This is a genomic window from Butyricicoccus faecihominis (assembly GCF_014648015.1).
GTDB lineage: Bacteria > Bacillota > Clostridia > Oscillospirales > Butyricicoccaceae > Agathobaculum > Agathobaculum butyriciproducens.
The window spans coordinates 118,154-175,824 of record NZ_BMQH01000001.1; the positions used below are offsets into that span (position 1 = coordinate 118,154).

Below are 57,671 nucleotides of genomic sequence, written 5' to 3' on the forward strand. Positions count from 1 at the left end.
TCTCGACTGGCTGGGTATCGTTATGATCGTATTCCCGATCTTCCTGCCGATTATGGATATGTTCGGCTTTGACCGCCTGTGGATCGTCGCAGTTACGGCTGTTATGCTGCAGACCTGTTTCATGACGCCGCCGTTCGGCTTCGCACTGTTCTACATCAAGGGCATTGTGCCGCCGTCGGTCAAAATACAGGAAATCTACCGCGGCGTTATCCCGTTCATCCTGATTATCATCGCAGTGGTAATTCTGGTAACGGTATTCCCGCAGATTGTATATTTCCTCCCGAATCTGGTAGCATCTTAATCTTTCTCCTGAGCCTTCCGGCAGCCACCTGTGCCGGAAGGCTCATCTGCGTTAAGGAATAGCAGGCTTTGGGCAAAAAATAACTATTGACTGTGCAGGATATGGTGTTATACTGGATGGGTACGCAAAAAAACGTACCATTTGTTACCTGTGTTATTTTACAGTTCAATGCGGTTCCCTCTCACCGTGAAAAGGGACATGTGTAGATGCGTTTGAACTGTGGAATAAATCTCTGTCTGCCGGATTGTTGGAGTATTTGCCGGCGGCAGTCCCCTCCGGGCTCTCTGATCTGTTGGAAATCAGAGAGCACTTGCTTATTCTTGCGTGGAAAAATTCCGTAAATCGCTTGACTTATCGAAAAATTTCGGGTATAAGATTATATTGAACAGTCAAAAATTCGATGTTATACTATTATATAATGTATGCCTGTTTGAAGCCTGAACGGTATGGTCAGGCTCGGTTTGTCGAAAAGGTCAATATTCATGCAGCTTCAGCCAATTCGCGCGACAGCGCGTGTAAAATAGCATTTGCTTTGCAAATGCAAAAAAGTCGGGGCGAGTACCTGACTTTTTTGACTTCTGGAGGGAGAAAGTTTCTGTATTGGAACTTTCGGACGACTTTGGAACGGCTCACGGTCCGTTCCTGCTTGTCAGCGAAATTGTAGTTTCGCCGACAGCCTAAGCCTGAACGGTGCGTTCAGGCTTTCGGTATATCATACTGCAGCATCGTTAAAGGAGGGGATTCATCGTGCAGACGCAGATTTTTACGGTGCATAAGCGGCATCTGGGACTGCGGGCGCCGACGGTGCTTGCCGTCGGCTTTGCGCTGACGATTCTGGTGGGTGCGCTGGTGCTGATGCTGCCGGTTTCGGCGGCAGACGGACAGATAACGCCGTTTCTCGACGCGCTGTTTACAGCAGCCTCGGCGAGCTGTGTTACCGGACTCGTCACGGTCAGCACGGCAGTGCACTGGTCGGTATTCGGCAAGTGCGTCATCCTGCTGCTGATTCAGATCGGCGGACTCGGCTTTATGTCCGTCGCGGCTATTGCGTCGTTTGTCCTGCGGCGAACGATCACGCTGCACGAGCGCATGGTGATGAGCGCGGGGCTTAATCTGTCGGACGGCGGCGGCATTGTCCGTCTGACACGGCGCGTGCTGTTCGGCACGTTCATCATCGAAGGGACGGGAGCGGTTCTGCTGTCCTGCCGGTTCGTGCCGCATTACGGTTTCCCGAAGGGGATCACAATGGGCGTGTTCCACGCGGTTTCGGCATTCTGCAACGCAGGCTTTGACCTGATGGGCACACCGGACGATCCGTTTCAGTCGCTCATCGGCTGGGCGGAGGATCCGCTCGTGAACATTACGGTGATGGCGCTCATCGTGCTCGGCGGTCTCGGCTTTTTCGTGTGGAGTGACGTGTGGGACAAGCACAGTTTCCGCCGCCTGAGCCTGCACACGAAAATCGTGCTGACGGCCACGGCAGGACTGCTGCTGTTCGGCTTCGGCTGGACGCTGCTATTCGAGTGGAGCAATCCGGCAACGCTCGGTGCGTTTGATACTCCGCACAAGCTGCTTGCGGCGGCGTTTGAGTCCGTGACCCTGCGCACGGCAGGCTTCAACACCATCGACCTCGGCGCGCTTACCGGCCCGAGTCAGGCGGTGTCGTGCCTGCTCATGTTCATCGGCGGATCGCCCGGCTCAACAGCAGGCGGCATCAAGACCGTGACGGCGGCCGTGCTCGTGCTCACGGCCATCAGCGCCTTCTGCGGGCGCACAACGGTTTCGGCGTTCGGCCGGACGATTGCGCCGCGCAGCATCATGAACGCCGTAACCCTGCTCATGGCAGGCGGCGTGCTCTGTCTGGTCGGCGCCTGTGCGATCGCCGGAATCGAGGACGCACCGTTTCACCAGTGCCTGTTTGAAGCGGTCTCCGCGTTCGGCACGGTCGGTGTGTCCATGGGTCTGACACCGACGTTGGCGGCGGCTTCGCGCGTCATTCTGATCGTGATGATGTATATGGGCCGTGTCGGTGTGCTGACGCTCGGCGTTGCCGTTTTCATGCGCCGCAGAGAGCCGCCAAGGCTCAAATACCCGGACGCAGATGTGTTTATTGGTTGAGGCAGCATTCCGCAATTACATTTTCGGCATTTTACGTGATGATGCCTTTATGGTGAAGTAGATTAAGCAGTTATCCAAAGGAGAGACAGATATGAAATCCTTTCTGGTAATCGGCATGGGCCGATTCGGTACCGCCGTTGCGCAGGAGCTGACCGAGCTTGGTCAGGAGGTTCTTGCCGTCGACGAGAACGTCGAGAGCGTGCAGCGCATCGCGGATGATGTGACGCAGGTCATGCAGGGCGACGCGCAGGACGAAGCCGTGCTGGGGGCCATCGGCGTGCGCAACTTCGACTGCTGTATTGTTGCGGTAGGTACGGATATGGAGGCGAGCATCCTCATCACAGTCATGCTCAAGGATCTGGGCGCGCAATACATCATTGCCAAAGCGAGAAGCAATGTGCATGCCAAGGTGCTCGAGCGCGTCGGTGCGGACCGTGTTGTCCTGCCGGAGAGCGAAATGGGCTGCAAGCTGGCACAGCGCCTGGCACATACCAACGTGGTGGATTTTATCGGCGTGTCGGACGAATACAGTATTCTGGAGATACACGCGCCGAAAAGCTGGGTCGGCAGATCGCTGGTGCAGCTTGACGTGCGGCAGAAGCATAAAGTGAATGTGCTCGCCGTCCGTCATGGTGAACAGGGTGCACTGGATGCAAGTCCTAAGCCGGATAGAGCCATCGAGGCGGATGATCTTCTGTTTATCATGGGCGAAAATAAATTTGTGAGCAGGGTGGTGGAACTGGATTGATTGAGATACAGAGCCGTCAGAATGCCGCGCTCAAGCACCTTGCGCGGCTGGGACGGGAACGAAAATACCGCCGGAGCACGGAGGAAATGCTGTGCGAGGGCGAAAAAATGCTGGGAGAAGCACTGCGTTCGGGCGCGAAGCTGAAAACCGTGCTTGTGAGAGACGGCTGGGACAGTCCGTTCATCAAAGAGGCGGAAGGGCAGGGAGCTGTCCTGTATTCTGCACCGGATGCGCTGTTCAAACTCGCAAGTGAGGTGGAAACGCCGCAGAACGTCATCTTTTCCTGCGAGCAGCCGCAGTGGACGGCAGACGCGCTGGACGGAGCCGGGCAGGTGCTCCTGCTGGACGGCTTACAGGACCCGGGCAACCTTGGCACGATCTTACGCACCGCCGAAGCGTTCGCGCTCGGCGCCGTTGTGTTGTGCGAGGGCTGCGCCGATCCGTTTTCACCCAAGGTCGTGCGCTCGACGATGGGCGCGGTGTTCCGTCTGCCGTGCGTGACGCTGCCGCTTGCGGAGGCCGCCGAACGGCTGCACCGGAACGGTCTGCCGCTGTATGCCACCGCGCTGCACGAGGACAGCGTGCCGCTTTCCTCGGTGTCGCTTTCCAAAGCCGCCGTTATCATCGGCAGTGAGGGAAAGGGCGTGACCGAGCAGGCGCTCCGTCTGTCCGATAAGCGCGTGATCATTCCCATGAAGGGCCGTGCCGAATCGCTCAATGCGGGTGTTGCCGCGGCCATCGTGATCTACGAAATGACAAAATGAGGAGGCGGGCACTATGCCGTCAAGACTCAGCTATGTTTGGCTTTCGCTCAAGCGCGGACTCGGCTCGCGCACAGCCGCTGAGGTACTCGATGCCTTTGGCTCTCCGGAGGCGGTGTTCGCCGCCGACCGGCAGGCACTGACAGCTGCGCCGTGTGAGCTGCGCAAGACCCATGTCGATCTGCTGTGCGACAAGGATACGTCCGAAGCAGAGCAGGTCATCCGATCCTGCACGGAAAAGAATATCCAGATCATTACCATTGGCGACAGCGCTTACCCGGACCGCCTGCGGGCGATCCCGGATCCGCCGACCGTGCTGTATGTGCGCGGACGCTGGCCGGATTTCGACAGTGTTCCCGCCGTAGCCGTTGTCGGCACGCGCAAGGCGACGCCGTATGGCCTGAAAGTCGCCGATCAGATCGGCACAACGCTTGCCCGGACGGGAATGATAACCGTCAGCGGCATGGCGCTCGGCAATGACGGCGCGGCACACCGCGGTGCGCTCCGCGCGGGTGGCCTGACCGTCGCCGTGCTGGCGGGCGGACCCGATGTGTGTTATCCACCGCAGCACCGCAGCCTGATGGGCGATATCCTGCTCATGGGGGCTATCATCAGCGAATATCCGCCCGGCACCGAGCCGCACGGACGCAATTACCATCAGCGCAACCGCATCATCAGCGGTCTGTCGGTCGCGTCCGTCATCGTGGAGGCGAGCGACTGGCGTTCGGGTGCGCTCATTACCGCGCGTCACGCGCTCGATCAGGGACGCGATGTGTACGCCGTGCCCGGTCCGATCGACGCGCCGCAGTCGCAGTCGTGCAATGAGCTGATCGAAAAAGGCGAAGCCGCGCTGCTCAGCAGCCCGGTGACGCTCGTGCGCGCCTACGGCGGCATGATGCCCGAACAGGCGGTACAGCAGGCGTTCCGGCGCCAGACCGGCGAGTATCCGGAACCGGCGGCACGGAGCGCGTGGGAGGACATTCGCAGGCGCGAGCAGCAGGCCGAACAGCGCCGCGCTGCTGCGGCAGAAAAGGCGAAAGTCGAACACAGACAGCCGTCCGCGGCCGCAAAACCGCTGCCGGACGGCTTAAATGAGGATGAAAAGACCATCGTTACGCTTGTGCGGGACGGTGTGAGCACGCCCGAGGAGCTGATCGACCGCTGCGGTCTGGCAGCACCGCGGGTGATGAGCCTTGTCACTATGCTGGAAATGGATGGGATTCTGCGCCGCGAAAAGGGCAGACTCATCCTCGGCACCTGGTGATAAGCAGGAGAGAGAAGAAAAGAAATACACGCATTCCGCACCGTAAGGTGCGCATTCAATAGAATTTCCGCAGGAAATTCATAAAAAGGGGGAGCATGGTCCAGACCACCTTCTCTTGCCGCTACGCGGCAATTCACCTTGTGTATCACCCTTTTTATACAAGTGCGGAGAAAAGTTTCGACGAAGGAGGAACTTTTCTCCGCATGGGATGTATCCGAACCCGCGGTTCGGTACATCCTCTCGTACGCAAGCGTGGTTGCGTACGAAATAGTTTCTGGAGGTTTTTATGTCTAAGTTAGTCATCGTGGAGTCCCCGGCCAAGGCAAAGACGATCGGAAAATATCTCGGTTCGGACTATGTCGTCAAGGCTTCGATGGGACATCTGCGCGATCTGCCGAAAAAGAAAATGAGCATCGATATCGAGCACGATTTCCAGCCGGAATATGTGCCGATCGAGGGTAAAGATAAAATCATCAAGGAAATCCGCAGCGAAATCCGCAAGAGCGATTTCGTCTATCTCGCAACTGACCCTGACCGCGAGGGAGAAGCGATTTCGTGGCACATCAAGGAGCTGTTCAAGCTCAAGGACAAAAATTCCCGCCGCGTGACCTTTAACGAGATCACCAAGCAGGCGGTCCGCTCGGGCATCGAGAACCCGCGCGATATTGATATCGATCTGGTAAATGCACAGCAGGCACGCCGCATTCTCGATCGAATCGTTGGCTATCAGCTGTCGCCGTTCCTGTGGCGCAAGGTCAAGCGCGGTCTGTCCGCAGGCCGTGTGCAGAGCGTTGCAACCCGTCTGGTCGTGGACCGTGAGAACGAAATCCGCGCATTCGTGCCGGAGGAATACTGGTCGATCGAGGCCCTGCTGCAGACCGCGGACGGCGGCAAGTTTTCAGCGCGCTACTACGGCGACGCGAACGGCAAGGCCGAGCTGAAAAACGAAGAACAGGCGATGCATGTTGTCAACGCCGTTACCGGCAAGCCGTTCACCGTCGGCAATATCAAGCGCGGCAAGAAAAAGCGCACCGCCGCACCTCCGTTCATCACCTCGACGCTGCAGCAGGAAGCCAGCCGCAAGCTGAATATGACGCCGCGCCGCACGATGAGCATCGCGCAGGAGCTGTACGAAGGTATTGAACTCGGCGAATACGGTCTGACCGGCCTTATCACCTATATGCGTACCGACTCGCTCCGTCTGGCGGACGAGGCCACCGCTGCCGCTGCGGGCTTCATTCGCGGCCGCTACGGCGAGGAATATTATCCGGGCAAGCCGCGTGTGTTCAAGACCAAGGGCAACGCGCAGGACGCGCACGAAGCTATTCGTCCGTCCAACGTGCAGCTGCTGCCCGAGGAGATCCGCAAGTACCTGACGCCCGATCAGTTCAAGCTGTACCGCCTGATCTGGTCGCGTTTTGTGGCCTGCCAGATGGCAGACGCCATTCTCGACACGGTTTCCGCCGATATCGTCTGCGAGGGTCAGGTGTTCCGCGCATCCGGTCATACGGTCGCGTTCCCGGGTTTTACTGCGGTTTACGAGGAAGGCACGGACGACGAGAAAAAACAGGATTCCGCAGGAAAGCCGCTGCCGCGCTTCGATCAGGGCGATAAGCTGACTGCCGAGAAGATCGAGCCGTCCCAGCACTTTACGCAGCCGCCGGCTCGCTACACCGAGGCATCGCTCATCCGTGCGATGGAGGAACGCGGCATCGGCCGGCCGTCCACCTACGCGCCGACGATTTCCACCATCATTGACCGCGATTACGTCACCAAGGAGAACAAGGCGCTCCGTCCGACACCGCTTGGCGAGGGCGTTACCGGCCTGCTGGTTGACGAGTTCAAGTCGGTTGCCGATTACGAGTTCACCGCCAACATGGAGCACGAGCTGGACGAGGTCGAAGCGGGCAAGCTGAACTATATCCAGCTGCTGCATAACTTCTATGACGGCTTTGAAGCCGCGCTCAAGCAGGCGGAGATCGACCTCGAGGGCAAGCGCATCAAGATTCAGGACGAGGTGACCGACGTTATCTGCGAGAAATGCGGACGCAACATGGTCATCAAGTCCGGCCGGTTCGGCAAATTCCTTGCGTGCCCGGGTTTCCCGGAGTGCACCAACACCAAGCCCATCACCGAGGACACCGGCGCGGCGTGCCCGGTTTGCGGCGCAAAGGTCGTGAAGAAAAAGTCCGCACGCGGCTATGTGTACTACTCGTGCGACACCTATCCGACCTGCCAGTTCATGACGTGGGACAAGCCGCTCAAGACCAAGTGCCCGAACTGCGATTCCTCGCTGTTCCGCCACACCGACCGCGATTCCAAGGAGGTCACGGACGTTTGTCTGCGTGAGGGCTGCGGCTACAAGGAGCTGGTCAAGGAGGGTCTGTCGCCTGAGGAGACCGAAAAGCGCCGCAAGATGCGCGAAGCGCGTGCCGCCAAGGCTGCGGAACGTGCTGCCGCAAAGGAAGCCGCTGAGAAGAACGGCGAGACCGAGGAAAAGGTCAAGAAGGCAACAAAAAAGGCAACGACTAAGAAATCCACCGCAAAGAAAACCCTGCCGTGGATGACCAAGACCACCAATAAATTCAAAAAGCTGAAGGACGAGGCTGTACAGGAGCTGACTGCCAAGCAGCAGGAGCAGTACGCCAAGGCTCTGGCAAAGTATGAAGCAGAAAAGGCGGCTGAGAAGGCGAAAAAAGCCGCTGAGAAGAAAGCAGCAGCGAAAAAGCCTGCCGCAAAGAAAAAGACCACGGCAAAGGAGAGCGCCGAATGAGTGAAATGGTAACAGTAGTCGGCGCGGGACTGGCCGGCTGTGAGGCTGCATGGCAGCTGGCACAGCGCGGCATCTCCGTGCGCCTGTGTGAGATGAAGCCGGTGCAGCATACGCCTGCGCACCATTCGGACGATTTCGCCGAACTGGTGTGCTCCAACTCGCTGCGCTCGGACGAGCTGGCGAACGCCGCCGGTCTGCTGAAGGAGGAGCTGCGCCGTCTGGACAGCCTTATCCTTTCCTGTGCGGATGCACATCGCGTTGAGGCAGGCGGCGCACTGGCGGTTGACCGCGAAGCCTTCGCGGCAGCCGTCACCGAGAAGATCAAGAACCACCCGAATATCGAGGTGGTCTACGGTGAAGTGACCGAGATTCCGGAGGGCAGAGTGGTTATCGCTTCCGGCCCGCTGACCTCGGATGCGCTGTTCGAGGCCATCCACGCCAAGGTGGGCGGCGATTTCCTGCACTTTTACGATGCCGCCGCGCCGATTGTCACGGCTGAGAGCATCGATATGGATTCCGCCTACGAGGCGTCCCGCTACGGCAAGGGCACCGCAGATTACATCAACTGCCCGTTCTCCCGCGAGGAGTATGAGGCGTTCTGGAACGCGCTGACCACCGCCGAGGAAGCGCCGGTGCACGGCTTCGAGGATTCCAAGGTGTTCGAGGGCTGCATGCCCATCGAGGTCAACGCACGCCGCGGCTTTGATACGCTGCGGTTCGGTATCCTCAAGCCGATCGGCCTGCCGGACCCGAAAACCGGCAAGGATCCGTATGCAGTCCTGCAGCTGCGCCGCGACAACGCGAACGGTACGCTGTACAATCTGGTCGGCTGCCAGACCCACCTGAAATTCGGTGAGCAGAAGCGCGTGTTCTCCATGATCCCGGCGCTCCGTAACGCTGAGTTTGTGCGCTACGGTGTCATGCACCGCAACACGTTCCTCGACTCGCCGCGCCTGCTGGATGCAGCTTACGCGCTCAAATCCGACCCGCGCATCCGTTTTGCGGGCCAGATGACCGGCGTAGAAGGCTATGTGGAGTCCACCGCCTCCGGCTGGGTGGCAGGCGTGGCAGCGGCCATGGACGTGCTCGGCAAACCGATGCCGACACTTGACCGCCTGACCGCCACCGGCGCACTGGCGACCTACATCTCCGACCACACGGTCGCGAAGTTCCAGCCGATGAACGTCAATTTCGGCATTATCGAGCCGCTCGGCTATAAAATCAAGGGCAAGCGGGAGAAGAACACCAAAATCTCCGAGCGGGCGCTCGAGCAGATCGAAAAACTGAAGGGAGAGCTTTAATATGAGGATCATCGTTGATGCGATGGGCGGCGATAACGCGCCCGAATCCGCTGTATGGGGCGGTGCGCTGGCTGCGAAGGAATACGGCGAGGAAGTGCTGCTGGTCGGCAAGCCGGAGATCGTGGCAAATGTCCTCAAGGAGAAGGGACTTTCCGATGTCAAGGGCATTACCATCATGCCCGCAAACGATCTGGTCGATATGCACGACGATCCCGCAACGGTACTCCGCCGTAAGCCGGATTCGTCCATGGCGGTAGCGTTCAAGCTGCTCAAGGCCGGCGAGGGCGATGCGCTCGTTTCCGCGGGCAACACCGGCGCACTGCTCACCGGCGCGACGCTGTACGGCGGCCGCATCAAGGGCATCCGACGCGGTGCGCTAGCACCGGTTATGCCGTGCGCGAACGGTCAGGTCATGCTGTGCGATGCGGGTGCAAACACCGAATGCACCGCCGAAATGCTGCTCCAGTTCGCGTTCCTCGCTTCGCTGTATGCAGAGAAGATAAACGGTGTCGTCAAGCCGCGTGTCGGCCTTGTCAACAACGGCACGGAGGATACCAAGGGTGATCCGCTCCGCAAGGAGGCTTACGCGCTGCTGAAAAAGGCGGGCGACGAGGGCCGTCTGAATTTTGTCGGCAACGTAGAGGGCAGCATGGTGCCGCTCGGTGCGTGCGATGTTGCTGTCTGCGACGGCTTTACCGGCAATGTGCAGCTCAAGACCATCGAGGGCGTGGCGAAGTTCATGTCGAAGGAGATCAAGGGCGTGTTTATGGCGTCTGTCGGCACCAAGCTCGGCTACCTGCTGTGCAAGAAAGGCATGGACGACTTCCGCGAGGTGTTCAATCAGGACAAGATCGGCGGCGCGCCGTTCCTCGGTATCGCAAAGCCGGTCATCAAGGCGCACGGCTCGTCCAACGAAATTGCGGTGATGAACGCGGTCCGTCAGGCCATCGCGTACACCAAATCCGGCATGATCGATGCAGTAAAGGAAAACATTCAGTACATGACGGTTTCCGAGTGATCCACAGGAAGAAGGAACAAAAATGCTGAAAATTGACTATAAATTCAAGGACGAGAGCCTGCTCCGGCTGGCGATGACCCATTCATCCTATGCGAATGAGCACCACGGCACGCACCTGCAGTGCAACGAGCGCCTGGAGTTTCTGGGCGATTCTGTGCTGGGCTTTGTCACGGCGGGTTACCTGTTCACACACTATCCCGATCTGCCGGAGGGTGATTTGACCAAGCTGCGCGCGGCAGTCGTCTGCGAGGGCGCACTGGATGAGATCGCGCACGAGATCGGTATCCCCGAAGCCATCCGTCTGGGGCACGGTGAGGAGATGGGCGGTGGACGCAAGCGTGCGTCCATTCTCGCTGACGCAACAGAGGCTTTGCTCGGCGCTATCTTTATGGACGGCGGCATCGAGCCTGCCCGTGCGTTCGTGCTGCGCTTCATCCCGCACAAGGTCGAGGTTGCGCTGGCAGGCGGCGCGTTCAAGGACTACAAGACCATGCTGCAGGAGATCGTGCAGAAGAACAAGCAGGAAACGCTGGAATACCGTCTGGCAGGCCAGTCCGGCCCGGACCACGACAAGCGGTTCACCATGGAGCTGCTGCTCAACTCCAATGTGTTCGCGCAGGGCATCGGCAAGAGCAAAAAGGAAGCTGAGCAGATGGCGGCGAAGAAGGCTTTGGAAAATATGGGATGCTGACGCTTATCGCCAAACCGCAATAGAGATAAACGGCAAAGAGGTCGAGAAATCGACCTCTTTTTTCTGCGTGACGCAGTTAGTCGTTGAAAAGATACTGCCGCAGTGGTAAAATAAAACTATCTATAATAAAGAGGTGGCATATGGTTCTCAAAAGCCTGATTTTACAGGGCTTCAAGTCGTTCCCGGATCGCACTGAGATCAAATTTCTCGGCGGCATTACGGCGATCGTCGGTCCGAACGGCTCGGGAAAATCGAATATTTCGGATGCCATCCGGTGGGTTCTGGGGGAGCAGTCCTCGCGATCTCTGCGCGGCGCAAAGATGGAGGACGTGATCTTCGGCGGCACAGCCAAGCGCGGTCCGGTCGGCTTTGCCGAGGTTTCGCTCATTCTGGATAATTCGGCGCATGTGGTTCGCTCGGAATTTACCGAAATTATGGTCACGCGCCGGTACTACCGCTCGGGCGAGAGCGAGTATTTCCTCAACAAAAAGCACTGCCGCCTCAAGGACGTGCACGAGCTGTTTATGGATACCGGTCTGGGACGCGACGGCTATTCCAGCATCGGACAGGGCCGCATTGACGAGATTCTGTCCTTCAAGAGCGAGGACCGGCGCGAAATCTTTGAGGAAGCCGCAGGCATCACCAAGTTCCGCTACCGGAAGGAGGAAGCCGAGCGCAGACTGTCAGCCACCGAGGAAAATCTGGTGCGTATCCGCGACCTGTACGGCGAACTGGAAAACCGGCTCGGGCCGCTCGAGCAGCAGGCTGGCAAGGCGAAAAGGTTTCTGCATCTGCGGGATGAGCTGCGCGTGCTTGAGGTCTCACTGTGGCTGCTGTCGCTCGAGCAGCTGAAGAATGACACTGCCAAGCTGAATAAAGACCAGACAACCTGCGAAAAGCAGCTTGCGGATGCAAAACAGCAGCAGGGAACGCTGTATGCGCAGTCCGAGCAGCTGGCCGAGTCACTGCGTGAGATTGACAGAGAAACCGAACGTCTGCGGAACGAGCTGCGCGAAGCCGAGCAGTTTGCCGCCGAGCAGATCAGCCGTGAGGCGGTTATTCAGGCGAACATCCGCAACTGCGAGGAGAATATCGAGCGCACACGGCAGGAGAGCGCACACCGCGCCGAGCAGGTGCAGAGCATGGATGCGCAGCTTGCCGAACGGCGCGAGCGTATTTCTGTGCTGAATGAGCAGGAGAAGGCACAGTCGGCTGAACTGGATGCACTCCGAAAACAGTCTGCCGAGCAGGAGCAGCAGCGCACACAGGCCGAGCAGGCACTTGGGCAGGCTGAGCAGGCGCAGCGCAGGCAGGAGCGCACGCTGCACGCGCTCGAACTCGACCGAACAGCCGCCGAGAGCGGTCTGGCGGGTATGAGCGACCGCAAAATGACACTGGATTCCGAAATCGCGGCAGCGGCACAGCAGCTGGATACCGAAAAGCAGGCGCAGGACAATCTCGAGCGGGAACTGACCGCGTGCGAGCAAACGCTCGCCGAAACGGCAAAGCAGGCGCAGACGGCCGCCGCTCAGGCGGAGACCTGCCGCCGAAAGGCCGAGCAGGCGCAGAACGACCTGCGAGCAGCGCAGTCCTCGCTGAGCGAAATGCAGAGCCGCGTAAAAATGCTGACTGACATGCAGCACGAGTACGAGGGTTTCTCTCGGTCGGTGAAAGCCGTTATGCGGCAGGCCGAAAAGGGTGCGATGAACGGCGTGCACGGTCCGGTTTCCGCGCTCATCACGACTGAAAAGCGGTTCGTGACGGCAATCGACACTGCACTCGGTGCGTCAGCGTCCTCCATCGTGGTGGACAGCACGAGCGTGGGCAAGCAGTGCATTTCGTACCTTAAGCGCACGGACGGCGGCCGCGCGACCTTCCTGCCGCTGGATACCATTCGGGCAAACAGCCTGCGGGAGACCGGCCTGGAACGGCAGAACGGCTGCTTCGGCACCGCGGATGCTCTCGTCAGATTTAATGAAAAATATAAGAATATTGTGTGCAATCTGCTGGCGCGCACGGTCATTTCGGAGAACATGGACACCGCGCTGGCACTGGCCAAGGCGTACGGACACCGGTTTCGCATTGTCACCTTAGACGGACAAATCCTGCAGGCAGGCGGTGCCATGACAGGCGGCTCGGCCTCCCGCGGCACCGGCGCACTGGCGCGGGCGGAACGCCTGCACGCCGCCGAGGAGCGCGTGCGCGCACTCGAGCAGGAGCGAAAAATGCTGGCACAGACCGAGCAGGCTGCAGGACAGGAACTGGAATCGCTTGCCGCGCAGGCGCAGGCCATCGAAACCGACCGCCGCCGCGCGGAGCAGGAGAGAGCAGGACTTGCTGCTTCGGTAAAACAGCATAAATTCCTGTTGGAAAGCCTGCAGAAACGGTATGACAGCCTGATTTCTGAACAGACTAACTTCACAGCGACACAGCAGAAGTATGAACAGACACTTGCCGCCTGCACGGAGCGCCGGTCTGCCGCAGAGCAGGCGCTTGCAGCTGCCGAGCAGGTCTGCACCGAGCACCGTACGGCAGTGAACGCCGCCGCGGAACAGCTGGCGCAGACGGCTTCGCGCATCACAGCCGCGCAGACCGCGCTCGCGGAGATGCGCACGGCGCAGGACAGCGAAGCACGCGCACTCGCGGAACTTGAGCGGCTCAAGGCCGACCTCGACGCGGGCGTGTCCGGTGCGGAGCAGACGATTGCAGGCTTTGCGGCGGAAATCGCACGCCTGACCGATGAACTCACCCAAGTCCGCGCAGCCAAGCACGGACGCGACACAACCGCCCGGCTGCTCAGCGAACAGCTTGCGCGGCAGACCGGCAGGCGCGAACAGACCGAGGGCGAACGGGTCCGTCTGGAAAAGGCGGCACAGAGCCGCAACGAGGAAATCCTTGAACTCGAACGCGAGACCGCCCGACTGGAAAACCGCGCCGGACAGCTGAAAACCGAGGAAACACAGATTCTGGATAAAATGTGGGAAAGCTACGAGCTGACACCCACACCGGCGGCAGAGATCGCCAAACCGATTGGAAACCTCGGTGAAACGCGCGGCCGCGTGCAGGAGCTGCGCGTGAAAATGCGGGCGCTCGGCAACGTCAATTTGGATGCGGTGGACGAATTTCAGCGTGTGCAGGAGCGGTACAGTTTCCTGCGGGAGCAGAAGGACGACCTCGAGACCGCGCAGACCGATCTGCGCAAGGTCATCGACCAGCTGACCGTCAGCATGAAGGAGATTTTCGCATCCGAGTTCGCCAAGCTGAATGTGTACTTCCGCGATACCTTCCGCGAGATCTTCGGCGGCGGACACGCCGAACTGCAGCTTGCCGATACCTCGGATATTCTGAACTGCGGTATCGACATCCGCGTGTCTCCGCCGGGCAAGGCGGTGAAAACGATTACGCTGCTCTCGGGCGGTGAAAAGGCGTTTGTCGCCATTGCGCTGTACTTTGCGATTCTCAAGCTGCGGCCTACGCCGTTCTGCGTGCTCGATGAGATCGAAGCCGCGCTCGATGATGTAAACGTGCAGCGGTTTGCAAAATACATTCGCCGCCTGACAGATTCGACACAATTTATTGTAATTACCCACAGACGTGGTACAATGGAAGAAGCAGATATGCTCTACGGCGTGACCATGCAGGAGCAGGGCGTTTCCAAAATGCTGATGCTCAATCTGGCTGAGGCGGAAAAACGGCTCAAAAATACTATTAAGTAATGGGAAATTGAGAATGGGAAATGGAGAATTGCGGCAATGGATATGCGAAGCGCAAAATATCCGTATCGGCTGGATGTGGAAAGGCGATTGCCGAACGGCTCTCTTACGACAGACGGCTATGCGGCGCGGCATCCGGTCGAGTTTCGGCACTGGGGACACGCCCGCGGCTATGTTCTCTTGGGTGAGCGGATTGACCGCACGGACTGGGAAAACTGGCGTATCAACTACTACGGGAAATAATTACTAAATACGGATTCCTGATTTGCAAGATAAAACATAAGGAGATAAGCATGGGATTTTTTGATAAAATTAAGCAGGGCTTCAAGAAAACCTCGGATGCGGTGAGCCATTCGCTGGACAGCGTGTTTGCGGCATTTGTCAAGATCGACGATGATCTGCTCGAGGAGCTGGAAGAAGCACTCATCCTGTCGGACGTCGGTGCGTCCACGGCGGCGAAGATCGTCGCTGAGGTCGAAAAGCGCGCCAAGCTGCGCAAGACCACCACGGCGGACGAGCTGCGCGATCTGCTCCGCGAGGTGCTGACCGACAATATGCTCGACAACCAGCCGTTGAATACGGACGGCAAGCCGGCGGTCATTCTGGTGATCGGCGTCAACGGTGTCGGCAAGACGACCTCGATCGGCAAGCTGGCGGCCCGCTATGTCAATGAGGGCAAAAAGGTTATGCTGTCGGCGGCGGATACCTTCCGCGCGGCGGCGGCTGACCAGTTGGAAATTTGGGCTAAACGTGCCGGTGCGGACATCGTACGCCATGGCGAGGGCGCAGACCCGGCGGCTGTTGTGTTTGACTCCATCTCGGCGGCCAAGGCACGCGGCAGCGATATTATCATCGTGGATACGGCAGGCCGTCTGCACAACAAGGCCAACCTGATGAACGAGCTGGCGAAGATCGACCGCGTTATCTCCCGAGAGCTGCCGGACGCTTCGCGCGAAACGCTGCTCGTGCTGGACGCGACCACCGGTCAGAATGCGGTTCATCAGGCCGAGGAGTTCAACAAGGCTGCCGAGCTGACCGGCATCATCCTCACCAAGCTGGACGGCACCGCTAAGGGCGGCATCGTGATCGCTATTTCGGCAGGACTGGGTGTTCCGGTCAAGCTGGTCGGCGTTGGCGAGGGCATTGACGATTTGATCGACTTTGATCGTGCGGCATTCCTGGAGGCTATCCTGCCGCCGGTTCATGAAAACGCAGAAAACGACGAGGAACAGAGCGAGGAGGACGAAAATGCAGAGACCTGACGGAAGAACCAAGGGCGCAATGCGTCCGGTGAAGATTATCACTGATTATACGATGTACGCGGAAGGCTCGGTGCTGGTTGAGATGGGCAACACCAAGGTCATCTGCACCGCGTCGGTCGAGGAAAAGGTACCGCCGTTCCTCGAGGGCAAGGGTCTCGGATGGGTAACCGCCGAGTACGCGATGCTCCCGCGTGCGACCAACACCCGCAAAAAACGCGATATCAAGTCGCTCAAGCTGGACGGCCGCTCGAGTGAGATTCAGCGCCTGATCGGCCGTGCGCTGCGTGCGGTCGTTGACCGCGAAGCACTCGGTGAGCGCCAGATCACGATTGACTGCGATGTTATTCAGGCGGACGGCGGCACGCGCTGCGCGTCCATCACCGGCGGATTTGTTGCACTCTGGCTTGCATGCAAAAAGCTGCTGGCCGATGGCGTGATCGAGAAAATGCCGCTCACTGCACAGGTTGCAGCCGTTTCGGTCGGCATTTTTGAGGACGAAGCCGTACTCGACCTCAACTACGCCGAGGACAGCCACGCCATCGTGGACTGCAACGTGGTTATGACGAGCAAGGGTGAGTTCATCGAGGTGCAGGGCACCGGCGAGGGCCGTCCGTTCACGGATACCGAGCTGCGCAAGCTGCTCGGACTCGGCAAGCGCGGCTGCCTGACGCTGTGCCGCAAGCAGGCCAAGGTGATGGGGGAAAGTCTGTAATGCAGTTTGTACTTGCTTCCCATAACAAGAAAAAGCTGGCAGAACTGTCCGCTATCGTGAGCAGCCTCGGCATCGAAATCATTCCGCTGCCGGAGGGTGCGCCCGAACCCGAGGAAAACGGCAAAACCTTCGAGGAAAACGCCATGATCAAGGCAAAATCCGCCGCAGCATTCACTGGTCTGCCCGCTCTCGCGGACGACAGCGGCCTGTGTGTGGATGCGTTGGACGGCGCTCCCGGTATCTACTCCGCGCGCTACTGCGAGGGTACGGACGAGGACCGCAATGCCTTCCTGCTGCAAAATATGCAGGATAAGGAAAACCGCGCCTGCCGTTTCGTGTGCGCGATCGCGTGTGTGCTTGCGGACGGCGAAACGCTCACCGTGCGCGGTGAATGTGAAGGAGAACTGCTCCGCGAGAACCACGGTGCAGGCGGCTTCGGCTATGACCCGCTGTTCTATGTCGAGAAATACGGCTGTACCTTCGGCGAACTGCCCGCAGAGGTCAAGAATACAATCTCTCATCGGGCAAATGCTTTGAATAAGCTGAAAGAAGTCTTAAAGGATAAAATATAAGCGAATCCGTAGGGCAGCCCGCCCTACGAAAAAAATATAACGAAATTACAGGAGTTTACATTTATGCTTAACACAAAACAACGCGCACAGCTTCGTGCAATGGCAAACCCGCTGGCAGTCACGCTGATCATCGGCAAGGAAGGCGTAACCGACGCGGTAGAACGCGAACTGGACGCGCTGCTCGAATCCCATGAACTGGTCAAGGGCAAGGTGCTCGAGAGTGCGATGCTGACGCCGCGCACGGTATCCGAGGCGCTCTGCGAGGCCACCGGCGCGGACGCTGTACAGTGCATCGGCTCCAAGTTTGTGCTGTACCGCCAGTCCAGCGATGAGGACAAGCGCAAGATCGTTCTGGTAAAATGAGGACAGGGATTCTCGGCGGTACGTTCAATCCGCCGCATCTGGGACATCTGCACGCGGCGGAACTCGCGCACCGTGCGCTGAACTTAGATCGGGTGCTGTTCATTCCGACCAATATTCCGCCGCACAAGGCTCTGCCGGAGAACACCGCGTCCGCAGAGGACCGGTGCGAAATGGTGCGCCGCCTGACGGCAGATATGCCGTGGGCACAGTTGGACACCATCGAGATCGACCGCGGCGGCGCAAGCTACACGGTGGACACGCTCCGCGCGCTTCATGCACGCGGTGAGACCGACCTGCACCTGATCGTCGGCACGGATATGCTGCTCTCGTTTGACAGAATCTGGCGTGCGCCGGACGAGATCGCGCGGCTGGCTTCGCTTGCTGTCTGCGCCCGCGAAAACGAGGACTGGGACGCGCTGCGCGAAAAGGCGGCGGCACTCAAGGATTCGCTCGGTGCAACCGTAGAACTGGTGCAGGGCGACAGCCTGACCATTTCTTCAACCGAGCTGCGGCAGGGCGGTGCACTGCGATGCTATACACCGGAATCGGTCGCGGATTACATCGAAGAAAAGCATTTGTACGGCTATTAAGCCTGTAAAATACAGGTTTGACAGATAAATACAGCAGCTTGTTCAAAACCAGTATTTTTGTATGACTTAGGAACGGCCTGCGGCTCGTTCCTCCTTGTCGGCAAAGCTGCAGTTTTGCGGCAAGAAATACAGAGAAAGGCGGGAAAAGTTATGTTATGTAATGAAGAAATGCGTAAAAGTATCCTTTCCAGACTGCAGGGCTACCGCTATGAGCACTCGCTCGGCGTGGAGCGTGCGGCGATCATGCTGGCAGAAAAGTACGGCGAGGACCCGGAAAAAGCGGGTACCGCAGGCATTTTGCATGACATAACAAAATATCTTTCTCCGCAAGAACAGTTGAATTTATGCGAGAAATACGGTATAATACCCTGTACCGTCGAAAAAAGCGAGCCGAAAATGCTGCACGGAAAAACGGCGGCAGCCATCGCGCGGGCCGAATACCACATGCCCGAGGATATCTGCGATGCCATCGCCTGCCACACCACCGGCAAGAACCATATGACGCTGCTTGACAAGATCTTGTATCTGGCGGATTACATCGAAGAAACTCGTGATTTTCCCGGCGTGGACAAGGCGCGTGAGCTGGCGCAGATCGACATCGACAGTGCCCTGCTCTACTGCTATGACCAGACGCTGACCGAGCTGGTCGCACGCGGAAAACTCATCCACAGCGATACCATTGCCGCTTATAATGATATGATCCGGCAGGGTGTCAGCTGGCGGGACAAGTAAAATGGAGGCAGGAATCGTTTGAAACTATTCGGAGGAAGCGGCGGCAGGAAAAACCGCAACGGAGACAGCACTCCGGCACAGCAGGCAGCGCCCAAGCCGGAAGGGAACCACCAGCCGATCTCGGCACCCAAGCCGGGCGGCAAAAAGGGAAAGGCTCCGAAGGAGAAAAAAAAGCTGACACCCAGACAGAAGGGCAAGCGCATTGCCATCGTTATGGCGGTTGTGCTGGTGCTGTTCGCGTGTGCAGCTGCTGCAGCGGTGTGGTTCATCCGTTCGCCGCAGGCGACGATCAAGGACAAGGAAAACGGCGATAAGGTCGATGTGAGCAGCCTGCTCAACTCGGGCACCCGCATTGACGATGTGTTTACGTTCGTGGTCGGTGCAGTTGATGAGGACGAAACACGAACAGACGCTTTGATGGTCGCAACCATGGATACCAAGGATAAGACCATCAACGTCATGAACATCCCGCGCGACACCATGTGCAACAACACGGCAACCGGCGCGAGCAAGAAGATCAACGCGGCCTACGGCATGGATACCGGCGGCAAGGGCGGCAACATCGAGCAGACGAGCAAGGAAATCGAGCGTCTGATGGGCTTCCGGCCGGATAAATACGTTATCGTCAATTTTGACGGCATTGCAGCCATCGTGGATGCGATCGGCGGCGTGGATTATGACGTGCCGTTCGATATGAAGTACGATGATCCGTCGCAGAATCTGCACATCGACCTGAAAAAAGGCCAGCAGCATCTGGACGGCAAGCAGACTGTCGGCTTTCTGCGCTGGAGACACAACAACGATTACACCGTACAGTACACCAACGGCGATGAAGGCCGTGTAGAGAATCAGCAGAAGTTCCTCAAGTCGCTGGCAGGTCAGGTGCTGCAGATCAAGAACGTGACCAAGATCCGCTCGATCGCAGAGGCCGTGTTCAAGAACGTCAAGACCGACTTCAGCGCCGGCGAGCTGCTGTGGATGGGCATGCAGGCCATGCAGATCGACAACAGCAGCATTCAGTTCTTTACACTGCCCGGCTACGGCAAGATGAGCACGGCGGGCACCTCGGTGCAGTATTCGTTCTTCTTCCCGTATTACGACCAGACGTTGGAGCTGGTAAACAAGTATTTCAACCCCTACGAGGAGCCGATCTCCAAGCTGGACATTGTCGGCGGACCGGATACCACTACCTACTCGGGCGGCTATGTAAGCTCGGGCGAGGAAGATAATGTATGGGGTGATACCTCCGGCTCGTACGATTACAGCGAAGATTATTACGAAGAACCGGATTACAGCTACGATGAGCCATCCTACGATAACAGCGGCTCGGGCGGTGATTATTCGGATAACAATGACTACTCGGGCGGCGACAGCGGCGGAGACTCTTCCGGCGGCGACAACGGCAGCGGCTCCGGTGAGGAGAGCGGCGGCGACTACTCCGGCGGCGATTACACCGGCGGCGGAGAGGACAGCGGTGCTTCCTCCGGCGGAGACGATGGCGGAACATACGATCCCGAGGCATAATAAAGGCAATATACCATAATCGGCAGAAAGGCAAACCCTTTTCTGCCGCACAAAAGGAGTTTATACTTTGACTGCAAAAGAAACTGTAAAGGCGATCTGCGAAGCGCTGATCGAGAAAAAGGCTCAGGGCATTGAGGTGCTGCATGTTGAGCGCCTGACCGAGCTGACCGAGTATTTCGTCATCTGCTCTGCGTCCTCCACTACGCAGGTTAAGGCACTGGCGGACAATGTAGAGTGGCACCTGAAGTACGATCACGACGAGATGCCGCACCACACCGAGGGCTATGAATCCGCACAGTGGATGCTGCTGGACTACGGCTGCGCTGTACTGCATGTATTCATGCCGGAGGCACGCAAGTTCTACAATCTGGAGAACCTGTGGAAGGACGGCACGCCGGTAACGCTTGAAGAGCTGGGTATCGAGGACAAGTAAAATACCGACATGCGGCGGCCCCGGAAACGTGTCCGCCGCGTTGTCGCGCTCAAAATCAAAAACTCACTTTAGGGGGAGAATCCGTTGAAGTACGATCATAAACAAGTAGAAAAGAAATGGCAGGACATCTGGGACGAGAAGCAGTGCTTCTGCGCCGAGAATGACTCGGACAAGGAGAAGTTCTATGCACTCGTTGAGTTCCCGTATCCGTCCGGTCAGGGTCTGCATGTAGGCCATCCGCGCTCCTACACCGCACTGGATATCGTTGCGCGCAAAAAGCGCATGCAGGGCTACAACGTGCTGTATCCGATGGGCTGGGACGCATTCGGTCTGCCGACTGAGAACTTTGCTATCAAGAACCATGTTCATCCGGCAGAGGTCACCAAGAAGAACATCGCACGCTTCAAGAGCCAGCTCAAGAGCCTCGGTCTGTCGTTCGACTGGTCGCGTGAGATCAATACCACCGACCCGAGCTACTACAAGTGGACCCAGTGGATTTTCCTGCAGCTGTTCAAGAAGGGCCTGGCCTACAAGAAGGAAATGAGCGTAAACTGGTGCACCTCCTGCAAGTGCGTTCTGGCGAACGAGGAGGTTGTCAACGGCGTTTGTGAGCGCTGCGGCAGCGAGGTCGTTCACAAGACCAAGAGCCAGTGGATGCTCGCCATCACCAAGTACGCACAGCGTCTGATCGACGATCTGGAAGATGTGGATTATATTGAACGCGTTAAGATTCAGCAGCGCAACTGGATTGGCCGTTCCACTGGTGCCGAGGTGGATTTCAAGACCACTGAGGGCGATACGCTGACCGTTTACACCACCCGTCCGGACACCCTGTTCGGCGCGACCTATATGGTAATCTCCCCGGAGCACCCGATGATCGAGCAGTGGGCAGACAAGCTGAACAACATCGAGGACATTCGCGCGTACCGCGAGGAGGCTGCCCGCAAGTCCGACTTCGAGCGCACCGAGCTGAACAAGGACAAGACCGGCGTTAAGCTGGACGGCGTTGCAGCAATCAATCCGGTAAACGGCAAGCAGATCCCGATCTTCGTTTCTGACTATGTTCTGATGGGCTACGGCACCGGTGCCATCATGGCTGTCCCGGCGCACGATGACCGCGACTGGGAGTTTGCAAAGAAGTTCGGCTGTGAGATTATCGAGGTCGTTTCCGGCGGCGAGGATGTCCAGAAGGCAGCCTTTACCGCAAAGGATGAGACCGGCATTCTGGTAAATTCCGATTTTCTGAACGGCAAGACTGTCAAGGATGCGATCCCGGCTATGATCGAGTGGCTGGGCGAGAAGGGCATCGGCCATGCCAAGGTGCAGTACAAGCTGCGTGACTGGGTATTCTCCCGTCAGCGTTACTGGGGCGAGCCGATTCCGATCGTCAAGTGCGACAAGTGCGGCTATGTGGCTCTGCCGGAGGATCAGCTGCCGCTTGAGCTGCCGAACGTAACCAGCTACGAGCCGACCGACAACGGCGAGTCTCCGCTGGCGCACATGACCGACTGGGTAAACACCACCTGTCCGTGCTGCGGCGGTCCGGCAAAGCGCGAGACCGATACCATGCCGCAGTGGGCCGGTTCCTCCTGGTACTTCCTGCGCTATATGGACCCGCACAACGACAAGGCGCTTGCTTCGCCGGAAGCACTGAAATACTGGTCTCCGGTTGACTGGTACAACGGCGGCATGGAGCACACCACGCTGCATCTGCTGTACAGCCGTTTCTGGCATAAGTTCCTGTATGACATCGGCGTAGTGCCGACCAAGGAGCCGTATGCAAAGCGCACCAGCCACGGCATGATCCTCGGCGAGAACGGCGAGAAGATGTCCAAGAGCCGCGGCAACGTCGTCAACCCGGACGAAATCGTTGACACCTACGGCGCAGATACCATGCGTCTGTACGAGATGTTCATCGGCGACTTTGAGAAGGCTGCTCCGTGGAGCCCGAAGTCCATCAAGGGCTGTCGCCGCTTCCTCGAGCGTGTATGGGCGCTGGCTGACAAGGTACAGGACGGCGACACCTACTCCGAGCAGCACGAGGTTCTTATGAACCGTACCATCAAGAAGGTCGGTGAGGATGCAGACAATCTCAAGGCCAACACCGCTATCGCAGCGCTGATGACCATGCTCAACGAGTTCTACGACAAGGGCGTAAACAAGGCTGAGTACAAGACCTTCCTGGCACTGCTCAATCCGTTTGCACCGCATATCACCGAGGAACTGTGGCAGCAGATGGGCGAGACCGGTCTGCTCTCTGTAGCACCGTGGCCGACCTACGACGAGGCCAAGACCGTCGAGAGCATGGTAGAACTGGCGGTACAGGTAAACGGCAAGCTGAAGTGCACTATTAAGCTGGCAGTCGATGCGGACAAGCAGACTGCGATTGACACCGCACTGGCAGAGGAAAAGGTACAGCACGCCATCGAGGGCAAGCAGATCGTAAAGCAGATCGTTGTTCCGGGCAAGATCGTAAACCTTGTCGTAAAGTAAGAAGGAATGCCGGATTTCCGCGTCAAAAAGAAAAAATCGAAAACTACGGGAAAAAGTAGTTGACATTGACGCGGAAATTCGATATAATATCCTTACGGTTTTGTGTACGGATGTATACAAACTGTGCTAAGCGATCCTCATGAGGGGAACGTGCGGAGGGAGGGAAAACTGTGTCGGAGATCCGCATCAAGGAAAATGAGTCTATTGACAGCGCACTGCGTCGCTTCAAGCGTTCGTGTGCCAAGGCGGGTACGCTTTCCGAGCTCCGCAAGCGTGAGCATTATGAAAGCCCGAGCGTAAAGCGCCGCAAGAAGTCTGAGGCTGCACGCGCAAAGAAGAAGAAGTTCCGCTAAAATAGAATTTCCAGAGAGCAGATGGTTAAACGTCTGCTCTTTTCTTTTTTCTGCACCGACCCAGCAGGGCGCATGAACCCACTTGCGCAGTTTGTGTACCCCGATTAGCTGGTGCAAATTAGCAAATCAGAATTTCCAGCATTACCGCCGATAACCCTGCATACACCTGTATAATGGAGGACAAAATTATGAATATAACCGTATATCTGGGTGCAAACGAGGGCCGCGAGCCTGCCCTTAAAACCGCCGTGCGCGAGCTTGGCGCATGGATTGGCGGGCACGGCCATACACTGGTCTACGGCGGCTCACGGGTCGGTTTGATGGGCGCGGTCGCGGAGAGCGTACTGGCCGCAGGCGGCAAGGTAATCGGCGTAGAGCCGCGCTTTTTTATCGAGCAGGAGCTGCAGCTGGACGGTCTGACCGAGCTGATCGTCACCGAGGATATGACCGATCGCAAAACCAAAATGATCGAGCTTGGAGACGCGTTCATCGCCTTTCCGGGCGGTACGGGCACGCTCGAGGAGATTGCCGAGGTGATGAGCAAGCTGGCGCTGAACCATCTGGATGCACCGTGCATTTTCTATAATCTCAACGGCTATTACGACCATATGAAGGCACTGCTCGACCACATGATCGAGATGGAGCTGTCCACCAAAGAACGGCAGAAGAAAATCTATTTTGCGGATACTCTGGAAGAAGTGACGGCTCTGCTGAATTAAAAATGGACGTATCGGGTTTGCGGTCGCGTCATTTTCAATTTAGAAACGGTATGTTTACGGTTTCTTCAAACTTTCTACATACTTTAGACATGGGATTCCTGTATCCTGTAATCACAGCAAGGGAACAGCAAGCTGAGTGCTAAAAACCACTTGCCATCCCTTTTGAAATAGATACTTCATAGGGAATCTTTTTCTCCGACTGTGTGAGCAGTCAATCCTTCAAAAATCTGTCTGGCCCTGTGGGACGGAATACCGCGCAGGCTCCCGGACAGTCCAAAAACAAGAGGTGCAAGACACCCATTGGGCAATACCACACAATTTCCGCAAAGTACCGCGGTAGCGCGACCGGAGTCTGCGCAAGAAGCCGCTGCTTTAATTGCGCGGTGTTGCCCCATACAACGCGCTTTCAGCAGGAACTGAGAGCGCGCATTTTTGCGTTCGGGCAAAATGGGGGGTCAAGGCAGTGGTTTGTCTGGTTTTAGCATTTCTATGGATTGCAAAAACAGAACAATTGTTCTGTTTTATTGACATAAACAATGATATGGTGTAAAATTGATATAAATGACTATTTCATATCTGAACAGATATAATAAAGTAAGTAAAACTTCGGAAATTGGGAGTTAAAGTATATATGAGCAAAGCAAAGCCGTCATACGGCAACGAAAGCATCTCCTCGCTGAAGGGTGCGGACCGTGTGCGCAAGCGCCCGGGCGTTATCTTCGGCTCGGACGGACTGGAGGGCTGCGAGCACGCGGTCTTTGAGATTCTGTCCAACTCGATCGACGAGGCACGAGAGGGACACGGCACCGAGATCATCACCACACGCTATGCGGACGGCTCGATCGAAGTCGCTGACCATGGCCGCGGTATCCCGATCGAATGGAACGAAAACGAGCAGCGCTACAACTGGGAGCTGGTCTTCTGCGAGCTGTACGCAGGTGGCAAGTACAAGAACGATACCGGCGAAAACTATGAGTTTTCGCTCGGCCTTAACGGTCTGGGCACTTGCGCGACGCAGTATTCCTCGGAGTACATGGACGTCACCGTCATCCGTGACGGCTTCGAGTACGGCCTGCACTTTGAAAAGGGCGAAAACAAGACCGGCACCAAGGAAGGCTACACCAAGAAGGCGACGAACGCGCGCAAAACCGGCACGACCATCCGCTGGAAGCCCGATCTTGAGGTCTTCACGGATATCAACATCCCTGTGGATTATTATCTGGATACGCTCAAGCGGCAGGCGGTCGTCAACAGCCATATCAAGTTTGTGCTGAAAAATCAGGTGGGAAGCAGGTACGAGACCACCGAATTTCTTTATCAGAACGGCATTGTGGACTATGTGACCGAGCTGGCAGGCGAAAATCCGCTGACCTCGGTGCAGTTCCTCGAGGGCGAACGACGCGGACGCGACCGCGCCGACAAGGCCGAGTACAAGGTGAAGCTGTCGTGCGCGTTCTGCTTCTCCTCGGCGGTGTCGCAGATCGAGTACTACCACAACTCCTCGTGGCTGGAGCACGGCGGTGCACCGGACAAGGCCGTTCGCTCGGCGTTCGTGTCCGCCATCGATGCGTATCTCAAGCAGAACAACAAGTACAACAAGAGCGAGAGCAAGGTCACTTATCAGGATATTTTCGACAGCCTCGTGCTTGTCACCAACTGCTTCTCCACTCAGACCTCCTACGAGAACCAGACCAAGAAGGCCATCACCAACAAGTTCATCCAGGAGGCCATGACCGAGTTCCTAAAGGAAGGACTCGAGATCTACTTTATCGAGAACAAGGCCGAGGCAGACAAGATCGCCGAGCAGATCCTGATCAACAAGCGCAGCCGCGAACAGGCGGAAAAGGCGCGTCTGAATATCAAAAAGAAGCTGTCCGGCAATATTGACCTCGCTAACCGTGTGCAGAAGTTCGTGGACTGCCGCACCAAGGATGCGTCCCGCCGTGAGCTGTATATCGTCGAGGGCGATTCCGCACTCGGTTCGGTAAAACAGGGCCGCGACAGTGAATTTCAGGCCATCATGCCGGTGCGCGGCAAAATCCTCAACTGCCTCAAGGCGGATTACGATAAAATCTTTAAGAATGACATCATCACCGACCTTCTCAAAGTCCTCGGCTGCGGTGTCGAGGTGCGCGGCAAGGCGGCAAAGGACCTTTCTGCGTTCGACCTCGAAAGCCTGCGCTGGCACCGTATCATCATCTGCACCGATGCCGATGTGGACGGCTTCCAGATCCGCACGCTCATTCTGACCATGCTGTACCGTCTGGTGCCAACGCTCATCGAACAGGGCTACGTTTATATTGCGGAGTCGCCGCTGTATGAGATCACCTACCGTGACAAGAGCTATTTTGCGTTCGATGAGAGCGAAAAAGCGGCTATCCTCAAAAAGCTGGAGGGCAAAAAGATTCTTATCCAGCGCTCCAAGGGTCTCGGCGAGAACCAGCCCGAAATGATGTGGGAGACCACCATGAACCCCGAAAACCGCCGCCTGATCCGCATTACGCCGGATGAAGCGGCTGCCACGAGCGAAATGTTCGACCTGCTGCTCGGCGACAACCTTGCCGGACGCAAGGAGTATATCGCCGAGAATGGCGCGGATTATCTCGAGCTGGCAGATATTTCGTAAGGGCAAAAGTGGGGGATAGCGACATGAGGATTCGGCAAATGGACGGCCTGCGGGCAGTTGCGGCGCTGGCCGTGGTGATGATACACGTTTCGGCAGGCCGCATGAACCCGGTCGGTGTATCCTGCAATCAGATAGCGCGGTTTGCTGTGCCGCTGTTTATCATGCTGTCCGGCTACGGACACATGTACTCGTGGCTGCAGCATAGCGGTCAGTCTGCGGTGCAGACGGCAAAGCGGCGGCTGAAACGCGTGCTGCCGGCATATCTGATCTGGTCGGTCCTTTACCTTGCGGTGGACGCCGTGTTCGGCAAACCGCATGCACATCCGATCAAAAACATTCTGACAGGCGGCAGTTACGTCCACTTGTATTACATATTCATACTGGTGCAGCTGATCCTGCTCAGCGAGCTGTTCTGCCGTGCGGTAGAGCGGCATCCGGCGGTGACGCTGCTCCTGTCCGCAGGCCTGACCTTCGGTATGGAGATTGTCCTTTACCTGCTGACCGTCGGTCAGCTGCAGTGGCAGTTTCCGGTGGCGCCGATCAGTCTGTTCGTGTGCTGGCCGCTGTTCTACAACATCGGTGCATGGCTGGCGAAATCTGGTCTGAGCAACCGACTGCGCCTGCGCGTCTGTCTGCCGCTATGGGTGCTTTCGGCGATGCTGGTGCTGATGACGGAAGAGAATTCTGCGGCAGCCTATAAAATGGGTCTGCGGCCGGACGCAACGGTTTACACACTGCTGACATGGGCCGTGCTGTGGGCACTGTTCAGCAGGCTGCCGGAGATTCCGAAGCCGCTGCAGTTTATCGCGCGGCATTCCTTCGGACTGTATCTGGCACATCCGCTGGTGCTGCGTCTGTGGAACGAATGGACGACACGGCAGCCGCAGGTTACTTATCTGCGGCTGTGGCAGATGTTTGCGCTTGCGCTTGCGGGCGGATTGGCGATTGCGGTCACACTGTCTTATCTGCCGTTCGGCGAGTATCTGGGCGGCGCAAAACGTAGAAAGAAAATCCTGCAAAGGAGAGCATAATGGCAAAAAAGAAAACCGACGAACCAAAAGTATATAAAGAACACCCTTCGGTCGATCAGCGCATCACGGACACGCTGCGCGAGAACTACATGCCGTACGCGATGAGCGTTATCGTGTCCCGCGCGATCCCGGAGATTGACGGCTTCAAGCCGTCTCACCGCAAGCTGCTGTACACCATGTACAAGATGGGCCTGCTGAACGGCAACCGCACCAAATCCGCGAACATCGTGGGTCAGACCATGAAGCTGAACCCGCATGGCGATGCGGCTATCTACGAGACTATGGTGCGCCTGACACGCGGCAATGAGGCGCTTCTCATGCCGTTTGTGGACAGCAAGGGCAACTTCGGCAAGGTATATTCGCGCGATATGGCATACGCCGCGCCGCGTTATACCGAGGCAAAGCTGGATGCGTTCTGTGCCGAGCTGTTCCGCGATATCGACACCGACGCGGTGGATTTTGTGGATAACTATGACGGCGAGATGAAGGAGCCGACGCTGTTGCCGACGACCTACCCGAACATTCTCGTGTCCGCGAATACCGGCATTGCGGTCGGCATGGCATCCAATTTCTGCGGCTTTAACCTCGCGGAAGTCTGCCGCACGACCATCGAGCTTATCAAAAACCCCGAGCACGACATTCTTTCCACGCTGCCTGCGCCGGATTTTACCACCGGCGGCGAACTCATCTACGATGAAGCGGAAATGCGTGCCATCTACCGCACCGGACGCGGCTCGTTCAAGGTGCGTGCAAAATGGGCGTACAACAAGAAAGACAACCTGATCGAGATCACGGAGATTCCGTACACGACCACCATCGAGGCCATCATCGACAAGATCGCCGAGCTGGTCAAGAACGGCAAGGTGCGCGAGATTGCCGATGTGCGCGACGAGACCGACCTTTCCGGTCTGAAGATCGCCATCGACCTCAAGCGCGGCACCGACCCGGAAAAGCTGATGGCCAAGCTGATGAAGATGACCACCCTGCAGGACAGCTTCTCCTGCAACTTCAACGTGCTGATTGCAGGCATGCCGCGCGTGCTCGGCGTAGCCGAACTGCTCGATGAGTGGACAGCGTGGCGCACCGAATGCGTTCGCCGCCGCGTGTTCTTCGACCTCAACAAGAAGAAGGACAAGCTGCATCTGCTGCTCGGTCTGCGCAAAATCCTGCTCGATATCGACAAGGCGATTAAAATCATCCGCGAGACCGAAGAGGACGCAAATGTTATCCCGAACCTGATGGAAGGCTTCGGCATCGACAAAATCCAGGCCGAATTTATTGCGGATATCCGTCTGCGCAACATCAACAAGGAGTATATCCTGAAGCGCACGCAGGAGACCGAAGCACTCGAAAACGAGATTAAAAAGCTGGAGGAAATCGTCAAATCCAAGGCGAAGATCCGCAATATCATCATCAAAGAGCTGGAGCAGATCATCAAGAAGTACCCCTCCGAGCGCTGCACGCGCATCATCACCGCGGACAACGTGCAGCAGTTCGACGAGGAGGATCACATCGAGGATTATCCGGTGCTGCTGTTCCTCACCCGCGAGGGCTACTTCAAGAAGATTACGCCGCAGTCGTGGCGCATGTCGCAGGACCATAAGCTCAAAGAGGGCGATGAGGTGTTCTGGACGGCTGAGGCGACCAACAAGAACGAAATTATCTTTTTCACCAATATGCAGCAGGCGTACAAGGCGCACCTGTACGATTTTGAGGACAGCAAGGCGTCTGTGCTCGGTGATTACCTTGCGTCTAAGCTCGAGATGGACGAGGGCGAAATGCCGGTTTACGCGGTTCTGCCGGGAGATTACAAGGGCAGTATGGTCGTTGTGTTCAAAAACGGCAAGGCAGCCCGGTTTTCTATGGAATCCTTCGAGACCAAGACCAACCGACGCCGCCTGACAGGCGCGTACTCGGATAAGGCGCCGGCTGTGGCGTTCTTCCACCCGATCGAGGAGGAGAGCGAGATCACCATGTTCTCGACCGCCAACCGTGCGCTCACGTTCCGCGCGAGCATGCTTGATGTCAAGGCGAGCCGTTCCACGCAGGGTGTGCAGACCATGGTGCTGCGCGGCAAGCATACCATTACGCGGGCGTGCCGCACCGAGGACGCCGCGCTCAGCGATAATGCGCGCTACCGCTGCCGCAGTATTCCGTCCATCGGCGCATTGCTTACCGATGAGGATTTGCCGGATAAGCAGCTCAAATTGCTTTAATGCGAAACGCAGAGGGTTTCCTCTGCGTTTTTTCTTTGCACCGATTTTGCGGGGGACACGAACCGCGCAAGCGTGTTCGTCCTGACGGGGCGGCTCTTTTTCTGCACCGGCTGAGCGGGGTGCGCGAACTGCGTAAGCGTGTTCGTCCCTGACGGGCGGGGAGTTTTTCGCTGAACCTCAGCGAGGGGATTCGCCGCGCCCCGCGGCGGGGCAAGAGGGTAGACACCAAGGTTTCTACCCTCTTAACTCCCACTTCCTTTGGGGAGAGTCTGGCGCAGATTGCCGATATGTGACCGCTTCGAAATAGGGGACGGCAGAGGATTTTTTCTACCGTAGGGGAGCACAGTGTGCTCCCATGCCGAGACATATTCGCAGCGTCAGATAACGCACTGCTACACATGTGATTTTATCTAAGCAGGCGCGACATACCCGTGTCGCGCAATTCCTTAACGTGTTATACCGGAAGGCACCTGCGAATGTAGGCGTTTGGTACAATTTATCTTCGTAGGTACTGTCTATCATAACGCGCTATTGAATTGTGCGGCACTGTCATGCCGCACCCAGCGTAGAGTTGCCCATATGTGTAGCAGTACGGTATCTGATCCTGCGAACAGGTTGAGAAAAACACGGAAGAAAAAATCCTCTGTCGTTCCCCCTGTTTCGCAGCGGTCACATGTCGGCAATCTGCGCCAGATTAGGAAGTAAGGGAAAGGCAGGAGTTCAAAGAGGAAGGAAAACCGCAGGTTGTCCTTCCTTTTTGCCCCCGCCGCGGGGCGCGGCACGCTCCCGCCGTCCGCAGACGGCGAATCCCCCGCTGAGGTCCAGCGAAAAACTCCCCGCCCGTTAGGGACGAACCCGCCTGCGGCAGTTCGAGCACCCCGGTCAGCCGGTGCAGAGAAAGGAGCCGCCCGTCAGGGCGAACACGCTGACGCAGTTCGCGCACCCCGCTCAGCCGGTGCTGAAAAAACTGCCGCCCGGACAGGGTGAACCGCCTGCGCGGTTCAGGTGCCCCAATCGCCCGGTGCAGCAAAAAAGAGTGCCGCACACGGACACCTGTCCACCTGTGAAAACCAAATATTTTTACGCTTTACACTATAAAAGCGATGTGCTATAATACAGGGTATAAGAGCGAAAAAACGAATGTAGGGAGGGATAGACCATGAATCGAAAGTTGAAGGACGAGGATATGGACATTCTGTTTCGCGGTATTCTCAAGCTGCAGACGGTCGAGGATTGCTACGACTTTTTTGAAGATCTGTGCACGATCGCCGAGCTGCGTGCCATGGTGCAGCGCTTTCAGGTGGCGCGCATGCTGGATGAGGGCCGCATTTACAGTGACATCGTACAGGAGACCGGCGCGTCCACCGCGACGATCAGCCGCGTGAACAAGTGCCTTGTGTACGGCTCGGACGGCTACCGAAAGATGCTCGACCGGCTCAAAGAGGACGAAACAGCAGAGGAGAGCCATGAATAGTTACGAGACTCTGTCGGAATACTATGACCGCTTCACGGATGACGTGGGCTACGAGGAATGGGCAGACTTTTTCGAGCGCCTGTTTGAGCGGGAAGGCGTAAAGCCGTCGCTGGTGCTCGATCTGGCGTGCGGAACCGGCAGTCTGACGCGCATTCTGGCGCAGCGCGGCTATGATATGATTGGCGCGGATGCATCGCCGGAAATGCTCATGCAGGCGCTGCAGAACACGCTGGACTGCGAGCCGCGTCCGCTGCTGCTCAATCAGCGTATGGAAGAGCTGGACCTGTACGGCGCGGTAGACGCGTGCCTGTGCTGTCTGGACAGCGTAAACTACGTCACCGAGCCGGAAGCACTGCAGACCGCCTTTGAGCGCGTACACACGTTCCTCAATCCGGACGGCCTGTTCGTATTCGACATCAACACACCCGAGAAATTCGCCCGCATTGACGGCGAAAGCTATGTCCGCGAGGACGACGGCGTATTCTGCGTATGGCAGGCGGCGGTCGAGGACGGCCTGTGCGCCTACCAGTTCGATATTTTCGAGCAGGAGGACGATGTGTGGCACCGTGCGCAGGAAACGCACGAGGAGCGCATCTACGAGCCTGCACAGCTGACCGCCATGCTGGAGCAGGCCGGCTTTACCGAGATCAAAACCTATGGCGACCAGTCCTTTGCGCCCGTACAGGGCGGCGAGGACCGCATTTACTTTACAGCACGAAAGAGAGATTAACTTATGAGCGATACGTTACTTCGCGCGATCGCCCGTGATGCGGGCATCCAGATTTGTGCAGCCAGCACGACCGAGCTGGTCGAGCGCGCACACGAAATCCACAGCACCACGCCGCTGGCTACCGCAGCCCTCGGACGAACGCTGACCGCGACTGCCATCATGGGCAGCCAGCTCAAGGCCGAGGACGGCTCTGTGACCGTGCAGATCAAGGGCAACGGCCCGCTCGGCGCGATCGTCTGCGTCGGTGATTCGGACGGCTATGTGCGCGGCTATCTGCAGGACCCGGCTGTCGATCTGCCGCTGCGTGCGGACGGCAAGCTGAATGTAGGCGGCGGTGTCGGCCGCGGCTATCTGATGGTCATTAAGGACATTGGCATGAAGGACCCGATCACGGGCACAGTTGCGCTCGTCAACGGCGAGATTGCCGAGGACCTGACCCGCTATTTCGCGGAGAGCGAGCAGATTCCGTCTGCGTGCGCGCTCGGTGTGCTCGTGGATACCGACTGCTCGGTCAAGTGCGCCGGCGGCTGGCTCGTGCAGCTTATGCCGGGCGTGAAGGATTCCGACATTGACAAGCTGGAGGCCAATCTGGCAAAGCTGGAGAGCATGACTGCTATGCTCGATAAGGGCATGAGCCTCGAGGACATTATCCGCGCGGTGCTCGATGGCTTTGAGGTAGATTTTCTGCAGACCAGTGAAATCGGCTACCGCTGTGCGTGCAGCCGTGAAAAAGTAGAGCGCGCCCTGATCAGCATGGGAAAAACCGAACTTTGCAAGATGGCGGAAGAACAGGAAAATAGTGAGGTAACCTGCCAGTTTTGTGATAAAATCTATCGTTTCAGCCGCGCAGAGTTGCAGGAACTTTTAACACACGCAACGAAATAAAAAGAAAATAAAAAAACTTTGAAAAAAGTGTTGACATTTGGGCACAGGTTCTGTATAATAAACATCGTCGCTGAGAGATACGAACGAAAACGAAACAGCGACGACGGCCTGGCCCGGTAGCTCAGTTGGTTAGAGCGCTAGCCTGTCACGCTAGAGGCCGTGGGTTCAAGTCCCATCCGGGTCGCCATTCTTCAATCGGAAACGATTGAAGAATATGCCTCTGTAGCTCAGTCGGTAGAGCAGGGGACTGAAAATCCCCGTGTCGGTGGTTCGATTCCGCCCGGAGGCACCATTTTTATAATGAGTGCCCCAAGCACTCATTATAAAAATAATCCCTTTCGAGTAAGGAATCGAAAGGCGGCTCTTAGAAACAATCCGGTGGATTGTTTCAACCGCCGTGGCTTTTGCCGCAGCAAAAGCGATTCCGCCCGTGAGCGTTAAACCCGAAGCGTCCGGTCACTAATCGGCACTGACAAAAATCGCGTTAGCGTGAAAACCAAATATGCGGCTGTAGCTCATCTGGTAGAGCGCCACCTTGCCAAGGTGGAGGTAGCGAGTTCGAGCCTCGTCAGCCGCTCCACATGGTACCATAGCCAAGCGGTAAGGCGTGGGACTGCAACTCCCTGATCCCCAGTTCGATTCTGGGTGGTACCTCCAAAAGACTGATGTGAAAACATCAGTCTTTTTGTTTTGCACAAAATCACACGAATTTGCACAAATGCAGGTAAAGGTTGACAAATACAGCAGACTGTGTTATATTCCACTTATGGATGTACTACGGCGTCCATGCAATAAAAGGAGGAATTTAATATGACACTCAGAAAGCGACTGATCGCGCTGAGCATGGCGGCAGCCTGCGCAGCAACAGCCTTTGCCGGTGCAGCATTCACCGACCAGAGCAGCATCAAGGTGGACAGCAAGGTGCTGGACACTTTGACCGAGAAGAACGTCATCAAGGGCTTTGAGGACGGTTCGTTCAAGCCGGACACGCCCGTCACCCGTGCCCAGATGGCCAAGATGATGTTCGTACTGCGTACCGGTTCGGATGATGCGTCTTACTACGCAAAGGATATGACCGACACGTTTGCGGATACGGCCGGTACCTGGTCGAACGGCTACGTTAAGTATTGTCAGGCTTATGGTATCGTTTCCGGCAAGTCGAGTACGGTTTTTGCGCCGAATGCGTCTGTAACAACTGCTGAAGCCGCGAAAATGCTGCTGGTATACAGCGGTCACGATGTACAGAAGGATGGTCTGACCGGTGCACAGTGGAAGGAAAATACCTTGAAGCTGGCAGATAAAGACGGTCTTCTGGTCTCTGTAAATACAAAGCCGGATGATGCGCTCCCGCGTCAGTATGCCGCGCAGATGATTTACAACGCAATCAGCAAATAAACACGCAGCAAAGAAAAGTCCCTCAACCGAGGGACTTTTTTGCATCTTCATAAAATCTAAAGAAATTCCCTGCGGAAAACAACAGAAACCTGTGGTAAGATAGAAGTAACGAAAGGGGGAAGGGAAAATGGAAAAGCTGACTGTTCTGGTGGTGGACGACGACCGCGAGATCGTGGAAAGCATTGCGATATTCCTGCAGGCGGACGGCTATCTGGTACGCAAGGCGTACAACGGTCTGGAGGCGCTCGACATCGTCATGACCGAGAATGTACACCTTATCATCCTTGACATTATGATGCCCGAGCTGGACGGAATCAAAACCTTATTAAAGGTAAGGGAAAGCAAAAACCTGCCGATCATCCTGCTGTCGGCCAAGAGCGAGGACGCGGACAAAATCCTCGGACTGACCGCGGGTGCGGATGATTACATTACAAAGCCGTTTAACCCGTCCGAGCTGGTTGCGCGCGTGAAAAGCCAGCTGCGGCGCTACACTCAGCTGGGCGCGATGCAGATAAAGGAAACGCAGATCGTCATCCGCGGACTGGTGCTCGACACCGAGAGCAAAAGCGTGACGGTAGACGGCGAAGCCGTTCGTCTCACACCGCTCGAATACAAAATACTTGAGCTGCTGTGCCGTCACCCGGGAAGGGTGTTCTCCACCGAGGAGATTTACCGGCAGGTGTGGAATGACGATATCGTCAGCGACAACGCCATCGCCGTCCATGTGCGGCACATCCGCGAAAAGATAGAGATCAACCCGAAGGAGCCGCGCTACCTCAAGGTAGTGTGGGGCGTCGGCTACAAGATCGAAAGGAGCGAGTGAGTATGAATATCAAGGGGATCTTACGCAGTACGGTAGTAAAGCTTATCGCGTTTGCGGGCATTGTGGGGTGCTTTGCAGGTGCACTGTTTCTCACCGAGAACACGATAACAGATTTTGCCGCGAACGGCCTTGACCAAATGGTCTATCGCTTTGAGGGCGATTTTGCCGACTCGTCCTATATGCATCAGCAGCTCGGCATAATGTGTGCTGAAATGGCGAATGCGTTTGAGGATGGCATGGACGCAGCGGAATTCAGCAGGCAGCATACGGATTTTGCGGGGAGCTATTTCGGCAGAATGGGCGATAAAACGGTCGGCGATGACACGCTGACCGAAGCCGCGGCAAAAAATTCTGCGTTTTACATGATCACACGGCCGGGTGGCAATGTGCAGTCCAATGTGGGAATGTACTACGGCTATCCGCTTGCGGTTTACGATGAGGAAACGGACAGTTACGGCTACTACACCGAGGAGGATGCGGCAGAGGAAGGCTGGAAGTTCAATAAGTTCCATCTGTACCCGGAGAACACGTTACTGCTGGTGCGCTTTACGGACGCACAGGCTGCACCCATCAAGGCCGAGTGGGAAATGCAGAAAACACAGATTACCGGCGTGCTCCATCGGGCGATTGTGCTGACGTGCATTGCACTGGTGCTGTTCGTGTTCCTGCTGTTCGTCACCGGCCGCAAGCCGGAGGATGAGGACGTGCACCTTGTCACCATCGACCGTCTGCCGGTGGAAGTGAACGTGCTGTGCTTCTGGGCGGTGCTCGGCACGGCAGGCGGACTGAATCTGGCACTGATGGGTGAATTGCTGAACGGCACAAACGACATGTCGATATTGCTCGTACCGTCCATCCTGTTTTTCGTCGCGGCGTTTGCGTTCGCACTTGAACTTACGCTGTCGCTCGTGCGTGTGATCAAGAACCGCAGCTTCGTCAAGCAGTGCTGGTCGATTCGATTCATCCTCTGGTGCTGGCGAACCTTTATTAAGGTATGCAAGTGCATCCGGCAAAGTTTCAGAAAACTGCGCCGCATGCTGTTCCGCGACTACAAAACGCGCAACGTTGTGCTGCTCTTTACGGCGTATTCGGTTGTTCTCGCGTTCCTTGCGGCGGTGTTCGGCGGAGTGGGCGGCTCGTTTTTTGTCTTCGTGTTCGGCACGGTCTGGTTCCTCGCGGCAGGTTACTTTCTCATCAAACGCATCACCGGCTTTGAGCGTATCGTGGACGCGCTGCACCGGCTGCGTGCGGGCGACCTCGGCTTCAAGCTGACCGATATGCCGGAGGGCGTGTTCGCGGAGATGGCCGAGGACATCAACTCGCTCGGTGACGGCATGCAGGCAGCACTGCAGAACGAAGTCCGCGCCGAGCGCATGAAGAGCGAACTGATTACCAACGTCAGCCACGATCTGAAAACGCCGCTGACCAGCATCCTCAACTACTCCGATCTGCTCGGCAAAATGGATTTAACGCCGGAGGAGGCGAACGACTACGCCCGCATTATCCATCAAAAGGGTCTGCGGCTCAAGAATCTGACGAGCGACCTGTTCGATATCTCCAAGGTGCAGTCGGGCGCAGAGCAGATTATCAGCGAACGGCTGGATGCGTGCACGCTCGCACGGCAGGCGCTCGCGGAGCAGGACAAGGCCGTGCAGGAGAGCGGTTTGACCGTCAAAGCCGCCATTCCCGAGCGGGAGCTGCCCATTTGGGCGGACGGACGAAAGCTGTCCCGCGTGCTGGAGAATCTCATCGGCAACTGCGTGAAATATGCGCTCAAGGGCACGCGCGTGTTCCTCTCTGTTGCAGAGGAGAACGGTCAGGCAATTATTGAACTCAAAAACACCGCCAACTACGAGATGGACTTTGCAGCCGATGAGATCACCGAACGGTTTGTCCGCGGTGACGCGGCGCGCTCAACCGAAGGCAGCGGTCTGGGTCTCGCCATCGCAAAAAGCTATACCGAGGCCTGCGGCGGCACGTTCGAGGTCTCGGTGGACGGCGATCAGTTTAAGGTGCGTATCGGCTTTCCGGTGTATGGCATGATGGCAAAGTAAATTCTTCGCGGAAATGGAAATCTTATCTTGTAATTTGGATTGCAACCGCTATAATAGGAATTGACAAGAAACTGCGCAAGCGGTAAGGGCAACACCGCAGCTTCAATCATGCGGTATTGCCCAGGACAAGAAAGGCGGAAAGAATTATGATTACGACTGCAAGCGAACATCAGGTAGATAAGGTAGAGCAGATGGCCGGCGGCAAGGGCCACGTTATCATCGAGCGCCTGCTCGGAGAGAAGGAGCTGGACGGCAAGTGCGGCCTGTATGCAAAGGTAACCATCGAGCCGAACTGCACGCTCGGCTTCCATGAGCACCACGGCGAGACCGAGACGTACTACATCCTGAGCGGTGAAGGCTCGTATAACGATGGTGAGAAGTCCTATCCGGTCAAGGCGGGCGACGTGACCTTCTGTCCGGATGGCACCGGTCATGCGCTGGATAATACCGGCGATACCGATCTCGTGTTCATGGCACTGATCATTATGAAGTAAGCGCAGAGACGCAAAGAACCCGAAACCTTGGTTTAACAGTGATAAGGAAGTAATTTAAACATGACTGTTAGCTGACGGATTCGGGTGCTAAAAAGGACATCTATTCTTTTGAGTAGATGTCCTTTTTGTTGTGCCGGGAGGCTGTTTTGAATTGGGTCAGATGGCCCAGCGCTGGCTTTCGGTCTGCAGATCCACCATGTGGGTGTACTGGCCGTTCCGGGCATAAAGTGCATCGGGTGCGCCCTGTTCGGCCACCACGCCGTCGGACAGCACCACGATTTTATCCGCACCGGCCACAGTGCGCATCCGGTGGGCGATGATAAGGACGGTTTTGTGTTTTATGAGCCGGGAAAGAGCCTCCTGAATGGCAGTTTCGTTCTCTACGTCCAGACTGGCGGTGGCTTCGTCCAGCAGAATGATGGGCGCATCCTTCAGGAAGGCGCGGGCAATGGAAATGCGCTGACGCTCGCCGCCGGAAAGAGCGCAGCCATTCTCGCCGATGTTCGTGTTCCACTTGTCCGGCAGCTTTTCGGCAAATTCCTCGCAGTTTGCCAGCTTTGCCGCCGCAAGGACCTCCTCGTCGGTGGCACCTTTGCGCCCCAGACGGATATTTTCCAGTATCGTGTTGTCAAACAGAGTCACATCCTGAAACACGATGGAATACAGGCTCATGAGCCTTTCCGGGTCGATTCGGGAAACCTCCATGCCGCCCACGGTGATGCTGCCCTTCTGGTAGTCCCAGAACCGTGCCGCCAGCCGGGAAACGGTAGTCTTGCCGCCGCCGGAGGGACCCACCAGTGCCGTGACCTCGCCCTGCTTTGCGGTAAAGGAGACATCCCGCAGCACCGTTTCGCCGGAGTTGTAGGCAAAGCCCACATGGTCGAACACGATATCGCAGCCCTGATTGGTCAGCTGCTCGCTGCCGGTCTGCAGGGGAGCATCCAGGATCTCGTTCATCCGCCCCACATTGGTGCGCATGGCAATGACCGCTGCCAGATTCTGCAACGCGCCCTGCATAGGGTCGTACATCCGGGAGGCCGCCATCAGGAACAGAAACAGGGTCAGCACATCGATACTGCCCTGCACCAGCAGCACCGAGCCGGTGAGTGCCACCGATGCAATGCCCAGCTTGAGCACCATGCTCGCAGAGGACACAAACAGCGCTGTTTCCAGCTCTGCCACGATGGACTGCTTTTCCACAGCCCGAATTTTGCCGGAAAGACCGGACAGATACCGCTGCTCCGCATTACTGGCTTTCAGGTCACGGAGGGTTTCGATGTACTCCTGAATGCCGTCCGCACAGGCCATTTTCGCCGCCATGGTCTTGGCCTGCACCTTGTCCTGCACCCGGTAGCTGCCCACCACGATGGCGGCGGATACCGGGATGACCCACAGGGCTGCCAGCGCCATCCGCCAGTCAAAAGTGAACAGGCTCAGGGCAATGAGCACCGTAGAGATGAGGGAGCCGAATAGACCGGGGATGAAGTGGGAACAGTCCTTTTCCAACACCTCGCAGTCTGCCATGATGGTGCTGGTCAGGTCGGCAAGATCCCGCTTGCCGAAAAAGGACAGGGGCAGCTTGCGCAGCCGTTCCGCAAGGGTCAGGCGGCGGGTGCCGCTCTCTTTATAAGTCGTAAAATAGGTGCCGTTATACTGGAACCATGTGGTCAGCAAGATCAGCGCAAAGCAGGCCGCACACCCCAGCAGATAAAAGGCGGTTCTCCCGCTCGTTGAGCCTGCCAGCAGATCTTTTACCAGGAGATACAGCAACCCGGTAGGCAGCATGAACGCCATGTTCTGGAACGCACAGGCCAGAACGCCCTTTACAAGCCCCTTTGCGCCCTCCGGGGAGCTGGCCGTGGCGTGTTGAATTTTTTCGATCATCTTTCCCCCTCCTTTGCGACCTTCCACTGCACCGATGCCTGATACTCCTGCCACATCCGGGCAAACAGACCGTTCTGCGTGCACAGCTCATCCTTTGTGCCGAATTCTGCAATTTGCCCATCCTGTACCACATAGATGCAGTCGGCGTTGGCTACGGTGGACAGGCGGTGTGCGATCATCAGCACGGTTTTGCCCTTGGCAAGCCGGGCAAAAGCCGCCTGCACCTTAGCTTCATTGTCCGGGTCGGCAAAAGCGGTGGCCTCGTCCAGAATCAGGATGGGCGCATTTTTCAGCATGGCGCGTGCAATGGCAATGCGCTGCTGCTCGCCGCCGGACAGATACACGCCCTTGGTGCCGATAACAGTATGGATGCCCGCCGGGAACTTTTCTATAATATCCATGCACTGCGCCGCTTTCAACGCTGCCAGCACCTCGGCTTCGGTGGCCTGCGGTCTGCCCAGACGGACATTATCCAGAATGCTGCCCTTGAGCAGGCGGTTGTTCTGGAACACAAAGGAGATGGTATCCATCAGCTCTTCCTTGGGGATTGCCCGCACATCCGCTCCGCCTACTCGGACGCTGCCGCTCTGCACATCAAAGAACCGGCAGACAAGGTTTGCCAGCGTAGATTTTCCGCCGCCGGAGGGGCCTACAAAAGCCACAGTCCGTCCCGGCTGAATCTCCAGCGAAACGCCCTTAATAACCTCGTTTTTTCCGTCGTAGCTGAAACGCACGTTCTGCAGCGCGACAGAAGCATCCTGCGGGTGCTGCGGAACAGCCTGAACCTGCATGGGCGCTGCCTCCAGCACCGAGTCGATGCGTGCCAGCGCATCCGCTACCACCATCTTGTTCTCGCTCATGTACATTATGCGGGTCAAAGTCAGGGAAATCACCGGCGTGATGATGATATAGAACAGCAGGTTCAGCAGAAATTCCGGGGTCACGCCGTGTGTCGTGAACAGCAGCCCGCCTGCAATCAGAAAGGCGAACACGCCGTTGACGGCGGCGGTGTAGAACATCATGGGCAGGCGCAGGTCTTTGGTGTAGGAGATGACCCACTTTTCGTACTCATCAATGGTGGTCTTGAATTTTTTGAAGGAAAACACACTCTGCCCGAAGGTCTTGACCACCGGAATGCCCCGGACGTATTCCACTGCCTCGTTGGACATGGCCTCCAAGGCGTTGCCGTACTGCCGCATTTTTTCAACCATCCGCTTGCCGGTCATGGTCGCCATAATGAGGAAAGCCAGCACCACCGGCGCAAGGCTCAGCAGCCCCAACCTCCAGTCGAACGCCAACAGCAGCACCAGCAGCCCCACCGGGGTGGCGATGGCATTGTACTGGTCGGGCAGCTGGTGGGCAAGATAGGTCTCGGCGGCTCCGGTGCTCTCGTGGATGATCTTGCGCAGCTTACCGCTGCCGAAGGTCTCAGCAAAGCCCAGCGGCAGCACTGCCAGATGCTCCGATACTGCCAGCCGCAGATTTGTCGCCACCCGGAACGCCGACAGATGGGAGCACATCAGCGCCGCAATGTAAATAATGTAAGACAGCACTGCGAATAACACTGCCATCCAGCCGTAATGAGGAATGTTCACCGCCTGCGCATAGTTTGGCGCCGCGTTCAGCACATCCCGCAGAATCATCCATATGTATACAAAAGGCACCAGCGCCACCAGCGCACTGGCCGCAGACAGCATCCACGAAGCGTAGGTGAAATATCGGTGGTTCCCGGCGTAACCCATCAGCCGGGAAAGATCGGATTGTTTTTTCAATTAAATCACGTCCTTTCTTCCGCATGGCGAAATTCCAGATGATAAGCAAGGCACAAAAGCAGCAAATTTCTTTTTCATACGGTACCTCCTGAAGTTCTTTGGTTAGCGTTCTCTAACTGCCGGATATTCTAACATGATTTGTGCTTTCAAACTATTCCGTTTTGTTTCCTATATTGTTTGTTCAAATCCAATCTTCACGATCTGCATATTCATCACTCCGTCACCGACCCTTGCAAGAAAGCGGAAAAATCCGCTGACGGACGGGTCTTTCAGGTCGTGGTAGCCCAGCATATAGCCCCGGCTGGCGATATGCAGGCGACTGTCCCATGCACCGATCTCGCGCTTGGCGTCCGAAACGGCGAAGTACGCGCCGACATCCTTGATTTCCGCATCCTTCAGCCATGTTTTCAGCATCAGCTTTACTGCCTTCTCATTGGCGGCATCGAACGCCAGTACAGCGCCCGGAAAAGCGTCTGCCATAGCACGTACCAGTGTTTTTACCTGCTCCTTTAGGAAATAGTAGAACACTCCCGCAGCAAAGAAGACCGCACCGCCGGAGGCGTCGATTCTCTCAAACCACGATGTATCGTTGAGGTCGCAGGGGATGTTTTTCTCCCGATCCCTGGCTGGGAGCAGCTCGTTGCGCACAGCGATGACGTCAGGAAAGTCCAGATTGTAGAGCTTGCACTTACCGTTATCGCAAGCCCGACCTGTGCTGTCCAACCCGCAGCCGAGATTCACCACCGCCGCATTGGGATGACTTTTCAGATACTCCCGCACCTCGAAGGCAAGGTCGTTCTGCCGCATGGCAACCTCTAAAAAGCCAAACCGCTGCATGAGTCTGTGGGATTTCTTCTGAAGCGCCGAAAAATTATAGTCCACCGCATTCACCAGCCGCAGTGCCGTTTCGTCCCGATAGAGGCTTGGATATACCTCTGCGCACATTTTCCGTGCATAGAGTGGGATGATGAGCGTTTCCTGTACAGTGTTTTTCTCGATTTTATAGTTCATGGTTTTCCCCCTCCCTGCAAGTAATTCCCACACTCTGCCTCCAGCGCCTGCCATAGGTCTTTGCCATTTCCTCCGCCACCGGCAGTGCGCCGCGATAGCATACGCCGCCGTGGGGCATCACCATCAGCTCCGGGCACTCCTGTCCGAACTCAAAATATTTCAATACTCCGCCACCTCACACTCGTTTCTTTTGATATCCGCAGTCGCAGTAGGGGTCGCCGGAGGCCAGCGTGTACTGCCGCACAAAATTCGTCACGCCGCCCGCCTCGCTCATGGCGTAGTCCAAATGACACATGGCGGGTGTCAGGTCATAAAGCCCCAGCTCCTGCATCAGCGTGCAGATGCCGCATTTCGTGAAGCGCCCCTCATAACCGCTGCCGTCGGGATACTCGTAAAAGTCCATATTCCACGAGTAGGGGTTGCGGTCAGCCGCCTTCCGGGCGGCGGTGGCTTTCATTCCGGCAATATCCTTGGGCGTGAACTTCGACTTGCCGCTTTGGCGGCAGAACCATTTCATCAGCGGCGTCATCTGCGCTTTCTCATAGTAGTCGGTAAGGCTTTCCACATCGGGACGGCGCGGCATGGAGAGGACAAACGCCCCCAGCATGGCGCAGCCAATGATGTTCATGCTGAACCGATCACCTTTTTCAAATTCGGGCAGCTTTGCGATGATCTCACGGTACTTCGGCTTGGCCTTTTCCGTGATTTTACGTGCGGTGTCCGGGTCATAGCCCAGTACCGCCGTCAGCTGCGCTTGAAAGGACTTCGCAAACACTGCCCATATGGCTATGGGCATTCCCATCCAACGCATCTCACTTCGCTCCTTTCCATTCTGCCAGAGTCCGGTTCATCCGCTTCTCGATGTCTTTCCGGGTCTGGCTGCACTCCTTGGAATATTTCTTTGCTGCCTGAAACGCCAACTTTACAAACAGACCGGAGCCAACCGGCAGCATGATTTTCAGCATCCCCTCCGGAAAGACAAAGTGGGTGCCGTGAGCATAAACCATTGTTTCAATCTCGCATTCATGCGGCTTTTCCGCAAGGCGCTTTTCCATACGGCGGATATACTTTGCGGTATCCCACAGCGCATCGTCCTCCGCGCCGATCAGCAGCAGCTTTCCCCGGATGTTTTCAACAGGAATATATTCCTCCGGCTCGATCGGATGCATCACCTCGGAATCGTCAAACAGCTTGCGGGAGTTAACCATATCGCCAGTGCGCTTGCTCTCTGCGGCGACGCAGTGCCAATAGTCGGGATGCTGATAGCAAAACGGCATATAGGGCAGCGGCTTGCCCCGGTAGGAGAACAGCGACTCGCCCTCGACCGGCCATTCCTTGCAGCCGTCCCTTTTGCCCTGCATGAAACCCTGCCACACAAAATCGCTGGGCGTCATGGCAATGGTCAGGGTAACATCCGGGAACATGGCAGCCGCTGTCAGCGCGAGCGTTCCCGTAGTCGATGCACCGGCAATGCCAGTTTTATGGTTGCCGTTGGCTTTCAGCCACGAAACGGCCGTCTCCACACGCTCCAGCGGATAATTATGATGGCCGTAATCCTTTTTCGCAGGCGACATGGTGAGCACATTTACGCCCCGCCCGCAGAGCCATTTCACAGCTGAACGCGCAAGCCGATCCTCCGGATCGTCACCAATCATCGCAATGACCGCGCAGTCCGATCCGCCGGCACACGCCCAGTACGCGCCGTAAAAGCCGGCGGTCTCCACATCAAAGTGCTGATGCTTCATCGCTTTCCCTCCATGATATCCTTCACCCACTGCACCCAGCGCTCCGGATAACAGGCCAGCAGCTCCTCGTGCTGCAAGTCCTGCTCGTGAATGGCTGGGTTTGCAAAGTGCCGTTCATAGCGCTCGCGGTATTTCTCACCCATTTTGAGCGCATAGAAAATATGAATCTCTGTTCCCGGAACGTTGATCTTGTCCGGCAGCGGGGTGACAAGGTCGGAATAGAACTGATTCTTGCAGCTCTGCACGGTCACATAAGGTCGTGCGCCGCCGAGCATCTCCATGAACGCTTGCACATAGTCGCCCATTTCCGACTTTCGCTGCGTGAGACGTTTTTGCAGCAATCGACTCTTGAACCGTCCGTCCCGAATAAACGGATAAATCAGCGGCAGGAGCAGATTTGTTTGCAGCTTTGCCGCAATGGGAGATGCTTGGTCAAGATCAGAGCTGCCTAAAATGCCGTAATCCATATGGATATTCCCCCGCGCCGCCAGCAGCCCCACAAAAGAGCCGCCCAGCGAGCAGCCATAGCTCGCCCGGATATGTCCGCCGCAATGTTTCTGAATGTAAGATTCTATTTTCTCTGTTTCCTCCAGCATAGTGGGAAACTCGGTATGTTCCGTTTCATCGAAACCATCGTAGCTGACGCAGAGAACGCGATACCTGTCCGACAGCAGCGGAATGACCCGTCCAAAATTGCCCTTCCAGTGGCAGCAGGTGCCGGGAAGCAGTAGGATGACCGGGGCATTTTCTGCGCCGAAGGAATAAACCTTCATCTCCCCATCCCCTTCAGGAACCCACTCTTTGCCATTTTTTCCGTGTCGTCCGATTCATCATAAGCGTCGTAAGGCGCGGTGGGGTCGGGAACCCGCTTTCGGAACGGTGAGCAAAGCTTGTCCTTATGGGCAAAGGCGAACTCGAAGTTGTCCGTCCAGCCGGTGTGACCGGTGAGAAACAGCGGATGCAGGTCACGGCTTTGCAGCTTCTGCTCCAGCGCCGCCAGCGACTTTACCGCCAGTTTGTTGCTTTCTGCCAGAGAGGAAATGAAACTGTAGCCGCCGTCCGCGCCGAACCAGAGAGTGTCGCCGGTGAAGAGATATTTGTCGTCAATGAGATAGACCATATGACCCCATGTGTGACCGGGGACAAGGAAGCACTCAATTTTGATACCGTCAATCTCGAAAGTCTCGCCGTCATGCAGCAGCACCTTTTCGTTGTTAATTGTGACCTGCGGCAATTTATAGAGATGGTATATGACTTTTCGCCGCACCTCGCCGGTGAGATACCGGTTTTCAATCTCGCCGATATAGAGCTTTGCACTCCGGAACAAACCGGGGCTGTCTGCCTCCACCGCGCCCACGTGGTCGGTGTCCTGATGAGTGATGAGGATGTGCCGGATGGACTGCGGGTCGATGCCCAGCCAGCCCATTTTTTCTGCCAGCCGGTCGTAGTTATACCCGGCGTCAATCATGATGGTGGTGCCGCCCTTGCGGTAGAAGAAGATGTTCGCCACCCACTCCCGCACGCAGGCCACGCGCTCATCCACCCAGCCAGTGTTCAGCGGCTTGAATATTTCCTTGCCGCGGTACATCTTGCTCATTTCTCTTTTCTGAAACTCGGTGGCTTTCTTTGACATCGGTATTTCCTCCTTACAGCAGCATTCCGATTCCCGCAAGGAGCAGGGAAATCATGGCCATTCCCAGTGTTCCGAACAGCCATTTCTTCTGCTTGTCTGCTTTCGAGATGTACGGCATCAGATCCTCTGTCCCCGGTATTACCCACGCCTTGGTGTGTCCGACCCAATAGCCGTCGATGCCAAGCCGGTCGATGAGATTCATCACAGACAGGATTACAAAGCACTGCCAGAAACCGCCCCCAAAAGTCTGCGCACCATTGATGGCATACACGAAAATGAGCACATAAGCAAGATATCCCGGAACGCAGATCAGCTTGAAGCGCAGCGAGTTTTGCTTGATCTTTTCCTTTGTGGTCAGACCCAGCGCAACGCACCGTTCCTGTACCTTCGAGTCATACAAATGCACCATGCCGACAGCGCCCTTGTGGATGCCGATGGCGCACACCAAAACCAGCAGCGCCCCCAGCCCCAGTCCTTCCAGAATCGTTTGCAGCAGCATTCCTTATTCCTCCCGCTTCTGTCCTGTCACGCAGAGCCAGCCAATTTTGTTTTTATGGATTTGAACATTGCAGAATTCAGCGTTTTCCAGAAATGTTTTCAGCTCATCGCCGCTGTATATGGTCATACCGCTGATAATCTCCGTCCACTTCTCATCCTTGTCCGTGTCGCCACTGCTCTCGTTGCAGATGAGAAAGGTTCCGCCGGGCTTCAGCACCCGATAAATCACCCGAAAACATTGCGGCAGATTCGGCCAGAAGTAGACTGTCTCAAAAGCGGTGACCGCATCGAACCAGTCATCTGCGAAGATCATATCCGCCACACTGCCTTGCAGGACGGCACAGCGCCCCTCCGCGATGGCGGTCTCGTTGACCTTTTTCGTCTTCTCCACGCTGACGGGCGAATAGTCGATGCCCTTCACGATCCCCTGCGGGTATTTTTTCAGCAGCCTTTTCATGTTCGCACCGCCACCGCAGCCGCAGTCCAGCACCTTTGCATCTGATAAAAGCGGCAGGAACTTCATGCCCCAATCCGCAAGGGGCGCATGGCACAGATTCATCAGGTTCACCATGACTTTTCCACCAAAACCGGTTGGCTTTCTGGTGTTCTCAAAAAAGGACATCACCCATCACTCCTTTTCCACCACAATGATCTTATTGGAAATATTCCGCACGGCGGGCAGCTTTTCCAGCAGTTTATAGATCGGTGCGAATGCCGCCATGCCCTCGGTTAAGCTGTGCTCCTCCACGAATCCAAAATCCGACAGCAGTTCGGCAAGTGCTTTCCCATTCTTGATTCCCCAGTTGAATTTTGCATTGCTTGCGTCAATGGATTTCTCCTTGAAGTGCCGCGCCATCGCAGGATTCATGGTTTCCACAAAGACTGTGGCTTTCTCAAATCGGCGGGAAATCACCGTGAAAATGCGCTGCACATCCGCTTCTGACAGGTACATAGTCAGCCCCTCGATGACGATCAGCACCGGCGCATTCTGCTCGCTGATTTTGCTGCCCCAATCGTCCATGGCAGACATGGCGATCTGCGAAATCGTGCCGCTTTCCGGCAGCAGCTTCTCACGCACGGCCATGGCCTCCGGAAGGTCCAGGTTATACCAATGCGCATAACTTGCCATCCGATAGCACCGGGTATCCAGCCCGCAGGCGATGTTGACCACCACCGCGCCGGGGTGCGACGCAAGCCATTTCTTCGTCATCCGGTCGAGCACGATGGTGCGGGTGATAACGCCGCTGTGCATGGCTGTATCCTTGTCCGCAAGGGAAAAATCGTAGTCCAGCTTTTCGATGAGTTCTTCCGCTTTTGCATCGTGAATCGCGCCGCGTCCCCGGCTCTCCTTCGCCCTTGCGTAAATGGTTTGCAGCATAGTCTCCGGCACGCCGGAGAGTTTGATCTTTTCTCTCATATCATCTTTCCTCCGCTTGCATAGTCAGAAATTTTTCCGCATACCGGCAGAATTTTTCCGGGTGTACCATCACCAGCTCCGCATGGGCCATCTTGGGGATGCCATGGATGCGCGCCTTAGGAAAATAGCGCTTGATGAACCGGATATCCCGCCTGCGATCCTTCTTTTCATCGTCGCCGTACCAGTAGGTGATTTTCGCACCGATTTTAGCGGAGCGCTTCGGAAGCGCATAGTTGTTGGCAGACCAGAATACATTGCGGATCGTCCGATCGGAAAAGGTTTTGAGATAGGCTTCCATGGCGTCGTACTCCTTTTTGGGGTCGTGCCCTGCGGGGGTGAACCGTTCCGGCGGAAAGGCCGCTTCCAGAATTTTTCGGCTGTTCGCCGCCATTTTAAAGGACACAATATCCCGCCAAAGCAGCAGCTTTCGCACCGGGTAGGGCAGCTGATAAGGGATGATCCCGCCGTCGATGATGGCTCGGTCGATGGGCATTTTCCCCAATGCCAACATACGGGTCAGGCAGGCACCACCCATGGAGCAGCCATATGCTCCGTCCAGTTGTGAGATGCCGCGGCTTTTCAGGTAAGAGATCACCTCATCCACGGTCTGCTCGACTGAGGTGAAATCCCCGGGATACTCCGGCTGATGGCCGTCATACACCACCTGAAAAACATGCCATCTCTGAGAAAGCAGCGTGATCGTGTCGGCAAAGGCCCATACAGGCTCTGCCGTGCAGGGGAAAAACAGCAGCGTCCGCTCCTGCGCCTGCCCGTGTTCCAATATCTGCATGGATCACCCCTCCGATTTCACGCACTCTGCATAGGTCAGCGGGAACGAGGCTTTCAGCACGGCGCTTTTCTGCACCGTCCAGCCGTTTTCCCGGAGAAATGCCAGATATTCGTGACTTGTCCACTTGCTGTGGAGAGGGAAGCCCGCCAGCTTCATGAAAAATGCTTTGCCCTTTCCACGAAAGTCATTACCGGCATGAGTAAAGGTCGGTGCGACCAGTATCCCGTCCTCTTTCAGCACCCGACGAATTTCAGAGAGGGCTGTTTCCGGCTCCGGCACGATATGCAGCGCATTGGCCACGATGACCACGTCAAAGCTTTCGTCGGCAGAAGGCAGGTGGAACATATCCTGCACGGAGAAATGCAGCTTGGCGGATTGGTTGTCACGCTTCGCTTCTGCGATCATCTCCGGCGAAGCGTCTGTGGCATCAATATGAGCGGCACTGGTTACAATGTTTTTGGCAATCAGCCCCGTGCCTGTGGCCAGCTCCAGCACGGTTTTGTGCCGCACCACGGGGCGCAGCAGCTCGTACATCTGCTCATAAGCTGCGGCGTCCTTTCGCATGAAGCGGTCGTACCGCCCGGCGTTTTTATCCCAGAAATTTTGACTGTTTCTCATGATTTCGCCCTCACAACGAGATGTTAAACTACTCTAACTCACACAGATGACACAAGCGAGTTAGAATAAGCTAACTGTATCCCTTTTGAAAAGCCGCATCACTGCGGCTTTTCCGCTTATGTAAATAGCTCCCGGCAGGCGCCCCGCACCAGCGTTTCCAGCACCTGCGGGTAAAGCACCCCAATCTGCTCCTGATGGGAGACGGTTAAAATCAAGCCCCGCACTGTGGCGGCAGCCAGCGCCATACCGTCCTTGGGCTACAAGCCGCCCATCTCCAGCAGGGTACGGATGTGCGTCTCGCCATCGTGGTAGTGGGCGGTCTTCACTTCCTCCGGCAGTCGGTGCAGGAGAAAATCTGCGTCATTTTCGATGAACACAAAGGCTTTTGTCTTGGAGAGCCAACGGCAGGCCGCCAGGATCGACGCTGCCGCGCGGTCGGCAGGCAATAAGGCTGTATTTTCCTGCAAAGACTTCTGCGCCGCCGCGAAGCACTCGGTATGGATGTCCTCCAGTACAGCGAAAAACAGCAGCTCTTTGGAATCAAAGAATTTGTAAAATGATCCCTTGGAGATCCCAACGGCCTCCGTCAGCTGCTCCACAGAGGTTTTTCTCATCCCAATGGTAATGCCGCAGCGCCGGGCCTCCCGGATCAGGTCATTGCGGATCTGTTCATTCTGTTCGTCTGTAAAAGCCACTGCGCACGCTCCTTGGATTTATGACCATATTGTTCATTTCAGTCAAATTGTAGCACGATCCGAAGATGTTGTCAACGGCGTCGTTTGGCTTTCCATCATGATCAAATCAGATCCAGCCGTTCCATCTTAAACGGAACCACTGTAGATTTCAGCAGTCTCGTCTCCAGCAAACCCTGCACAAACCGTATCGCCGTCTTTGCAAAGATATTGCTTTTCACCGTGTCCCAATCCGCCAGCTTTACGATCTCCGCCATGCCGTTTTCAAAATCCAACCGAAGCTTGCCCCATTCGCCGTCGTTGTCTGCCTGATACAGGTAGGCAGCAGCGGCTATTTTTTATTCTTCTTGCGGCGCTCGGTCTGTTTCAGCGTCACGGTATGGATCACACCGCTTTCCAGCAGCTTCCGCCGCAGTTTGTCTAATGTACGCCGGTAGAACCGCTCCGCACCGCTGGCTGTCGTTCCTTCAAAATCCACCGCTAAATCTTCAAAGGTGGACTGCGTGGACAAGGGGCTGACGCGCCCGCAGGTCATGCAGATAGCGTTCCGCTTTTCCAGATACCATTGCTCTTTGTAGGAAAGCTGCTCAAACACCGCCGTGACCGCCTTTGCCTGTATTCCGTTCCAGAGGATTTCGGCGTAGTTCCAGCTATCGTCACGCGTCACATCCTCGCCGGTTTCTTCGCCGTCCTCATCCTGTTCCGTGCGGTAGAGGGAAACAATGCTGCGGTTGCGCTGGGCAATGGTCAGCAGCTCATCCGCAGATACGCTATCGTCCTTGTACCCGCTTTGAGCGGCAAACGCGGAAACGACCTCCGCGCGTCTCTTACCCGAATTGTTATAGATTGCGCCGATCTAACGCACACGCCGGTACTCCGCAAGACTGGCAAAGGAACCGACTTCTCCCATCATACGGCAGAACAGCAGCCCGTCCTGAATATAATGCTTCGCGTATTTCAGGAATTCTGTTTCCTGCGCTGGGTCAAACTTCGGCAGACAGTACAGCAGCATTTGCAAGACTTCCAGCTTGTAGTCCAAAAACCGCGTTGGGTCGTAGCGATCAATTCCATTGTGGGTGAGAAACCTGTAAATCACGCTATTCAGACGCTTTTCAAAGTGGTGCAGGAAGAAGGAAAAGTATGCAAGGTCTTTGTGACGGACAGCCTCGCGTATGTAGTCGTTCAGCTCCATTTGCGGCGGTTCCGGGTCAAGCTGAAAGACGTTCCGGACTTCGCGCATGGTCAGGCTGTCCTCATTGGCGAACGGCACTTTGGACGCATAACCGGACAGCTCCCATGTGTAGCCCGCAAGCTGTGCCGGTATCAGTTTGTTACGGTTATCCTCCATGTCTGCACCTCCCACCGCTATGGCGTTCCATTACCGCTCCATCGTTTCCTTCGCTTCCGCCAGCAGAGCCGCCTGCTCCATCTCGGCGGCATAGCCGCCCTGCGCATAGCCGCTGTCTTGCAGGGCCTTTTCCAGCTTGCTTTTTGCCAGTGCTTTCATTGCGGCGGCGGTCTGCTCATCCAGTGTGCCGCGGCCAAGATACTGCGTGATCGTGTTGAACCGCTTCGTATAGATTTTCTTGATGGGATGGTCGGCGGCAAGCTCCCGCTGCTCCCGTCCACGAAGATTCCCGACTTGGCGGCAGGTGCGCCCACGTTTGTCTCCGGGAGCCAGACCGTCACAGTACTTGGCATATCTTGCGTCAGTGGTCAGAAACCATTTCCCACAGACCGCGCATTTCCTCGGCGCGTGTCCGACGCATAAACCTTCAAAAAGATCGGCGCGGAACATCCCAACGAAGGATACAAAATGCATCCGCTTGACAAGCTGCGCCTGCGTATTTCCGAGACGGATCGCAGGGACATACTGCACTGTCGCATTGGTCAGTGCCATCCATGAGGGATTGCTTTCCTCCAGAGTCACGTTTTCCTTGAAAAACTGCCCGAATGCAGCGGCGTATCCCGCAGGCGTTCGTATTTCGGCATTCTCTTGCAGAAATTCTGCAAACGCCGTCATAGTTTTCTTGTACTGGTGCAGGGAATAGCTCAAATGCCCCAGCACTGGAATAACGCGCACCAGCAGCGCCGCCAAGGGATGCGCTCCTGTGATATTGCTGACTGCCTGCTGCTCCATCGGGAGCTACAAATACTCGTTCAGCTCGGTAAATGCTTCCTCGGAAAACGCCTGCATGAGATAATCTTCAAACTGCTTTCTGTCCAAGCGGGAGAACGGTTGGACATCATGCAGCGCATGAATGATGGTCTGTCCCGCCTCCTGCGCTTTCGGAAGAAGCTGCCTATCCACATTCTTTGCCCCGATGCCGGTCAGCAGCAGATTCAAGGTCATGCACGGCGCGTCCAACTGCGCAATCGTTTCGTCTGGGATATTCAGTACCGCACAGCCAATCGTGCCGGTCGGCATGACGCTGCCTGCGTAGGTTACGGTATCCTGCCAGAAATCCAGAGACAGCACATTGTGACGGATAAGCTCCTGTGCCATGCTGCATCCTCCTGTCATGTTTTTTTGAAATGAACTTGTCATGCCATCCGCCTGCTTTTTGCGAATCCGAACATAAAACAGGCAGAGAGGTGTGAAAGCTGCCTCTCCAATCTATTTTACGGAGGATAACGCATGAATTGTTTTCAGAACGTCAAATATGGCGTAAGCTGCCGGGAGGCGGCGGAGCGGTACGGCGTGGAGGTCAACCATTACGGCATGGCGCTCTGCCCGTTCCACAATGACCGGCATCCCAGCCTGTATGCGGCGGACGATGACTATTATTGCTTCGCCTGCGGGGAGCACGGAGATGTGATTGATTTTGTAAGCAAGCTGTTCCGGCTCTCGCTGTATGATGCAGCGCAGAAGCTGGCCGCGGACTTTCACCTCACACCGGACAAGCCGCCCAGCGCAGCGGCGCTCCACGCAAAGCGCATCCGAACAGAAGTACAGCAGCTCATGGAAAACGAGCGGCTGTGCTTTTCTGTTCTGTCCGATTATGCCCGTGTGCTGCGGGACTGGAAGGCAAACTGTGCGCCGCAATTACCGGCAGAAGTACCGGATGAACGATTTGCAGAAGCCTGCCACAAGCTGGATGAGGTGGAGTATTACTTGGATATTCTGTGCGCGGGTGATTCCTATGAACGCGCCGAGGTAGTTCGTTCTCTGCTTGCAGATGGTCGGCTGGACAAGCTCAAGAAAACAATCAATGGGAGGGACGCCGCGTGAACAAGAAGTATGCAGGGCTTGATTTCCCAGCATGGTTCGATGGCAAGGACGTCAATGAGGCGGCTTTTTGCCGGGAGTTTTTGTCAAAGAACAAGCTCATCTATGCGGATAACGCATTTTTCACACCGGATGGACGGCTGACAGGCCCGCTGCTGCTGAAAGAGAAAATCTATGCCGAGCTGGAATGCTGCGCCGCAAAGAACATTCCGCGCACCATTTCCAATATCGTGGAGATCATGAAGCTGGCGGCTCATGCAGAGAGCTTCCCGCCGAAGCCGGATGAGATTCATGTGCAGAACGGGACGCTCCGCATCGATGGCAGCTTTCTTGCGGGACGGCCTGAGATCGTGCGCAGCCGGTTTCCCGTTGCTTACAATCCACAGGCGGAGGAGCCGGTTGTCTGGCTGCGTTTTCTCTCCGACCTACTTTACCCGGAGGACATTCCCACCTTTCAGGAATATATCGGCTATTGCCTCGTTCCCAGCACCAAGGGGCAGCGCATGATGATCCTCAAGGGCGAGGGCGGCGAAGGAAGATCGCAAATCGGTCCCGTGCTGGCGCGGCTGTTTGGCTGCAATATGAAGGACGGCAGCATCGCAAAAATCTCCGACAACCGGTTTGCCCGCGCCGAGCTGGAGCACATTCATCTTCTTGTGGATGACGATATGAAAATGGAGGCTCTAAAGCAGACCAACTATGTCAAATCCATCGTTACCGCACAGGGCAAGATGGATCTGGAACGCAAAAGCGTCCAGAGCTATCAGGGGTAGATGTATGCCCGGCTGCTGGCATTCTCCAATGGCGATCTGCAATCCCTCTACGACCGCAGCAACGGCTTTTACCGCCGCCAACTGATCCTGACCACGAAAGAGAAGCCTGCCAATCGTGTGGACGATCCTGATATTGCCGAGAAGATGAAGCGAGAGGTTGAGGGCATTTTTCTCTGGGCGTTTGAGGGCTTGCAGCGGCTTGCGGCAAACAGCTTCCGATTCACGGAAAGCCCCCGGACGCTGAACAACCGGGAGTATGTCAAGCGTGACGCCAACAATGCCATCGACTTTATGGAATCCACCGGCTATATCCGGTTGAAAGCGGATATGTCTGTCATCTCCAAGGAGCTGTATGCCATTTATGGAATCTGGTGCGATGAAAACGGGCTGACACCCATCCGGCAGCGCTCGTTCAGCGATTTTCTGATGCGGAATCTGAAAACGTACAATCTGGAGCATACAAATACCGTCACGAACGCCACCGGGCGCAGAGTGTGGGGGTATCTCGGTATCGAGCCGTTGATCAGTCCCCGTATATCTGAGAATTGGGGCAAATCGCTATGTACGTATGTACCGAAAAGCTGACGCGCACCCAATCGTGAACAAATCTGCCCATGCCGTGAAATGCTGCCTGCCCTGCACCATCGGTACGTATGTACACAGCAAAATGCCCTAATTCTACTATGTACAGAGTAGCGGTGAGATGCCCAAAAAGGCACTTTGAAATCAATCCTTGTGAAATTCATGAAAATTTTCACTGTAAGCCGAACGCAATGCACCGTCCGGTGGTTTACCGTAGTGTGAAGCCATTGCACTGGGATGTGGTATATCCCACCGTTCCGCATGACCTCGCCCAGAACGATGAAGCTGATAGGGTGCTGCTGCGAATAGGGCATCACGGGCGGAAATCTGAGCGGATTTGCGGCACGGAGGATTTTTTATTCCACCGCACACCAGCATTACCGATACGAAACCACACTACACGAAATTACGGAGGTAAAAATTGATGAAATCCAATCTGAGAAACGAAATCAAATCGTACATCGTCCGTCAAGGAATGACCATGCAGGGGGTGGTCGATCTGCTGCATGACGAACACGGCTGGTCTGACAGCGTATCCAACCTGTCCAACAAGCTCCAGCGGGAGTCCCTACGCTACACAGAGGCTGTTCAGCTTGCCGACGCGCTGAGGTATGAAATCGTCTGGCAGCGAAAGAAAAACTGACGAACCGAGAATATCCCGAAAGTCCCACCGGGACGAAGGGCGCACTTCTATACATGGTCAAGCCCTGTATGTGCGTCCTGCGGAGCCTATCGCCCGGACAGTTGTGTGTCCGGGCTGTTTTGCGTCACTTTGTTCCGTACAAGGGGCTGGTCTCCACCGGAGACCCGCGCCCCCTTGCGATGCTTGCGCATCTATCCCTGCCCACTTTGCAGCGGAAACCATCTGCTGACGCAGACAATTTCCACCGCAAAGTCTGAACAACTATTTCACCAATTTTGAAGGAGGTTAACCATGCCAAAACAGAAAAACCTTGCTGAGCTGAATGCCGAGAAAGAAAACATTGAGCGGCAGCTTACACAGGAGCAGCACAAGAAGCAGCGTCTGGAAAACCGAATCGCCTACTATGAGCGCGGCGACCGAACCAAACGCGCACACAACCTGATCGTCCGCAGCGCGGATATAGAAAGCATTGCTCCGCTGACGAAGCTGTTGACACGTGCTGAGTTTTATGCCTTGGCCGAAAAGGTTTTTGACCTGCCGGTGGTCAAAGGTCTGCTCATGGCAGCGGTCAACGAACACAACCGGGCGGAACAGAAAGAGGGGTGCTGAGTATCGCGTTATTTCATTTTCATGTAACCCAAATCAAACGCAGCGCGGGGCAATCCGCCGTGGCGTCTGCCGCCTACCGTGCTGGGGAAAAGCTGCACAGCGAATACTACGGCGAGATCAGCGACTACACCCGCAAGGGCGACGTAATCTGTTCGGAAATCCTGCTGCCATCTCATGCGCCGCCGGAGTATGCAGACCGAGAAACGCTCTGGAATGCGGTTGAAAAAGCCGAACGCGGAAAGAAAGCACAGATTGCCTACAGCTTTGACATTGCCTTGCAGAACGAGTTTTCCATGCAGGAGAACATCGATCTTACAAGGCAATTTTTGTTGGAGCAGTTTGTGAATTGGGGCATGGTGGTGGACTTTGCCGTTCACTCGCCAGACAAAGAGGACGGCGGCATTTCTAACCCGCATTTTCATGTCATGTGTCCGATTCATCCTATTGAGTCAGACGGCAGGTGGGGCAATAAGCAGCGGCGGGAATATGTGTTGGACGAGCATGGTGAGCGTATTCTGGATGAGGTGGGCAACTACATGTTCAACGCTGTGCCGACCACCGACTGGGGCAGTCCCGAAACCTTGGAGCATTGGCGGCAGGCGTGGGCTGATCTGTGCAATCGGAAGTTTGCGGAGAAAGGTTTGGATTGCCGGATCGACCACCGCAGCTATGCCCGTCAAGGCATTGAACAGATTCCTACCGTCCATGAGGGGCCGTCTGTCCGCGCAATGGGAGCGAAGGGCATCCGTACCAACAAGGTCGACTTCAACCGCTGGGTTCGCAAAACCAACGCCATGCTGCGGAAAACAAAAAATAAAATCGCCTCTTTGCTGGAATGGCTGAAAGCGGTTAAGGAAGAACTCTCCAAGCCGCAGCCGCCTATGCTGAACGATCTGCTGATGACCTATTACAATAACCGCAATAAAGGCGCATACAGCACAAAGGCCAAGACAGCCAACTTACAGCGGTATGCGGATGCATTCCGCTTTTTGCAGGAGAAGCAGCTTTTTACCACCGATGATCTGGATGCCGCGCTGCATTCCATGCAGAACAGCATCAGCGCAATGAAAGCGTCTGCCGGGGAAAAGCAATCCCGCATCAAAGAACTGGACGAGCTGCTGCGCATGGCACAGTATTATGTCGATGGAAAACCGGTTGCGGATAAGCTGGGAAGCATCCGTTTTGAAAAATCCAGACAAAAATACAAGTCGGAGCATGACGATACGCTGCGGACGTTTTATATGGCGGAACGCAAGCTGAAATCGTATTTCAAGGATGGCAAGCTACCCATCACCGCATGGTGCAGAGAGCGTGAGCGGTTGGAGCAGGAGCGGCAGCAGACACAACTGCACAGCCGCAAAAACGAAATAGAATTATGAGAAAGGAATCGTATATGGAAAAATTATCAGCATTGACGAAATCAACCGTGCCGTGATGGAGGGGAAAGACGATTTGGTCTTTGAGCTTTGCAAGGCCTTTGACCATGAGAGCTGCTTTGATCCGATCTTTGACCCGCCGGAGTCCTTTTATTTTTTCTGACCGGGAGGTGGCTTGTTAATGATAGTGACACAAAACTATGGTAATAATTCCAAGCACACCGATTCTG

The 57,671-nt window shown here is 56.2% G+C and carries 54 protein-coding genes, 4 tRNA genes and 2 pseudogenes (1 of these 60 cut by a window edge); 41 read left to right on the forward strand and 19 right to left on the reverse strand.

Annotated features, from left to right (window positions below; all coding sequences use genetic code 11):
- The 36 genes from IEY11_RS00440 to IEY11_RS00615 all read left to right on the forward strand — a co-directional run.
- Nucleotides 1–301: the 3' portion of a TRAP transporter large permease gene (locus IEY11_RS00440; RefSeq protein ID WP_199677303.1), read on the forward strand. It extends 1,073 nt beyond the left edge of the window; the window shows 301 of its 1,374 coding nt (coding positions 1,074–1,374); the start codon falls outside the window, past its left edge; it ends in the stop codon at nt 299–301.
- A 747-nt stretch (nt 302–1,048) separates the two neighbouring features.
- Nucleotides 1,049–2,419, forward strand: coding sequence for a TrkH family potassium uptake protein (locus tag IEY11_RS00445; protein ID WP_243183917.1), 1,371 nt, complete (start codon nt 1,049–1,051; stop codon nt 2,417–2,419).
- A gap of 91 nt (nt 2,420–2,510) precedes the next feature.
- Nucleotides 2,511–3,167 carry a potassium channel family protein gene (locus tag IEY11_RS00450; RefSeq protein ID WP_188885455.1) on the forward strand — a complete coding sequence of 219 codons (657 nt, stop codon included), beginning with the start codon at nt 2,511–2,513 and terminating at the stop codon, nt 3,165–3,167.
- Nucleotides 3,164–3,931, forward strand: a complete 768-nt coding sequence (locus tag IEY11_RS00455; protein WP_118729920.1) for a TrmH family RNA methyltransferase — start codon at nt 3,164–3,166, stop codon at nt 3,929–3,931. Before IEY11_RS00450 ends, IEY11_RS00455 begins: the two co-directional genes overlap by 4 nt.
- Before the next feature lie 13 nt (nt 3,932–3,944).
- Entirely contained in the window at nt 3,945–5,192 is a 1,248-nt protein-coding gene (gene dprA / locus IEY11_RS00460) for a DNA-processing protein DprA (protein ID WP_188885456.1), read from the forward strand.
- A gap of 286 nt (nt 5,193–5,478) precedes the next feature.
- Entirely contained in the window at nt 5,479–7,965 is a 2,487-nt protein-coding gene (topA, locus tag IEY11_RS00465; RefSeq protein WP_188885457.1) for a type I DNA topoisomerase, read from the forward strand.
- Nucleotides 7,962–9,266 (forward strand): methylenetetrahydrofolate--tRNA-(uracil(54)-C(5))-methyltransferase (FADH(2)-oxidizing) TrmFO, encoded by a 1,305-nt coding sequence (gene trmFO / locus IEY11_RS00470; RefSeq protein ID WP_188885458.1) that lies wholly within the window; start codon nt 7,962–7,964, stop codon nt 9,264–9,266. The genes topA and trmFO overlap by 4 nt, the downstream gene beginning before the upstream one ends.
- Before the next feature lies 1 nt (nt 9,267).
- Nucleotides 9,268–10,284, forward strand: coding sequence for a phosphate acyltransferase PlsX (plsX, locus tag IEY11_RS00475; RefSeq protein WP_118646195.1), 1,017 nt, complete (start codon nt 9,268–9,270; stop codon nt 10,282–10,284).
- Between the two features lie 22 nt (nt 10,285–10,306).
- Nucleotides 10,307–10,975 (forward strand): ribonuclease III, encoded by a 669-nt coding sequence (gene rnc, locus IEY11_RS00480; RefSeq protein WP_117750987.1) that lies wholly within the window; start codon nt 10,307–10,309, stop codon nt 10,973–10,975.
- 140 nt (nt 10,976–11,115) lie between these two features.
- Nucleotides 11,116–14,691 (forward strand): chromosome segregation protein SMC, encoded by a 3,576-nt coding sequence (gene smc / locus IEY11_RS00485; protein ID WP_188885459.1) that lies wholly within the window; start codon nt 11,116–11,118, stop codon nt 14,689–14,691.
- Between the two features lie 36 nt (nt 14,692–14,727).
- On the forward strand, nt 14,728–14,931 hold the full coding sequence (locus tag IEY11_RS00490; RefSeq protein ID WP_188885460.1) for a hypothetical protein: 204 nt from the start codon (nt 14,728–14,730) through the stop codon (nt 14,929–14,931).
- A gap of 50 nt (nt 14,932–14,981) precedes the next feature.
- Nucleotides 14,982–15,950, forward strand: a complete 969-nt coding sequence (ftsY, locus tag IEY11_RS00495; RefSeq protein WP_188885461.1) for a signal recognition particle-docking protein FtsY — start codon at nt 14,982–14,984, stop codon at nt 15,948–15,950.
- A complete protein-coding gene (rph, locus tag IEY11_RS00500) occupies nt 15,937–16,662 on the forward strand; it encodes a ribonuclease PH (protein WP_188885462.1) in 726 nt (241 codons plus the stop codon). The genes ftsY and rph overlap by 14 nt, the downstream gene beginning before the upstream one ends.
- Nucleotides 16,662–17,234, forward strand: a complete 573-nt coding sequence (gene rdgB, locus IEY11_RS00505) for an RdgB/HAM1 family non-canonical purine NTP pyrophosphatase (protein ID WP_118480379.1) — start codon at nt 16,662–16,664, stop codon at nt 17,232–17,234. Before rph ends, rdgB begins: the two co-directional genes overlap by 1 nt.
- Before the next feature lie 63 nt (nt 17,235–17,297).
- Nucleotides 17,298–17,597 carry a YhbY family RNA-binding protein gene (locus tag IEY11_RS00510; protein ID WP_110436450.1) on the forward strand — a complete coding sequence of 100 codons (300 nt, stop codon included), beginning with the start codon at nt 17,298–17,300 and terminating at the stop codon, nt 17,595–17,597.
- The gene (nadD, locus tag IEY11_RS00515) at nt 17,594–18,187 is read left to right on the forward strand and encodes a nicotinate (nicotinamide) nucleotide adenylyltransferase (protein ID WP_188885463.1); all 594 of its coding nucleotides are present in this window, start codon (nt 17,594–17,596) and stop codon (nt 18,185–18,187) included. The genes IEY11_RS00510 and nadD overlap by 4 nt, the downstream gene beginning before the upstream one ends.
- Nucleotides 18,188–18,337: 150 nt before the next feature.
- Complete coding sequence (gene yqeK / locus IEY11_RS00520; protein WP_118360399.1) at nt 18,338–18,919, forward strand: bis(5'-nucleosyl)-tetraphosphatase (symmetrical) YqeK; 582 nt, start codon at nt 18,338–18,340, stop codon at nt 18,917–18,919.
- Between the two features lie 18 nt (nt 18,920–18,937).
- On the forward strand, nt 18,938–20,443 hold the full coding sequence (locus tag IEY11_RS00525; RefSeq protein WP_188885464.1) for an LCP family protein: 1,506 nt from the start codon (nt 18,938–18,940) through the stop codon (nt 20,441–20,443).
- A gap of 67 nt (nt 20,444–20,510) precedes the next feature.
- The gene (gene rsfS / locus IEY11_RS00530; RefSeq protein ID WP_110436454.1) at nt 20,511–20,876 is read left to right on the forward strand and encodes a ribosome silencing factor; all 366 of its coding nucleotides are present in this window, start codon (nt 20,511–20,513) and stop codon (nt 20,874–20,876) included.
- Between the two features lie 84 nt (nt 20,877–20,960).
- Nucleotides 20,961–23,369 (forward strand): leucine--tRNA ligase, encoded by a 2,409-nt coding sequence (gene leuS, locus IEY11_RS00535; RefSeq protein ID WP_188885465.1) that lies wholly within the window; start codon nt 20,961–20,963, stop codon nt 23,367–23,369.
- A gap of 170 nt (nt 23,370–23,539) precedes the next feature.
- Nucleotides 23,540–23,722, forward strand: coding sequence for a 30S ribosomal protein S21 (rpsU, locus tag IEY11_RS00540; RefSeq protein ID WP_031472056.1), 183 nt, complete (start codon nt 23,540–23,542; stop codon nt 23,720–23,722).
- A 188-nt stretch (nt 23,723–23,910) separates the two neighbouring features.
- The gene (locus IEY11_RS00545) at nt 23,911–24,441 is read left to right on the forward strand and encodes an LOG family protein (protein ID WP_118729913.1); all 531 of its coding nucleotides are present in this window, start codon (nt 23,911–23,913) and stop codon (nt 24,439–24,441) included.
- A 631-nt stretch (nt 24,442–25,072) separates the two neighbouring features.
- On the forward strand, nt 25,073–27,067 hold the full coding sequence (locus tag IEY11_RS00550) for a DNA gyrase/topoisomerase IV subunit B (RefSeq protein WP_117492738.1): 1,995 nt from the start codon (nt 25,073–25,075) through the stop codon (nt 27,065–27,067).
- Nucleotides 27,068–27,090: 23 nt separating this feature from the next.
- Nucleotides 27,091–28,098: an acyltransferase gene (locus IEY11_RS00555; RefSeq protein ID WP_119215028.1), complete on the forward strand. Its 1,008-nt coding sequence runs from the start codon at nt 27,091–27,093 to the stop codon at nt 28,096–28,098.
- The gene (locus IEY11_RS00560; RefSeq protein ID WP_188885466.1) at nt 28,098–30,314 is read left to right on the forward strand and encodes a DNA gyrase/topoisomerase IV subunit A; all 2,217 of its coding nucleotides are present in this window, start codon (nt 28,098–28,100) and stop codon (nt 30,312–30,314) included. The genes IEY11_RS00555 and IEY11_RS00560 overlap by 1 nt, the downstream gene beginning before the upstream one ends.
- Nucleotides 30,315–31,473: 1,159 nt before the next feature.
- The gene (locus tag IEY11_RS00565) at nt 31,474–31,788 is read left to right on the forward strand and encodes a YerC/YecD family TrpR-related protein (RefSeq protein ID WP_110436460.1); all 315 of its coding nucleotides are present in this window, start codon (nt 31,474–31,476) and stop codon (nt 31,786–31,788) included.
- Entirely contained in the window at nt 31,781–32,518 is a 738-nt protein-coding gene (locus IEY11_RS00570) for a class I SAM-dependent DNA methyltransferase (protein ID WP_118360405.1), read from the forward strand. Before IEY11_RS00565 ends, IEY11_RS00570 begins: the two co-directional genes overlap by 8 nt.
- Before the next feature lie 3 nt (nt 32,519–32,521).
- Nucleotides 32,522–33,403, forward strand: a complete 882-nt coding sequence (hslO, locus tag IEY11_RS00575) for an Hsp33 family molecular chaperone HslO (protein WP_118729910.1) — start codon at nt 32,522–32,524, stop codon at nt 33,401–33,403.
- 110 nt (nt 33,404–33,513) lie between these two features.
- A tRNA-Asp gene (locus IEY11_RS00580) sits at nt 33,514–33,590 on the forward strand.
- Between the two features lie 29 nt (nt 33,591–33,619).
- Nucleotides 33,620–33,695: transfer RNA gene (locus tag IEY11_RS00585), tRNA-Phe, on the forward strand.
- A 212-nt stretch (nt 33,696–33,907) separates the two neighbouring features.
- Nucleotides 33,908–33,983 (forward strand) — tRNA-Gly (locus IEY11_RS00590).
- A gap of 3 nt (nt 33,984–33,986) precedes the next feature.
- Nucleotides 33,987–34,060: transfer RNA gene (locus tag IEY11_RS00595), tRNA-Cys, on the forward strand.
- A 153-nt stretch (nt 34,061–34,213) separates the two neighbouring features.
- A complete protein-coding gene (locus IEY11_RS00600; protein WP_188885467.1) occupies nt 34,214–34,798 on the forward strand; it encodes an S-layer homology domain-containing protein in 585 nt (194 codons plus the stop codon).
- Between the two features lie 136 nt (nt 34,799–34,934).
- Nucleotides 34,935–35,621, forward strand: a complete 687-nt coding sequence (locus tag IEY11_RS00605; protein WP_456236988.1) for a response regulator transcription factor — start codon at nt 34,935–34,937, stop codon at nt 35,619–35,621.
- Between the two features lie 2 nt (nt 35,622–35,623).
- Entirely contained in the window at nt 35,624–37,675 is a 2,052-nt protein-coding gene (locus IEY11_RS00610; RefSeq protein ID WP_188885468.1) for a sensor histidine kinase, read from the forward strand.
- A 146-nt stretch (nt 37,676–37,821) separates the two neighbouring features.
- Nucleotides 37,822–38,169: a cupin domain-containing protein gene (locus IEY11_RS00615; protein WP_117491053.1), complete on the forward strand. Its 348-nt coding sequence runs from the start codon at nt 37,822–37,824 to the stop codon at nt 38,167–38,169.
- A gap of 156 nt (nt 38,170–38,325) precedes the next feature.
- Here the strand turns inward: IEY11_RS00615 and IEY11_RS00620 are convergent, their stop codons facing one another.
- The 19 genes from IEY11_RS00620 to IEY11_RS14735 all read right to left on the reverse strand — a co-directional run bounded on the left by IEY11_RS00620 (nt 38,326) and on the right by IEY11_RS14735 (nt 52,735).
- Nucleotides 38,326–40,053 (reverse strand): ABC transporter ATP-binding protein, encoded by a 1,728-nt coding sequence (locus IEY11_RS00620; protein WP_118729907.1) that lies wholly within the window; start codon nt 40,051–40,053, stop codon nt 38,326–38,328.
- Nucleotides 40,050–41,825, reverse strand: coding sequence for an ABC transporter ATP-binding protein (locus tag IEY11_RS00625; protein ID WP_188885469.1), 1,776 nt, complete (start codon nt 41,823–41,825; stop codon nt 40,050–40,052). The genes IEY11_RS00620 and IEY11_RS00625 overlap by 4 nt, the downstream gene beginning before the upstream one ends.
- Before the next feature lie 168 nt (nt 41,826–41,993).
- Nucleotides 41,994–42,836: a class I SAM-dependent methyltransferase gene (locus IEY11_RS00630; protein WP_188885470.1), complete on the reverse strand. Its 843-nt coding sequence runs from the start codon at nt 42,834–42,836 to the stop codon at nt 41,994–41,996.
- Nucleotides 42,826–42,999, reverse strand: a complete 174-nt coding sequence (locus IEY11_RS00635; protein WP_188885471.1) for a hypothetical protein — start codon at nt 42,997–42,999, stop codon at nt 42,826–42,828. The genes IEY11_RS00630 and IEY11_RS00635 overlap by 11 nt, the downstream gene beginning before the upstream one ends.
- A gap of 12 nt (nt 43,000–43,011) precedes the next feature.
- Nucleotides 43,012–43,647, reverse strand: a complete 636-nt coding sequence (locus IEY11_RS00640) for an L-2-amino-thiazoline-4-carboxylic acid hydrolase (protein WP_188885472.1) — start codon at nt 43,645–43,647, stop codon at nt 43,012–43,014.
- Between the two features lies 1 nt (nt 43,648).
- Nucleotides 43,649–44,581 carry an acyl-CoA thioester hydrolase/BAAT C-terminal domain-containing protein gene (locus IEY11_RS00645; RefSeq protein WP_188885473.1) on the reverse strand — a complete coding sequence of 311 codons (933 nt, stop codon included), beginning with the start codon at nt 44,579–44,581 and terminating at the stop codon, nt 43,649–43,651.
- Nucleotides 44,578–45,354 (reverse strand): alpha/beta fold hydrolase, encoded by a 777-nt coding sequence (locus IEY11_RS00650; RefSeq protein ID WP_188885474.1) that lies wholly within the window; start codon nt 45,352–45,354, stop codon nt 44,578–44,580. The genes IEY11_RS00645 and IEY11_RS00650 overlap by 4 nt, the downstream gene beginning before the upstream one ends.
- Nucleotides 45,351–46,214: an MBL fold metallo-hydrolase gene (locus IEY11_RS00655; protein WP_188885475.1), complete on the reverse strand. Its 864-nt coding sequence runs from the start codon at nt 46,212–46,214 to the stop codon at nt 45,351–45,353. The genes IEY11_RS00650 and IEY11_RS00655 overlap by 4 nt, the downstream gene beginning before the upstream one ends.
- Before the next feature lie 13 nt (nt 46,215–46,227).
- On the reverse strand, nt 46,228–46,713 hold the full coding sequence (locus IEY11_RS00660; RefSeq protein ID WP_118729901.1) for a hypothetical protein: 486 nt from the start codon (nt 46,711–46,713) through the stop codon (nt 46,228–46,230).
- Between the two features lie 3 nt (nt 46,714–46,716).
- Complete coding sequence (locus tag IEY11_RS00665; RefSeq protein WP_188885476.1) at nt 46,717–47,334, reverse strand: class I SAM-dependent methyltransferase; 618 nt, start codon at nt 47,332–47,334, stop codon at nt 46,717–46,719.
- Nucleotides 47,335–47,340: 6 nt separating this feature from the next.
- Nucleotides 47,341–48,129, reverse strand: coding sequence for a class I SAM-dependent methyltransferase (locus IEY11_RS00670; RefSeq protein ID WP_118729899.1), 789 nt, complete (start codon nt 48,127–48,129; stop codon nt 47,341–47,343).
- 1 nt (nt 48,130) lies between these two features.
- Nucleotides 48,131–48,919, reverse strand: coding sequence for an alpha/beta fold hydrolase (locus tag IEY11_RS00675; protein WP_118729898.1), 789 nt, complete (start codon nt 48,917–48,919; stop codon nt 48,131–48,133).
- Between the two features lie 3 nt (nt 48,920–48,922).
- Nucleotides 48,923–49,537, reverse strand: a complete 615-nt coding sequence (locus IEY11_RS00680; RefSeq protein ID WP_188885477.1) for a class I SAM-dependent methyltransferase — start codon at nt 49,535–49,537, stop codon at nt 48,923–48,925.
- A gap of 257 nt (nt 49,538–49,794) precedes the next feature.
- Nucleotides 49,795–50,232: a TetR/AcrR family transcriptional regulator gene (locus IEY11_RS00685; RefSeq protein WP_243183918.1), complete on the reverse strand. Its 438-nt coding sequence runs from the start codon at nt 50,230–50,232 to the stop codon at nt 49,795–49,797.
- 101 nt (nt 50,233–50,333) lie between these two features.
- A complete protein-coding gene (locus IEY11_RS14720) occupies nt 50,334–50,504 on the reverse strand; it encodes a hypothetical protein (RefSeq protein WP_243183919.1) in 171 nt (56 codons plus the stop codon).
- A gap of 56 nt (nt 50,505–50,560) precedes the next feature.
- Nucleotides 50,561–50,896, reverse strand: a complete 336-nt coding sequence (locus IEY11_RS14725; protein ID WP_243183920.1) for a hypothetical protein — start codon at nt 50,894–50,896, stop codon at nt 50,561–50,563.
- Between the two features lie 189 nt (nt 50,897–51,085).
- The gene (locus IEY11_RS00695) at nt 51,086–51,577 is read right to left on the reverse strand and encodes a hypothetical protein (RefSeq protein WP_188885478.1); all 492 of its coding nucleotides are present in this window, start codon (nt 51,575–51,577) and stop codon (nt 51,086–51,088) included.
- Nucleotides 51,578–51,607: 30 nt separating this feature from the next.
- Entirely contained in the window at nt 51,608–52,327 is a 720-nt protein-coding gene (locus IEY11_RS14730) for a DUF6076 domain-containing protein (protein WP_243183921.1), read from the reverse strand.
- 48 nt (nt 52,328–52,375) lie between these two features.
- Entirely contained in the window at nt 52,376–52,735 is a 360-nt protein-coding gene (locus IEY11_RS14735; RefSeq protein WP_243183922.1) for a hypothetical protein, read from the reverse strand.
- Nucleotides 52,736–52,867: 132 nt separating this feature from the next.
- On the opposite strand from IEY11_RS14735, the gene IEY11_RS00705 reads away from it, so the two are divergent.
- From IEY11_RS00705 to mobQ, 5 genes and pseudogenes are all read left to right on the forward strand, one after another.
- A complete protein-coding gene (locus tag IEY11_RS00705; RefSeq protein ID WP_188885479.1) occupies nt 52,868–53,461 on the forward strand; it encodes a CHC2 zinc finger domain-containing protein in 594 nt (197 codons plus the stop codon).
- Nucleotides 53,458–54,816, forward strand: a pseudogene (locus IEY11_RS00710) (DNA primase family protein). The gene IEY11_RS00705 and the pseudogene IEY11_RS00710 overlap by 4 nt, the downstream one beginning before the upstream one ends.
- 421 nt (nt 54,817–55,237) lie before the next feature.
- Entirely contained in the window at nt 55,238–55,456 is a 219-nt protein-coding gene (locus IEY11_RS00715; RefSeq protein ID WP_118729891.1) for an LLM class flavin-dependent oxidoreductase, read from the forward strand.
- Between the two features lie 291 nt (nt 55,457–55,747).
- Entirely contained in the window at nt 55,748–56,065 is a 318-nt protein-coding gene (locus tag IEY11_RS00720) for a DUF3847 domain-containing protein (RefSeq protein WP_118729890.1), read from the forward strand.
- A 2-nt stretch (nt 56,066–56,067) separates the two neighbouring features.
- Nucleotides 56,068–57,028, forward strand: a pseudogene (mobQ, locus tag IEY11_RS14740) (MobQ family relaxase); the annotation flags it as partial.
- Between the last annotated feature and the right edge of the window lie 643 nt (nt 57,029–57,671).

Excerpts from the sequence above, each read along its gene's own strand:
- IEY11_RS00645 (WP_188885473.1), bottom strand. The coding sequence starts at position 44,581 with ATGAAGCATCAGCACTTTGATGTGGAGACCGCCGGCTTTTACGGCGCG.
- IEY11_RS00510 (WP_110436450.1), top strand. The coding sequence starts at position 17,298 with ATGCTTAACACAAAACAACGCGCACAGCTTCGTGCAATGGCAAACCCG.
- IEY11_RS00630 (WP_188885470.1), bottom strand. The coding sequence starts at position 42,836 with ATGAACTATAAAATCGAGAAAAACACTGTACAGGAAACGCTCATCATC.
- trmFO (WP_188885458.1), top strand. The coding sequence starts at position 7,962 with ATGAGTGAAATGGTAACAGTAGTCGGCGCGGGACTGGCCGGCTGTGAG.
- IEY11_RS00675 (WP_118729898.1), bottom strand. The coding sequence starts at position 48,919 with ATGCAGATATTGGAACACGGGCAGGCGCAGGAGCGGACGCTGCTGTTT.
- IEY11_RS00570 (WP_118360405.1), top strand. The coding sequence starts at position 31,781 with ATGAATAGTTACGAGACTCTGTCGGAATACTATGACCGCTTCACGGAT.
- IEY11_RS00720 (WP_118729890.1), top strand. The coding sequence starts at position 55,748 with ATGCCAAAACAGAAAAACCTTGCTGAGCTGAATGCCGAGAAAGAAAAC.
- IEY11_RS00680 (WP_188885477.1), bottom strand. The coding sequence starts at position 49,537 with ATGAGAAACAGTCAAAATTTCTGGGATAAAAACGCCGGGCGGTACGAC.
- IEY11_RS00620 (WP_118729907.1), bottom strand. The coding sequence starts at position 40,053 with ATGATCGAAAAAATTCAACACGCCACGGCCAGCTCCCCGGAGGGCGCA.
- rph (WP_188885462.1), top strand. The coding sequence starts at position 15,937 with ATGCAGAGACCTGACGGAAGAACCAAGGGCGCAATGCGTCCGGTGAAG.
- IEY11_RS00555 (WP_119215028.1), top strand. The coding sequence starts at position 27,091 with ATGAGGATTCGGCAAATGGACGGCCTGCGGGCAGTTGCGGCGCTGGCC.
- dprA (WP_188885456.1), top strand. The coding sequence starts at position 3,945 with ATGCCGTCAAGACTCAGCTATGTTTGGCTTTCGCTCAAGCGCGGACTC.
- IEY11_RS00490 (WP_188885460.1), top strand. The coding sequence starts at position 14,728 with ATGGATATGCGAAGCGCAAAATATCCGTATCGGCTGGATGTGGAAAGG.
- IEY11_RS00600 (WP_188885467.1), top strand. The coding sequence starts at position 34,214 with ATGACACTCAGAAAGCGACTGATCGCGCTGAGCATGGCGGCAGCCTGC.
- rnc (WP_117750987.1), top strand. The coding sequence starts at position 10,307 with ATGCTGAAAATTGACTATAAATTCAAGGACGAGAGCCTGCTCCGGCTG.
- IEY11_RS00565 (WP_110436460.1), top strand. The coding sequence starts at position 31,474 with ATGAATCGAAAGTTGAAGGACGAGGATATGGACATTCTGTTTCGCGGT.
- IEY11_RS00610 (WP_188885468.1), top strand. The coding sequence starts at position 35,624 with ATGAATATCAAGGGGATCTTACGCAGTACGGTAGTAAAGCTTATCGCG.
- IEY11_RS00640 (WP_188885472.1), bottom strand. The coding sequence starts at position 43,647 with ATGCGTTGGATGGGAATGCCCATAGCCATATGGGCAGTGTTTGCGAAG.
- IEY11_RS00705 (WP_188885479.1), top strand. The coding sequence starts at position 52,868 with ATGAATTGTTTTCAGAACGTCAAATATGGCGTAAGCTGCCGGGAGGCG.
- ftsY (WP_188885461.1), top strand. The coding sequence starts at position 14,982 with ATGGGATTTTTTGATAAAATTAAGCAGGGCTTCAAGAAAACCTCGGAT.
- hslO (WP_118729910.1), top strand. The coding sequence starts at position 32,522 with ATGAGCGATACGTTACTTCGCGCGATCGCCCGTGATGCGGGCATCCAG.
- IEY11_RS00660 (WP_118729901.1), bottom strand. The coding sequence starts at position 46,713 with ATGCTGCTGCAAACGATTCTGGAAGGACTGGGGCTGGGGGCGCTGCTG.
- nadD (WP_188885463.1), top strand. The coding sequence starts at position 17,594 with ATGAGGACAGGGATTCTCGGCGGTACGTTCAATCCGCCGCATCTGGGA.
- IEY11_RS00715 (WP_118729891.1), top strand. The coding sequence starts at position 55,238 with ATGAAATCCAATCTGAGAAACGAAATCAAATCGTACATCGTCCGTCAA.
- yqeK (WP_118360399.1), top strand. The coding sequence starts at position 18,338 with ATGTTATGTAATGAAGAAATGCGTAAAAGTATCCTTTCCAGACTGCAG.
- IEY11_RS00655 (WP_188885475.1), bottom strand. The coding sequence starts at position 46,214 with ATGTCAAAGAAAGCCACCGAGTTTCAGAAAAGAGAAATGAGCAAGATG.
- IEY11_RS00545 (WP_118729913.1), top strand. The coding sequence starts at position 23,911 with ATGAATATAACCGTATATCTGGGTGCAAACGAGGGCCGCGAGCCTGCC.
- IEY11_RS00560 (WP_188885466.1), top strand. The coding sequence starts at position 28,098 with ATGGCAAAAAAGAAAACCGACGAACCAAAAGTATATAAAGAACACCCT.
- IEY11_RS00670 (WP_118729899.1), bottom strand. The coding sequence starts at position 48,129 with ATGAGAGAAAAGATCAAACTCTCCGGCGTGCCGGAGACTATGCTGCAA.
- IEY11_RS00450 (WP_188885455.1), top strand. The coding sequence starts at position 2,511 with ATGAAATCCTTTCTGGTAATCGGCATGGGCCGATTCGGTACCGCCGTT.
- smc (WP_188885459.1), top strand. The coding sequence starts at position 11,116 with ATGGTTCTCAAAAGCCTGATTTTACAGGGCTTCAAGTCGTTCCCGGAT.
- rdgB (WP_118480379.1), top strand. The coding sequence starts at position 16,662 with ATGCAGTTTGTACTTGCTTCCCATAACAAGAAAAAGCTGGCAGAACTG.
- IEY11_RS00695 (WP_188885478.1), bottom strand. The coding sequence starts at position 51,577 with ATGGAGGATAACCGTAACAAACTGATACCGGCACAGCTTGCGGGCTAC.
- IEY11_RS00650 (WP_188885474.1), bottom strand. The coding sequence starts at position 45,354 with ATGAAGGTTTATTCCTTCGGCGCAGAAAATGCCCCGGTCATCCTACTG.
- topA (WP_188885457.1), top strand. The coding sequence starts at position 5,479 with ATGTCTAAGTTAGTCATCGTGGAGTCCCCGGCCAAGGCAAAGACGATC.
- plsX (WP_118646195.1), top strand. The coding sequence starts at position 9,268 with ATGAGGATCATCGTTGATGCGATGGGCGGCGATAACGCGCCCGAATCC.
- IEY11_RS00550 (WP_117492738.1), top strand. The coding sequence starts at position 25,073 with ATGAGCAAAGCAAAGCCGTCATACGGCAACGAAAGCATCTCCTCGCTG.
- IEY11_RS00615 (WP_117491053.1), top strand. The coding sequence starts at position 37,822 with ATGATTACGACTGCAAGCGAACATCAGGTAGATAAGGTAGAGCAGATG.
- IEY11_RS14735 (WP_243183922.1), bottom strand. The coding sequence starts at position 52,735 with ATGGCACAGGAGCTTATCCGTCACAATGTGCTGTCTCTGGATTTCTGG.
- IEY11_RS00665 (WP_188885476.1), bottom strand. The coding sequence starts at position 47,334 with ATGTCCTTTTTTGAGAACACCAGAAAGCCAACCGGTTTTGGTGGAAAA.